Origin of the sequence: Bacillus sp. MHSD_36, from assembly GCF_030757775.1 — a bacterium.
Classification (GTDB): domain Bacteria; phylum Bacillota; class Bacilli; order Bacillales; family Bacillaceae_G; genus Bacillus_A.
This window is the reverse complement of record NZ_JAVBIS010000007.1, coordinates 1-57,671: the sequence shown is the minus strand read 5'-3', so window position 1 is coordinate 57,671 and position 57,671 is coordinate 1. Positions and strand designations below refer to the sequence as shown.

At 37.0% G+C, this 57,671-nt stretch carries 51 protein-coding genes, 1 pseudogene and 3 riboswitches; of the genes and pseudogenes, 14 read left to right on the top strand and 38 right to left on the bottom strand.

Going from position 1 to position 57,671, the window contains the following annotated elements; genetic code table 11:
• Positions 1-184: 184 nt before the first annotated feature.
• Complete coding sequence (nhaC, locus tag Q9B79_RS22720) at positions 185-1,606, top strand: Na+/H+ antiporter NhaC (protein ID WP_306187855.1); 1,422 nt, start codon at positions 185-187, stop codon at positions 1,604-1,606.
• Here nhaC and Q9B79_RS22715 read toward each other — a convergent pair.
• Positions 1,595-2,866, bottom strand: a complete 1,272-nt coding sequence (locus tag Q9B79_RS22715) for a transcriptional regulator (protein WP_306187988.1) — start codon at positions 2,864-2,866, stop codon at positions 1,595-1,597. The two genes, nhaC and Q9B79_RS22715, sit on opposite strands and share 12 nt — an antisense overlap.
• A gap of 92 nt (positions 2,867-2,958) precedes the next feature.
• Here Q9B79_RS22715 and Q9B79_RS22710 point away from each other — a divergent pair, with 92 nt between their 5' ends.
• Both Q9B79_RS22710 and Q9B79_RS22705 read left to right on the top strand, forming a co-directional pair.
• Positions 2,959-4,068 carry a mandelate racemase/muconate lactonizing enzyme family protein gene (locus Q9B79_RS22710; RefSeq protein WP_306187853.1) on the top strand — a complete coding sequence of 370 codons (1,110 nt, stop codon included), beginning with the start codon at positions 2,959-2,961 and terminating at the stop codon, positions 4,066-4,068.
• 14 nt (positions 4,069-4,082) lie between these two features.
• Complete coding sequence (locus Q9B79_RS22705) at positions 4,083-4,778, top strand: GNAT family N-acetyltransferase (RefSeq protein ID WP_306187851.1); 696 nt, start codon at positions 4,083-4,085, stop codon at positions 4,776-4,778.
• Positions 4,779-4,855: 77 nt separating this feature from the next.
• On the opposite strand, the pseudogene Q9B79_RS22700 reads toward Q9B79_RS22705, so the two are convergent.
• From Q9B79_RS22700 to rlmD, 5 genes and pseudogenes are all read right to left on the bottom strand, one after another.
• A pseudogene (locus Q9B79_RS22700) lies at positions 4,856-5,546 on the bottom strand (M48 family metallopeptidase).
• Positions 5,547-5,640: 94 nt separating this feature from the next.
• A complete protein-coding gene (locus tag Q9B79_RS22695; RefSeq protein ID WP_306187849.1) occupies positions 5,641-6,159 on the bottom strand; it encodes a YehS family protein in 519 nt (172 codons plus the stop codon).
• A gap of 395 nt (positions 6,160-6,554) precedes the next feature.
• Complete coding sequence (locus Q9B79_RS22690; RefSeq protein WP_306187847.1) at positions 6,555-8,573, bottom strand: GAF domain-containing sensor histidine kinase; 2,019 nt, start codon at positions 8,571-8,573, stop codon at positions 6,555-6,557.
• 173 nt (positions 8,574-8,746) lie between these two features.
• A complete protein-coding gene (locus Q9B79_RS22685; RefSeq protein ID WP_306187845.1) occupies positions 8,747-9,736 on the bottom strand; it encodes a tRNA dihydrouridine synthase in 990 nt (329 codons plus the stop codon).
• 247 nt (positions 9,737-9,983) lie between these two features.
• Positions 9,984-11,360, bottom strand: a complete 1,377-nt coding sequence (gene rlmD, locus Q9B79_RS22680; protein ID WP_046199382.1) for a 23S rRNA (uracil(1939)-C(5))-methyltransferase RlmD — start codon at positions 11,358-11,360, stop codon at positions 9,984-9,986.
• 121 nt (positions 11,361-11,481) lie between these two features.
• A riboswitch (purine riboswitch) is annotated at positions 11,482-11,583 on the top strand.
• 202 nt (positions 11,584-11,785) lie between these two features.
• Here rlmD and Q9B79_RS22675 point away from each other — a divergent pair.
• From Q9B79_RS22675 to Q9B79_RS22665, 3 genes are all read left to right on the top strand, one after another.
• Positions 11,786-12,982, top strand: coding sequence for a NupC/NupG family nucleoside CNT transporter (locus tag Q9B79_RS22675; RefSeq protein ID WP_306187842.1), 1,197 nt, complete (start codon positions 11,786-11,788; stop codon positions 12,980-12,982).
• 175 nt (positions 12,983-13,157) lie between these two features.
• Positions 13,158-14,240 (top strand): polysaccharide deacetylase family protein, encoded by a 1,083-nt coding sequence (locus tag Q9B79_RS22670; protein ID WP_306187840.1) that lies wholly within the window; start codon positions 13,158-13,160, stop codon positions 14,238-14,240.
• A gap of 116 nt (positions 14,241-14,356) precedes the next feature.
• Complete coding sequence (locus Q9B79_RS22665) at positions 14,357-15,586, top strand: aminopeptidase (RefSeq protein ID WP_306187838.1); 1,230 nt, start codon at positions 14,357-14,359, stop codon at positions 15,584-15,586.
• A 40-nt stretch (positions 15,587-15,626) separates the two neighbouring features.
• On the opposite strand, the gene Q9B79_RS22660 is transcribed toward Q9B79_RS22665, so the two are convergent.
• The 10 genes from Q9B79_RS22660 to Q9B79_RS22615 form a co-directional block, all read right to left on the bottom strand.
• Positions 15,627-15,950 (bottom strand): DMT family transporter, encoded by a 324-nt coding sequence (locus tag Q9B79_RS22660; RefSeq protein ID WP_000263262.1) that lies wholly within the window; start codon positions 15,948-15,950, stop codon positions 15,627-15,629.
• A 47-nt stretch (positions 15,951-15,997) separates the two neighbouring features.
• A complete protein-coding gene (gene gabD / locus Q9B79_RS22655; protein ID WP_306187835.1) occupies positions 15,998-17,449 on the bottom strand; it encodes an NADP-dependent succinate-semialdehyde dehydrogenase in 1,452 nt (483 codons plus the stop codon).
• Positions 17,442-18,809 (bottom strand): sigma-54 interaction domain-containing protein, encoded by a 1,368-nt coding sequence (locus tag Q9B79_RS22650; protein WP_061655290.1) that lies wholly within the window; start codon positions 18,807-18,809, stop codon positions 17,442-17,444. Before Q9B79_RS22650 ends, gabD begins: the two co-directional genes overlap by 8 nt.
• A 117-nt stretch (positions 18,810-18,926) precedes the next feature.
• The gene (gabT, locus tag Q9B79_RS22645) at positions 18,927-20,291 is read right to left on the bottom strand and encodes a 4-aminobutyrate--2-oxoglutarate transaminase (protein WP_306187833.1); all 1,365 of its coding nucleotides are present in this window, start codon (positions 20,289-20,291) and stop codon (positions 18,927-18,929) included.
• Between the two features lie 154 nt (positions 20,292-20,445).
• Positions 20,446-21,192, bottom strand: a complete 747-nt coding sequence (locus tag Q9B79_RS22640; protein WP_306187831.1) for an HAD family hydrolase — start codon at positions 21,190-21,192, stop codon at positions 20,446-20,448.
• 137 nt (positions 21,193-21,329) lie between these two features.
• Positions 21,330-22,235, bottom strand: coding sequence for a diacylglycerol kinase (locus Q9B79_RS22635; RefSeq protein WP_000977677.1), 906 nt, complete (start codon positions 22,233-22,235; stop codon positions 21,330-21,332).
• Positions 22,236-22,705: 470 nt separating this feature from the next.
• The gene (gene gatB / locus Q9B79_RS22630) at positions 22,706-24,133 is read right to left on the bottom strand and encodes an Asp-tRNA(Asn)/Glu-tRNA(Gln) amidotransferase subunit GatB (protein WP_001047685.1); all 1,428 of its coding nucleotides are present in this window, start codon (positions 24,131-24,133) and stop codon (positions 22,706-22,708) included.
• A 14-nt stretch (positions 24,134-24,147) separates the two neighbouring features.
• Entirely contained in the window at positions 24,148-25,605 is a 1,458-nt protein-coding gene (gene gatA / locus Q9B79_RS22625; RefSeq protein WP_000051441.1) for an Asp-tRNA(Asn)/Glu-tRNA(Gln) amidotransferase subunit GatA, read from the bottom strand.
• 15 nt (positions 25,606-25,620) lie between these two features.
• Entirely contained in the window at positions 25,621-25,911 is a 291-nt protein-coding gene (gatC, locus tag Q9B79_RS22620) for an Asp-tRNA(Asn)/Glu-tRNA(Gln) amidotransferase subunit GatC (protein WP_071729694.1), read from the bottom strand.
• A gap of 141 nt (positions 25,912-26,052) precedes the next feature.
• A complete protein-coding gene (locus Q9B79_RS22615; RefSeq protein WP_071729696.1) occupies positions 26,053-26,289 on the bottom strand; it encodes a YiaA/YiaB family inner membrane protein in 237 nt (78 codons plus the stop codon).
• A gap of 231 nt (positions 26,290-26,520) precedes the next feature.
• Here Q9B79_RS22615 and Q9B79_RS22610 point away from each other — a divergent pair, with 231 nt between their 5' ends.
• From Q9B79_RS22610 to Q9B79_RS22595, 4 genes are all read left to right on the top strand, one after another.
• A complete protein-coding gene (locus tag Q9B79_RS22610) occupies positions 26,521-27,003 on the top strand; it encodes a MarR family winged helix-turn-helix transcriptional regulator (protein ID WP_029437208.1) in 483 nt (160 codons plus the stop codon).
• 76 nt (positions 27,004-27,079) lie between these two features.
• On the top strand, positions 27,080-28,261 hold the full coding sequence (locus Q9B79_RS22605) for an ArsA family ATPase (RefSeq protein ID WP_306187986.1): 1,182 nt from the start codon (positions 27,080-27,082) through the stop codon (positions 28,259-28,261).
• Positions 28,254-28,445 (top strand): DUF3926 domain-containing protein, encoded by a 192-nt coding sequence (locus Q9B79_RS22600; protein WP_306187823.1) that lies wholly within the window; start codon positions 28,254-28,256, stop codon positions 28,443-28,445. Before Q9B79_RS22605 ends, Q9B79_RS22600 begins: the two co-directional genes overlap by 8 nt.
• 58 nt (positions 28,446-28,503) lie before the next feature.
• The gene (locus Q9B79_RS22595) at positions 28,504-28,971 is read left to right on the top strand and encodes an HXXEE domain-containing protein (protein ID WP_306187984.1); all 468 of its coding nucleotides are present in this window, start codon (positions 28,504-28,506) and stop codon (positions 28,969-28,971) included.
• A gap of 170 nt (positions 28,972-29,141) precedes the next feature.
• On the opposite strand, the gene Q9B79_RS22590 is transcribed toward Q9B79_RS22595, so the two are convergent.
• From Q9B79_RS22590 to Q9B79_RS22580, 3 genes are read right to left on the bottom strand one after another with little or no spacing between them, the layout of a single operon-like run.
• The gene (locus Q9B79_RS22590; protein WP_306187821.1) at positions 29,142-29,984 is read right to left on the bottom strand and encodes a MetQ/NlpA family ABC transporter substrate-binding protein; all 843 of its coding nucleotides are present in this window, start codon (positions 29,982-29,984) and stop codon (positions 29,142-29,144) included.
• 21 nt (positions 29,985-30,005) lie between these two features.
• Positions 30,006-30,671 (bottom strand): methionine ABC transporter permease, encoded by a 666-nt coding sequence (locus tag Q9B79_RS22585; protein ID WP_001261880.1) that lies wholly within the window; start codon positions 30,669-30,671, stop codon positions 30,006-30,008.
• The gene (locus tag Q9B79_RS22580; protein WP_306187818.1) at positions 30,661-31,680 is read right to left on the bottom strand and encodes a methionine ABC transporter ATP-binding protein; all 1,020 of its coding nucleotides are present in this window, start codon (positions 31,678-31,680) and stop codon (positions 30,661-30,663) included. The genes Q9B79_RS22585 and Q9B79_RS22580 overlap by 11 nt, the downstream gene beginning before the upstream one ends.
• Positions 31,681-31,803: 123 nt before the next feature.
• A riboswitch (SAM riboswitch) is annotated at positions 31,804-31,909 on the bottom strand.
• A 241-nt stretch (positions 31,910-32,150) separates the two neighbouring features.
• Between Q9B79_RS22580 and Q9B79_RS22575 the strand changes: the two genes are divergently transcribed.
• Positions 32,151-32,714: a cysteine hydrolase family protein gene (locus Q9B79_RS22575; protein WP_306187816.1), complete on the top strand. Its 564-nt coding sequence runs from the start codon at positions 32,151-32,153 to the stop codon at positions 32,712-32,714.
• Positions 32,715-32,944: 230 nt separating this feature from the next.
• On the opposite strand, the gene Q9B79_RS22570 is transcribed toward Q9B79_RS22575, so the two are convergent.
• The 7 genes from Q9B79_RS22570 to pcrB form a co-directional block, all read right to left on the bottom strand.
• Positions 32,945-33,094: a hypothetical protein gene (locus Q9B79_RS22570; protein WP_000521648.1), complete on the bottom strand. Its 150-nt coding sequence runs from the start codon at positions 33,092-33,094 to the stop codon at positions 32,945-32,947.
• Between the two features lie 179 nt (positions 33,095-33,273).
• On the bottom strand, positions 33,274-34,821 hold the full coding sequence (gene pruA, locus Q9B79_RS22565) for an L-glutamate gamma-semialdehyde dehydrogenase (protein ID WP_000259554.1): 1,548 nt from the start codon (positions 34,819-34,821) through the stop codon (positions 33,274-33,276).
• Positions 34,822-34,974: 153 nt separating this feature from the next.
• Positions 34,975-35,745 carry a TSUP family transporter gene (locus Q9B79_RS22560; protein ID WP_306187812.1) on the bottom strand — a complete coding sequence of 257 codons (771 nt, stop codon included), beginning with the start codon at positions 35,743-35,745 and terminating at the stop codon, positions 34,975-34,977.
• Between the two features lie 94 nt (positions 35,746-35,839).
• Positions 35,840-37,021, bottom strand: coding sequence for a CamS family sex pheromone protein (locus Q9B79_RS22555; RefSeq protein WP_306187811.1), 1,182 nt, complete (start codon positions 37,019-37,021; stop codon positions 35,840-35,842).
• Between the two features lie 16 nt (positions 37,022-37,037).
• Positions 37,038-39,047 carry an NAD-dependent DNA ligase LigA gene (gene ligA, locus Q9B79_RS22550; protein ID WP_306187810.1) on the bottom strand — a complete coding sequence of 670 codons (2,010 nt, stop codon included), beginning with the start codon at positions 39,045-39,047 and terminating at the stop codon, positions 37,038-37,040.
• Between the two features lie 15 nt (positions 39,048-39,062).
• Positions 39,063-41,312, bottom strand: a complete 2,250-nt coding sequence (gene pcrA / locus Q9B79_RS22545) for a DNA helicase PcrA (protein ID WP_306187808.1) — start codon at positions 41,310-41,312, stop codon at positions 39,063-39,065.
• Positions 41,313-41,324: 12 nt separating this feature from the next.
• Positions 41,325-42,014, bottom strand: a complete 690-nt coding sequence (gene pcrB / locus Q9B79_RS22540) for a heptaprenylglyceryl phosphate synthase (RefSeq protein ID WP_306187807.1) — start codon at positions 42,012-42,014, stop codon at positions 41,325-41,327.
• Positions 42,015-42,352: 338 nt separating this feature from the next.
• On the opposite strand from pcrB, the gene Q9B79_RS22535 reads away from it, so the two are divergent.
• The 3 genes from Q9B79_RS22535 to Q9B79_RS22525 all read left to right on the top strand — a co-directional run bounded on the left by Q9B79_RS22535 (position 42,353) and on the right by Q9B79_RS22525 (position 43,977).
• Positions 42,353-42,730, top strand: a complete 378-nt coding sequence (locus Q9B79_RS22535; protein WP_166703608.1) for a YgaP family membrane protein — start codon at positions 42,353-42,355, stop codon at positions 42,728-42,730.
• A 220-nt stretch (positions 42,731-42,950) separates the two neighbouring features.
• Positions 42,951-43,796, top strand: a complete 846-nt coding sequence (locus tag Q9B79_RS22530) for an SPFH domain-containing protein (RefSeq protein WP_306187803.1) — start codon at positions 42,951-42,953, stop codon at positions 43,794-43,796.
• A gap of 16 nt (positions 43,797-43,812) precedes the next feature.
• Positions 43,813-43,977: a type II toxin-antitoxin system antitoxin gene (locus Q9B79_RS22525; RefSeq protein ID WP_001085171.1), complete on the top strand. Its 165-nt coding sequence runs from the start codon at positions 43,813-43,815 to the stop codon at positions 43,975-43,977.
• 36 nt (positions 43,978-44,013) lie between these two features.
• Here Q9B79_RS22525 and purD read toward each other — a convergent pair whose 3' ends face one another.
• The 12 genes from purD to purE all read right to left on the bottom strand — a co-directional run bounded on the left by purD (position 44,014) and on the right by purE (position 57,069).
• A complete protein-coding gene (gene purD, locus Q9B79_RS22520; protein WP_306187800.1) occupies positions 44,014-45,285 on the bottom strand; it encodes a phosphoribosylamine--glycine ligase in 1,272 nt (423 codons plus the stop codon).
• 222 nt (positions 45,286-45,507) lie between these two features.
• Complete coding sequence (gene purH / locus Q9B79_RS22515; RefSeq protein ID WP_306187798.1) at positions 45,508-47,043, bottom strand: bifunctional phosphoribosylaminoimidazolecarboxamide formyltransferase/IMP cyclohydrolase; 1,536 nt, start codon at positions 47,041-47,043, stop codon at positions 45,508-45,510.
• Positions 47,044-47,067: 24 nt separating this feature from the next.
• Entirely contained in the window at positions 47,068-47,655 is a 588-nt protein-coding gene (gene purN, locus Q9B79_RS22510; RefSeq protein ID WP_306187796.1) for a phosphoribosylglycinamide formyltransferase, read from the bottom strand.
• Positions 47,652-48,692, bottom strand: a complete 1,041-nt coding sequence (gene purM / locus Q9B79_RS22505) for a phosphoribosylformylglycinamidine cyclo-ligase (RefSeq protein WP_306187794.1) — start codon at positions 48,690-48,692, stop codon at positions 47,652-47,654. Before purM ends, purN begins: the two co-directional genes overlap by 4 nt.
• A 101-nt stretch (positions 48,693-48,793) precedes the next feature.
• The gene (purF, locus tag Q9B79_RS22500; protein WP_000879023.1) at positions 48,794-50,209 is read right to left on the bottom strand and encodes an amidophosphoribosyltransferase; all 1,416 of its coding nucleotides are present in this window, start codon (positions 50,207-50,209) and stop codon (positions 48,794-48,796) included.
• Positions 50,194-52,413, bottom strand: coding sequence for a phosphoribosylformylglycinamidine synthase II (gene purL / locus Q9B79_RS22495; RefSeq protein ID WP_306187791.1), 2,220 nt, complete (start codon positions 52,411-52,413; stop codon positions 50,194-50,196). The genes purF and purL overlap by 16 nt, the downstream gene beginning before the upstream one ends.
• Positions 52,397-53,080 (bottom strand): phosphoribosylformylglycinamidine synthase subunit PurQ, encoded by a 684-nt coding sequence (gene purQ, locus Q9B79_RS22490; RefSeq protein ID WP_000666779.1) that lies wholly within the window; start codon positions 53,078-53,080, stop codon positions 52,397-52,399. The genes purL and purQ overlap by 17 nt, the downstream gene beginning before the upstream one ends.
• Positions 53,077-53,331: a phosphoribosylformylglycinamidine synthase subunit PurS gene (purS, locus tag Q9B79_RS22485; protein ID WP_000278826.1), complete on the bottom strand. Its 255-nt coding sequence runs from the start codon at positions 53,329-53,331 to the stop codon at positions 53,077-53,079. Before purS ends, purQ begins: the two co-directional genes overlap by 4 nt.
• Positions 53,324-54,043, bottom strand: a complete 720-nt coding sequence (gene purC / locus Q9B79_RS22480) for a phosphoribosylaminoimidazolesuccinocarboxamide synthase (RefSeq protein ID WP_306187787.1) — start codon at positions 54,041-54,043, stop codon at positions 53,324-53,326. Before purC ends, purS begins: the two co-directional genes overlap by 8 nt.
• Positions 54,044-54,131: 88 nt before the next feature.
• The gene (gene purB, locus Q9B79_RS22475; protein WP_000625683.1) at positions 54,132-55,439 is read right to left on the bottom strand and encodes an adenylosuccinate lyase; all 1,308 of its coding nucleotides are present in this window, start codon (positions 55,437-55,439) and stop codon (positions 54,132-54,134) included.
• Positions 55,436-56,587 (bottom strand): 5-(carboxyamino)imidazole ribonucleotide synthase, encoded by a 1,152-nt coding sequence (gene purK / locus Q9B79_RS22470; RefSeq protein ID WP_306187785.1) that lies wholly within the window; start codon positions 56,585-56,587, stop codon positions 55,436-55,438. Before purK ends, purB begins: the two co-directional genes overlap by 4 nt.
• Positions 56,584-57,069: a 5-(carboxyamino)imidazole ribonucleotide mutase gene (gene purE / locus Q9B79_RS22465; RefSeq protein WP_000839367.1), complete on the bottom strand. Its 486-nt coding sequence runs from the start codon at positions 57,067-57,069 to the stop codon at positions 56,584-56,586. Before purE ends, purK begins: the two co-directional genes overlap by 4 nt.
• A gap of 111 nt (positions 57,070-57,180) precedes the next feature.
• Positions 57,181-57,282, bottom strand: a riboswitch (purine riboswitch).
• Between the last annotated feature and the right edge of the window lie 389 nt (positions 57,283-57,671).

Below are 57,671 nucleotides of genomic sequence, written 5' to 3'. Positions count from 1 at the left end.
AAAGTCAATTGTTTATTTTTAAATACAATCGACAACTTCTTCCTACTCACTTTATAACGATAGAACATTCCTTATTTTCTGTTTCTTTATTGACGCTTACATTAATTTTTAGTTATTATAACTTAATAACGTCTATTTTGCGACAATTCAAAAAATACAAACATACATAATGAGGAGGCAGTTTATGAAAAAAGAAATACCTTTTGGAGTAGCAATAATCCCTATTATCATTACGGTTGCAGTTATGATGGTTACAATTGTTGTATTAAAACAAAACCCTCACGTCCCACTTATTATCGGTACAACCGTTGCTTCTATCGTTGCTTGGCGCTATGGCTACAAGTGGAACGATCTTGAAGAAGCAATGTATAAAGGAATTCGCCTCGCATTACCCGCTATCGTTATCATTATTCTTGTAGGTTTAACGATCGGTGCTTGGATTGGCGGCGGAATCGTCGCAACAATGATTTATTACGGGTTAAAACTTTTAACTCCATCACTATTTTTAGTTTCAATTACCGTGATTTGTTCTATCGTTGCGTTAGCGATCGGTAGCTCTTGGTCTACAATGGGAACAATTGGTGTTGCTGGAATGGGAATTGGCCTAAGTATGGGAATCCCAGCTCCAATGGTTGCTGGTGCTATCATTTCCGGTTCTTATTTCGGCGATAAAATGTCACCGCTTTCAGACACGACAAACTTAGCCGCAGGATTAACAAATACAAATTTATTCGCACATATCCGTCATATGTTATTTACTACAATCCCAGGTTTAATTATTACTCTTGTCATCTATGCATTCTTAGGAAGAAGTTTCGGCGAAAACAATATTGATGCAAAAAGCATCGATCAAACGTTACAAGTGTTGCAACAAAACTTTGTTATCTCACCATTCCTATTAATCATACCTGTAGCCGTTATGGTATTGGTCGCTAAAAAAGTGCCAGCTATACCAGCTATTCTCGTAGGTATTATTTTAGGATTTTTATCACAAGTCTTTATTCAAGGTAGTTCTGTCTCAGCCTCTGTCGGTGCACTCCAAGCTGGATTTGTCATAGACACTGGAAACAAGCTAGTAGACGAACTATTTAACCGCGGTGGCTTAGATTCGATGATGAATACTGTTTCTATGACCATTGTCGCTATGACTTTTGGCGGAGTACTAGAACATACTGGTATTCTTCGCTCAATTGTAAATCAAATTTTAAAATTAGCGACATCAGCAAAAGGACTTATCGCTTCTACTATCGCATCTTGCTTTGCAACAAACCTTACTTGCTCTGAACAATATATTTCGATTGTTGTTCCTTCAAGAATGTACGCAAATGCATACACAGAAAAGGGACTACATTCTAAAAATTTATCCAGAGCATTAGAAGATGGCGGAACATTAACTTCTGTTTTTGTACCTTGGAATACATGTGGTGTATTTATACTCGCAACACTTGGAGTTGGCGCATTCGAATATGCTCCTTATGCTATATTGAATTTCATCGTACCTATTATCTCGATTATTTATGGTATAACTGGTCTCACAATTACAAAACTATCTGACATTGAAAAAGCAGAACTACTAAAAAAACAAAAATCTCAATTAGAAGCTTAAAGATAACGGTAAATTCAGTTCATATATTGCGCGAGGGCGTCCTTGTTGATAGGGCATTTCCTCGCCGCAAATATGAGCATATCCATAATCAACTAGTTTCTTTAATAATCTTTCTGTTGATCGACGAGTCACTTGTAAGTATTCAGAAAGATCTGCTGCTGTAAACTTCAATGACGAATGTGATTGACTAAATTGAATAATTTTTGATAAGTTTGCTGGACTAAGTTTCGTTTCTTTCGCTATTTTCATTAGTTCCGGGTTTTCATTCTTCAAACTTTGTACTCTCTGTTCTTTCGGGAACGGACCAAATAGTTCTTTATCACTTGTTAGTATATAAAAACAGTGGTCTATTGGATTGTTTTCTGCAAAATCTTGAGCGATTTTAGCATTTTGCTCCGCTTCTTTTACAGTTTTTCCGTAACCAAATCCAATAGCTATCGTTCCTTCTATACTCGCAAATAAATGATTTATCATATTCGTTTTTATAATCGATTCAATATCACCACGAGTCGTATACAAAATGAACGTCATTTCATCAACTTTTTTAAATGAACCATGTAGTGCTTTGGAAATGGCATCTAATTGCTCAAGCAAACCTTCTCGTAATTCTAAAGAAGAAATCCTACAAGCGCCAACAGTAGCTGAATGGCTTTTTGCTAACTCAGCTTTTATTTTTGCATCTTTTAACCCATGTATAATGGATTGCTTCGGATCTATCATACGTTCTGAAGGAATACCTATTTTTTGAAGTTCATCATAGACAGCGTGAATACTAGTTAAAGCTAAATGTGCTTCTCCAGATTGATATTTAGCTACATGAAAATCAATAACTCTATTTATTTCATCTTTGCTCCACAGCATATTTTTATAATCAAACACTTGTGGCTTTTCTTTTATGCCAATATCATGGAACACATTTGTAATGAATGAACGGTCTACTAAATCAATTGAAATTTGATGTGGTTGAATACCTTGGTGATACATGACAGAGAGAATGGAAGATGCGACAGTTGCCTCGTCTTGCTGTAAGTACGTACTTGGAATTCGTAATTGTTCTCTTATTTCTTTTGCCATATAATAAGGTAAAGCACCTGAGAAAAAGATGAAATCACAAGGCTTTAAACGCTTTAATAGTTCAGAAGATTCTGCCGGATGAAGGTAAATATATGGATCAATCTCTATTTCTTCTAGTTTATGAGCAACAGGTAACAGTGTCTCCATAAACTCTTTTGAACCAATAACTGCAATTTTTATCATGATTTCTCTAACTCCTTATCATTAATTAACGACTATTTAACGTCAACTATATCAAATGTACAAAACTATTGTAAACAGGAAGGGGTCTCTACCTAATGAAAATTACAGCTATTCATCTTTATGCAATTCGTTTACCGCTTCGCGATCCATTTGTTATTAGTTATGGTTCTTATTCTGATATGCCTTCTATTATCGTTAAAATGGAAACAGATGAAGGTATTACCGGTTACGGTGAAGGTGTTGCTGATGATCACGTTACAGGCGAATCATGGGAAAGTACTTTCCATACTTTAAAACATACACTTGCTCCTGCGCTCCTCGGACAAGATCCAATGAGTATCGAGAAAATACACGATATGATGGATAACACAATTTACGGTGTTCCTACTGCGAAAGCTGCCATTGATATCGCTTGTTTCGATATAATGGGTAAAAAATTAAATCAACCTGTATATCAATTAATTGGCGGACGATATCATGAGGAATTTCCTGTCACTCACGTCTTAAGTATTGCCGAACCTGAAGCCATGGCAAAAGAAGCTGCTTCCATGATTCAAAAAGGTTACCAATCATTCAAAATGAAAGTCGGTACAAATGTAAAAGAAGATGTAAAACGAATTGAAGCCGTACGTGAACGTGTAGGAAATGATATCGCGATTCGTGTTGATGTAAACCAAGGTTGGAAAAATAGCGCAAACACATTAACGGCACTTCGTTCATTAGATCATGTAAACATCGACTGGATTGAACAGCCTGTCATTGCAGACGATATTGACGCAATGGCTCACATTCGTTCTAAAACAGACCTTCCACTTATGATTGATGAGGGATTAAAAGGCTCTCGTGAAATGCGCCAAATTATAAAATTAGACGCGGCTGATAAAGTAAATATAAAACTAATGAAATGCGGCGGCATATATCCCGCTGTAAAACTCGCTCATCAAGCAGAAATGGCCGGCATTGAATGCCAAGTGGGATCCATGGTCGAATCATCTGTTGCCTCTTCCGCAGGATTCCATGTCGCCTTTTCGAAAAAAATTATTACGAGCGTTGAACTTACAGGTCCATTAAAATTCACGAAAGACATCGGAAACTTACATTACGACGTACCATTTATTCGCTTAAATGAAAAGCCGGGACTCGGCATTGAAATAAATGAAGATACATTACAAGAACTAACCGTCTTTCAAGACGTTGTACGCTAAAGGAGGGCTAACACATGACAGTGCTATACAAAGGATCATTAAAACAAAATAACGATCCATTTCAGGTTACATTGCTATCACTAAAACACATCGAACAAATCTTATCTCTACAAAACGTTGTAGTCGAAGCACTAGAAGATAAAAGTCGCTTACAACCACTCTCATTAGAAGAATTTCAATACATTCTAGAGGGAAACGGCATGATGATCGGTGCTTTTATCGAAAACGAACTCATCGCATTTCGTGCCCTACTCGTCCCTCCTATCGACGAAGAACATTTAGGACTTGATATTGGCATACCAGAAAGCGAACTACATCGCGTCATCTATCAAGAAATCTCAAACGTTCACCCGAACTGCCGAGGAAATGGGATGCAAAAAATATTAGCGAAAGTCATCATGGACGAATTACAAAAAGAAGACAGCAAATACGACTATGTTTGCTGCACTGTTGCCCCTTTTAACATTCCGAGTTTGAAGGATAAGTTTGCGCAAGGAATGGAGATTGCTGCATTGAAAGAGAAATATGGCGGAAGTATGCGGTATGTTTTTGTGAAAGAATTGCGTGGGGATAAGGAAAGGGATTGGACAGATGTTAAGAGCATTCCGATGAGTGACGCTGGTGGACAGCAGGCGTTGCTTTCGGACGGTTACCGCGGGTATGACCTGGAGCAAATGGACGAAGATTTTATTGTGAAGTTTGGGCGATAATTGTTACACCAAAAAGGAGATGTCTGCTTGTGATATCTCCTTTTATTTTCTCTTCATTAAACATATAAAGCGCACCACTAAACCGTCATCTTCCAACTAGATAACGCTAACCAATCCTCCATTTCCTTATAATCAGGCATTATCTTCCCAACAAGACGCCAAAAAGATCGATCATGATTCAAATGAACCATATGACACATTTCATGAACAACTACATAATCGATTACTCGCTGTGGTGCCATCGCTAACTTCCAATTGAATGTTAGCTGTAAATTTGAATCACACGTCCCCCATGTGCGACTACTATCTGTAATACGAATAGAACGAGGCTTTGTTTTGAAGTTACTTTGATGCGCTTTAATACTCTTCTCTACTAATGACTTACACTGCTTATAGTAAAATCGTTTTAACGCTTTTTGTATTTTTCACATAAATATGTAGCTTATCTCCTTCAAATACTGCATTATCTTGCGTAATACTTGCATCTTGAGAGATTTGTATCGGATACATATTTCCTAAATACAGAAAGCCCTCTCCTTGATCATAATCCTTTTCTTGTGGTCCAAGCGCTCGCTCTTGCATTTCCTTACGTGTTTTTTGAATCCAATCCCATTTCTCCTCTAACAACTGGACTAAGTATTCAACAGGTGTGCCTTTCGGAGCTTGTAATTCTACATTTCCGTACGAATCTACGAAAAGACGCACCGATTTTTTCTTTTTATAAGTTATATGAAAATTAATTGTCTCACCTAAATATGTATGTACCATTTCATCACCTAACGTATTATTTTACATATAAAAAAGAGTAGGATACGAACGTCCTACTCTACCTATTATATCATTTACCGCTTTAACGGACTCATTATCCTCTATACTTTACAGCTAACCCCTTAATGAAGTTCCTTGCATATCTATCGCCGCACTCTTTGTAATTTTTATGGCCTTTTTTCCTTAATAGAGCGCCTAGTTCTCCCTTAGTCACCGTAACGCCTACGCTATCTAATATATCAAGTACATCCTCACTCGTTAAAGATAGTGCAATTTTCATTTTCTTTAGTAGAAGGTTGTTAGCACTCTCTTTGCTTTGCACAGGTGCCGGTTGTCCAGGTTTCGGATCTTGCTTCCCTCTTTTTAAAGTAATAAATCCATTGAAAAATGCTTCTAACATCATCATATCGCATGTTTTTACGTACTCATCTTCGATCACATCATCATTTTCAGCTTCATGCTGAGGAGCTCTCTTTATTTTTGTAAGCATATCAACTACGTCTTCTTTCGTTACTTCCATCCCGCCAAGTTTAAAGATTTCTACCATATCTATATCTCTTATATCTAAAGCATACCTTACTCTTTTTAATATATCGTTGTTGCTCATTGCCATTGTATTTCCTCCTGAAATGTTAAATATAATAATGCCTTTAGCATGTGTAAATTCATGTCGTTAAGTTACTACTTTAACATTTTAGAGGAATGTTTTGTAGTCTTAGGTGGATTAATGCTTGTGGAGATGATTTTAAAACAGCAACATATGCTGTTTAGCAGCTTTATTTTATATTTAATTCCAATAAAATCATACTGATACTAGAATTAGCATATGAAGATATCAATATTGAATATTTAATTGATTATAAAGATGCTGAACGAAACTTCGATTGAGGATTTACTATTAATTAACACACTTAAAAATGGACAAATCTAATATAAGTTTGTCCATTTTTTATACTACTCAAATATAAATACTTGTGGTACAGTTCAACAAAACTAATCTAAATAAGGTTATTTTTTATTATTTCCATAATCAAATTTAACAAAAAAAGTAGTGCCTTCGGATCCCGTTTGAATTTCTATTTTTGCATTATGACGGGCGGCAATGGCATAACATACACCTAACCCTAATCCAGTTCCATTATGTTTGGTTGTGTAAAATGGAGTACCTAGTTTCTCTAATACTTCAGGCCTGATACCTTTTCCTTGATCCCGCACTGCAAGCACCACACAATGTCGACCTTCTTTATAGGTGCTAATGGTTAGAACTTTCTCTTTGTCCATCGCTTCTAGGCCATTACGGTATAAGTTTATTAATAATTGCCGTATCTCATTACGATTTAAAAGTAATTCCGGAATGTCATTTGTATCGACTTCAATATATTTATTTTGATTATGCGTATCAATCTTTATTAAAGGAATAATATCACGGATAATTGAATTTAAATCTAACATCTGTAAATCCGATTTCCTTGTATTACCCATTGATAGAAATTCAGTAATAATAGAATTAGCACGGTCAAGTTCTTCAATCATTAAATTAAAGTGCTTATTATGTTTCTCATAGGTAGGCTCTTCTTTTAATAACTGCAAAAAACCTCGTACTGTTGTCATTGGATTTCTAATCTCATGGCTGATACCAGCTGCCATTTGCCCTATTAAATCTATGTTGGATAACCTTTTCAATTCCTGCTCATACTGCTTTTTTTCCGTTATGTTTTTAAAAATACAACAAATACCATCATCATACGGGTATGCAATAACTTCGTGCCAATATTCATCAGGGGCAGAAAAAAATTCAAAATACACTGTAGTTCGCTCTGACATTACACGATGAAGTTCCTTATATATGACTTCGTCAACGCTACTCGAGAAAATCTCCCATATATTCTTTCCTAATACATCTTTTGCTGTTTTTCTTTGTGGAAAATATTGATGCTTATTTACGTACGTAAATTCCCACGTATTATTTAAAGTAAAGAATCCATCCGTAATACTTTCAATCACACTTGTAACTTTTTTATTAGCAACAGCCAGTTCTCTCGTTCGCTCTTCCACCATGCTTTCAAGTCGATCCATATATAACAAGTTTGAAAACGTAGGCGCTGTTGCATCAACGATAGATTTTGCCAGTTGTATTTTGGAATTATCATAATTGTGAGCTTTTCCCTCTTTGCCAACGACGATTACCCCTAATACTTCTCCCATTGAAACCAATGGAATCATCAGTAGACCATTACTATCTATATTTTTTGTTTGGATAACCTCTTGGATCTTGGCTTCATAGCTTTTCTCCATCCAATCCGCTTCTGTCCAATCACATTCCTTGCTTAACTTCGTTGTTTTAATCGTTGTTTTGTCTAGGGGGTCTAAAAGGTGAGCTGCCATGTTTTTACTCTCTAAAATCTGTCCTAAGTAAAAAAAACATTTATCAAAACTCTCCTGTATCGAGGAACACATTGATAAATCACGGTTAACATTTAGTAACAGCTGCTTCTCAGCAATAAGGTTTTCCTTTTGCTTTAAATTATTTGCATTTTGAATTGCGACCGCAGCCATATTTACATAAGCTTCAACACTTTGAATTTCTGAATTTGTTAAGTTCATAGGAACTCCATAATCAAATAAAAAAACCAAACCAAATAACTCTTGCTCAAATGAGATGGGCAGAGCTAATAAGGACTTAATTTTGAACGCAGCAACTGGTCTCGAATCTGGTCGATCATCCTTTGATGTATCAGGGATATAAATCGTTTTTTTTGTTTCAATAACTTCTTTTGCCAGTAAGTCTATTTCAGGATCAATTACCTGAGTATCGAGCGTTACGCCATTTATTGTCTCTGGTTTTCCTGCAAACCCTCTAAACGTTCCATCTTCCTGGGGTAAATAAATTCCAACAGAGTTACACTTAACAATCTCCTCTGATATCGCAATTGTTACACGCTGCAATACTTCACGTAGTTCTAATTTTGTATTTATTATTTTTGTTATATTCGCGAGCCTAGAATATCTCGCCTGATCACTTAACATTCACACGGCCTCCAATTATAGGCATAATAAAATAAACATGATACTATCATTGAAAATCAAGACCAACCTACCATTTTTACTTTTCTCTTGTATTCTTTTCTTACCCTTGTTTTACGCCTTTACTTCTGATACAGTCCACCTTAATTAAAATGAAACAGTGTAACTTTCAAAAGTTACACTGTTTCACTACCTTCTACTACATTCACACTCGCCTCAAACTTATCAAGCAATGCACGTACTTCATTCGTTGATTTCGTACTCATCAATTGATTTCTCAATTCAGCAGCTCCTGGGAAGCCTTTTACATAAATTTTGAAGAAGCGATGTAATCCTGTGATAGAGCGTGGTAATACTTCTGCATATTGATCTTGAAGATCCAGCTGCAGTCTTAAAAGATCAAGATGTTCTTTACTACTATGCTCTCTTGGCTCTTTTTCGAAAGCAAATGGATTTTTAAAGATTCCTCGTCCGATCATTACGCCATCAATGCCGTATTTTTCAGCAAGCTCCAGCCCTGTTTTACGGTCAGGGATATCTCCGTTTATTGTTAGAAGCGTATTTGGTGCAATACGATCACGTAATTTTTTAATTTCCGGAATTAGCTCCCAGTGCGCATCCACTTGGCTCATTTCTTCTCTTGTACGTAAGTGAATAGAAAGATTTGCGATATCTTGTTTGAAAATGTGCGTTAACCAATCTTCCCACTCGCTTAACTCTTTAAAGCCAAGTCTTGTTTTTACACTGACAGGTAGCCCTCCCGCTTTTGCTGCTTGAATAAGTTCTGCCGCAACGTCTGGACGTAGAATAAGGCCACTACCTTTTCCTCTTGATGCTACGTTTGGTACAGGGCAACCCATATTAATATCGATGCCTTTAAATCCTAACTCTGCCATACCAATACTCATTTGGCGGAAGTATTCAGGATTATCTCCCCAAATATGCGCCACGATTGGTTGTTCATCTTCTGTAAAAATTAAACGGCCACGTACACTTTTCATACCCTCTGGATGACAATAGCTATCCGAGTTTGTAAACTCTGTGAAGAATACATCTGGACTACCAGCTTCACTTACTACGTGACGAAAAACAACGTCTGTCACATCTTCCATTGGTGCAAGTACGAAAAATGGTCGTGGTAAATCACGCCAAAAATTATCTATCATTTCAAATTCAAATCCTCTCACTATGAATACAATTTCAAACTCTCAATAAAGTGAAACTTTAATCAGTGGGGGTTCTTCATCCCCCACTGATTATCAGCCCTCACCAATCGGACTTTTATGGGCAGTTGATCCCCACCTAACTTCTTTGCTTGCGATGAATTTTGAGGCGGGGGGTCTTACTGCCCAGTAAAGCGGGATAAACCAAAAAGCAGATGGTATAGATTTTCCTATATCAACTGCTTTCCTATTATACCAACTTCAGCCAAGCTACACACTCTACATGAGTCGTATGCGGGAACATATCAACAGGTTGTACTTCCTGCGTTTTATATCCGCCTTCTTCTAGTACTTTTAAGTCACGTGCTAATGTTGCTGGGTTACATGATACGTATACGACGCGTTTTGGTTTCATGTCGATGATTGTGTTAAGTAGTGCCTCATCGCAACCTTTACGCGGTGGATCTACGACCATTGTATCAGCGATTACGCCTTCTTTGTACCATTTTGGAATGACTACTTCTGCTTCTCCTACACCAAATTCAGCGTTTGTCATGTTGTTTAGTGCTGCGTTTCGGTTTGCGTCTTCGATTGCTTCTGGGACGATTTCAACGCCGTACACTTTTTTCGCTTTTTGTGCTAGGAATAAGGAGATTGATCCAATTCCGCAATAGGCATCAATTACTGTTTCGTTACCATCTAATTTTGCGTATTCTAACGTTTTATCGTACAGCACTTTCGTTTGTTCTGGGTTTACTTGATAGAATGAACGTGCTGAAATCGCAAATTTAATGTCACCGATAAAGTCATAAATATATTCTGATCCGTACAGTACTGTCGTTTTGTCTCCGAAGATTACGTTTGTACGTTTCGTGTTTACGTTTTGAACAATCGATTTTACTTCAGGGAATTTCGCAGCAATTTCTTCAATGATTGCTTTCTTGTTTGGTAATTCTGCTGTACGAGTGATGAAGACAAGCATAATTTCCCCTGTTACTTGCCCGTAACGAGCCATTACGTGGCGAAGTGTTCCTTTGTTACGCTCTTCGTTGTATGCTGAAATCCCGTGTTTTTCACAAATACGTTTTACTTCTTGAATTAATGTATCGTTTTCTTCTGCTTGAATTAAACACGATTCCATATTAATGATGTCATGTGTTCCTTGACGATAGAATCCAGCTACAAGTCCACCTTCACGTTCTCCAATTGGTACTTGTGCTTTGTTACGGTATACCCACGGATTCTTCATGCCAAGTACAGGATGAACAGGAACATCACTTAATCCGCCGATGCGCTGCATAACGTCACGTACTTGTTTTTCTTTCGCTTGTAATTGTCCTTCATATGTTAAATGCTGAAGCTGACAACCGCCGCACTGATTGTACACTGGGCATTCTGCATCTTTACGATATGGGCTCTCTGTATGAAGCTTCATTAAACGACCGAATGCGAAGTTTTTCTTTACTTTAATAATTTTAATTTGTGCTTCTTCACCTGGTAATCCGTTTTTAACGAAAATAGGATAGCCTTTTACTTTCGCAACACCGGCACCATCATGTGTTAAATCTTCAAATACTACATCTATAAACTCGTTTTTTTCAACTGGTGGCGTCATTTTTGTACTCATTTTCCGACCTCTCTTTTTCATAACACTGCGTTACATTTTATCATACTTATATGGTCTATTTCTATTGGAAGAAAAAAAGCTATTGACGATAGTTCTCTGTTAATGTTACGCTACTACTAATTTAATACGGACGATGTTACCTCATATATACTCGATAATATGGATCGAGAGTTTCTACCCGGCAACCTTAAATTGCTGGACTATGGGGAAAACTAATGAATATTAGCCCATGTGCAAAAAAGGACTCATATTGATTAGCTTTCTCTCATAGATGAAAGTGAATCCATATGGGTCTTTTTTTATTTTTATTTTTCTAAAAGGTCAGACATCTTACGTATGACATAAAACCTCCTTGTTTTACTTTTAGTAATATAACAAGCGTTTTATGTACAAACTTTATACGAACTTCTGAAAGGGGCAACCACATGCAATATGTAATGAGCATTATCGGTATTCTTGTCGTTTTAGGTTTATGTTTTGCTTTGTCAAACAACAAAAGTAAAATCAACTTCCGTGCAATTGCTATTATGATTGGTTTTCAAATTTTAATCGGTTGGTTTATGTTTGGCACAAAAATTGGTCAACAAATCATTATTTTCATTGGTAAAGTTTTCAACAAACTAATTAAACTTGGTACGACAGGTGTCGATTTTCTCTTTAATGGGATTCAAAGAGATTTTGTCTTTTTCTTAAACGTACTATTAATTATCGTATTTTTCTCAGCACTACTTTCTATCTTTAGTTATTTAGGTGTTTTACCATTCATCGTTCGCGTTGTCGGCGGTGCCATTTCAAAAATTACTGGTTTACCACGCGTTGAATCATTCCATGCGGTAAACTCTGTATTCTTCGGTTCAAGTGAAGCGTTAATCGTTATTAAAAATGATTTACAACATTTCAATAAAAACCGTATGTTTATCATTTGTTGTTCTGCAATGAGTTCAGTTTCTGCCTCTGTTACAGCATCATACGTAATGATGTTAGATGCGAAATATGTACTAGCAGCTCTTCCGTTAAACTTATTCTCAAGCTTAATCGTTTGTTCGCTATTAACACCAGTTGATACGAAAAAAGAAGATGAAGTGATTCAAAAATTCGATAGAACTTTATTCGGTGACAGCTTTATCGGTGCAATGATTAACGGTGCACTTGACGGTTTAAAAGTAGCTGGTATCGTTGCCGCATTAATGATCGCCTTCATCGGTGTGATGGAAGTTGTAAACTACGTAATTAGTGCCGCTTCAGGTGCAATGGGATATGCTGTTACGTTACAACAAATCTTCGGTTATATACTTGCTCCATTCGCGTTCTTAATGGGTATTCCAACTCAAGATATTATCCCAGCTGGTGGTATTATGGGTACGAAGATTGTATTAAACGAGTTTGTAGCAATACTTGATTTAAAAGGTGTTGCATCAACATTATCTCCACGTACAGTTGGAATCGTTACAGTATTCTTAATTAGCTTCGCAAGTATTAGCCAAATTGGTGCAATCGTTGGTACAATCCGTGCCCTTTCTGAAAAACAAGGAAGCATCGTTTCTAAATTTGGTTGGAAAATGCTATTTGCATCAACACTTGCTTCTATTTTATCTGCGACAATCGCTGGATTGTTTATTTAATAAAAAATCACCTTACTCGTTGAAGTAAGGTGATTTTTTTATCTATTGTTACTTTTCTCATTCCATACATTTTCTCCAAATGCTATGATGAACAAGGGTATGTCCCCACCTCTCTTACAGCGGTGGGGATTTTAAATATAAATATGTAACATAATACACAATAGAAGGTGATTTTATGAGAAAATACGCAGCAATTGCTTTATGTACGTCTGCTATTCTAGCAGGTTGTAATATTAGCAATGTAAACCAGAAACCTAAAAAAGATAACAAGGTTCAAGAGACTAAGAAACAAGAAGTGACCGTACAAGAACAAGGGAAAATTTCTTATACTCCAATTACACATGAATCTACAAACACTACTATTCACATGACAGATATAAAAGATACTTTGACAGAGGTACAATATAAAATTTGGCGAACTGCTGACGGAAAGGAAACTGCTAAATCTTTATCTTCTAAAGAAAAGGAAAAACAATTTTCACTTCCTTTTGACATAAAAGAATTTGAAGGAAAACGCGGTGAGTTTCAAATTGAAACAACAGGAATAAAAGAAGATGGGAAAACCATCCCTCTCACAAAATCTGCTATTACTTTCGAGCAAAAGGTTCCCGTTCTTATGTACCATGCAATCGATAATTATCACGGACAAGGCATTAAAGATTTATTCGTATCACCTGCTAACTTTGAAGCCCAAATGAAATATTTAAAGGACAACGGCTATACACTACTAACTTTTGAACGTTGGAGTGATATTAATAAAGTAAATAAACCTATCTTTGTTACATTTGATGATGGTATGAAAAATAATATGAATGCATTCCATGTTTTACAAAAGCTAAAAGACGATACGTTTAAACCAACAGCAACAGAATATATGATTGTTAATAACGTTGATGTAGAAGGATCACTGTCTACTTCTGAAATAAAAGAAATGGTCGATTCCGGTATTTTCTCAGTACAATCTCATACAGCGACGCATGCAGACTTACCGAAAATTACAAACTATGAAGAGGAACTAAGAGGATCGAAAGAAAAGTTAGAAAAAATAACAGGTAAGCCCGTTATCGCAGTTGCTTATCCATTCGGTCATGTAGATGATAAAGTCGTTGCAGAAACGAAGAAATATTATCAATTTGCGGCGACAACAAAACCCGGAAAATTCATTACAAAAGGTGAACTCGATGAATTGTTAAAAATGAAACGTGTTCGCATACACAATTCGACGACCGTAGAACAGTTTGCTTCTTCGATTAAATAACGATGAGATCTCAATATATTTTGAGCTCTCTTTTTACGCTATATTTATATATATATTTTGAATTTTCTTGTATTATATATAATAAGAAATCTTTCAAATTAAAGGAGATTATACATATGTCATTTGAACAAACGTTAGAAAAATATGCTGCCCTTGCAGTCAATGTTGGTGTTAATATTCAACCAGGACAAACATTATCAATTAGTGCGCCTCTTGAAGCTGTACAATTTGTACGCCTCGTTACAGAAAAAGCATATAAATCTGGTGCAAAACACGTATATGTGGATTGGAATGACGAGACGTTAACACGCTTAAAGTTCGATCTAGCTCCTGAAGAAGCATTCGCTGAGTTCCCATCTTGGAAAGCAAACGCTCGTGAAGAATTAGCAAAAGAAGGCGCTGCATTTATGTCTATTTATGCAGAAAACCCTGATCTATTAAAAGGTGTAGAACCAACGCGTATCGCAACAGCTCATAAAGTAGCTGGTGAAGCAATGAAAGTATACCGCGATTACGTACAAGCTGATAAAGTAAGCTGGTGTGTCATTTCTGTCCCTACGAAAGAATGGGCTGCGAAAGTATTCCCTGACGTTGCACCAGAAGAACAAGAAGCAAAACTATGGGATGCTATTTTCAAAGCTACTCGCGCTGATTTAGAAAATCCTGTGGAAGCATGGAAAGAACACGATGAAACGTTACATACAAAAGTCGATTACTTAAACGAAAAGCATTATAAAGCTCTTCACTATACAGGTCCTGGAACAGATTTAACAATCGAACTTCCAGAAAAGCATGTATGGGCTGGTGCTGGTAGCTTAAATGAAAAGAACGTACCATTTATGGCGAACATTCCAACTGAGGAAGTATTTACAATGCCGCTTAAAACAGGTGTCAACGGCCAAGTATCTAGCACAAAACCGTTAGCATTTGCAGGTAACATTATCGATAACTTCACGTTAACATTTGAAAACGGACGTATCGTAGACTACAAAGCTGAAGCTGGTGAAGAAGCTTTAAAACATTTAGTGGAAACAGATGAAGGTTCCCACTTCTTAGGAGAGGTTGCTTTAGTACCTCATGATTCACCAATTTCAAACACAAATATTTTATTCTACAATACACTATTTGATGAAAACGCATCTTGCCACCTTGCAATCGGAAATGCTTATGCATTCAACTTAGTTGGCGGAAAAACAATGTCTAAAGAAGAACTGGCGGAAAACGGAGCAAACGCTAGTATTACACACGAAGACTTCATGATTGGCTCAGCTGAACTTGATATCGACGGTATTACAGCTGATGGCAGACATGAGCCTATCTTCCGTAAAGGTAACTGGGCATTTTAATACAAATAAAAGGCTATCTTCCACACTGGAAGATAGCCTTTTATGATGCCGATGAAACCTTAAGTCCAATTACGCCTAAAACGATAAAGAGAATACAAAAGGCTTGGAATAAGCTTATGTGCTCTTTAAAGAAATACACGCTAATGATTGTAATAAGTAATGTTCCTACCCCAGACCAAATAGCATAAGCGATACTTAAATGAATTTTTTTTACAACGATAGCAAATACGCTGAAACAAATTCCATAAAATACGAAAATAAGTACACTTGGAACAAGCTTTGTTAAACCATTCGATAACTTCATCGCAATTGTTCCTGCTACTTCAAAAATAATTGTTACGAGTAATAATAGCCAATATACCATACTAGAATCTCCTTATCTGTTACCTTATAGAGATTCTAGTATACTACTTATAGCCCTAATGAAATATATTTAATTTCTAAATATTCCTCGATACCGAAATGGCCTCCTTCACGGCCAATACCACTTTCTTTAAAGCCACCGAATGGTGCTTGTGCAACTGATGGGAGACCATCATTTAATCCGATAATACCGTACTCTAACGCTTCGCTAATTTGGAATGCTTGACTAATATCTTTTGTAAAAATATAAGCAGCCAATCCATATGGTGTATGATTTGCACGTTCGATTACTTCTTCAACCGTTTTAAATTTCGCAACTGGTGCCACTGGTCCGAATGTTTCTTCATTCATGCAAAGCATCGTATCGTTCGCCAGCCCAATTACAGTTGGTTGCATAAAGTGTCCATTTAGCTCTGCAACCTTTTGGCCACCATATAAAACTGTTCCACCCTTTTGAATAGCATCTTCAATATGTTCCTGTACCTTCGAAACTGCATTCTCGTCAATAAGTGGTCCTACAGTCGTTCCATCACCGAAACCGTCTCCTACTTTCAACTGCCCTACTGCCTTTTGGAACTTCTCTGCAAATACTTCGTAAACTTCTTCCTGAACAAATACTCGGTTTGTGCATATACACGTTTGTCCTGCGTTACGGAATTTCGAACCGATTACTGCCTCTACCGCTTTATCTAAGTCCGCATCGTTCATAACAATAAACGGCGCGTGACCACCTAACTCAAGTGAAACCTTTTTCATCGTTTGTGCAGCACTAGCCATTAATTCCTTCCCAATCTCAGTTGATCCTGTGAAGGAAACTTTTCGAACACGTCCATCTTCCATCCACGTATCAGCAATTGCTTTCGCACTACCTGTCACAATATTTATTACGCCTTTTGGAATATCTGCTTCATGAGCTAATTCAGCTAATTTTAACGCAGTTAACGGCGTTTGACTTGCAGGTTTTACAACCGCTGTACATCCTGCTGCAAGCGCCGGGGCTACTTTTCTCGTAATCATAGCAGCCGGGAAGTTCCAAGGCGTAATAGCTGCCATAACTCCAACTGGTTGCTTCATAACTAAAATACGTTTATTCGGATGAGAAGCAGGAATCATTTCACCATATACGCGTTTTCCTTCTTCTGCATACCATTCAACAAAGCTATTGGCATAATTCACTTCACCAAGCGCTTCTGCAAATGGCTTTCCTTGTTCTCTCGTCATGATTGCTGCAATCTCTTCTTTATTTTCATCAATAAGTGTGAACCATTTTTTTAACTTCACTGCACGGTCTGCTGCCGTTAACTTAGACCATGATTTAAAAGCCTCATGGGCAGCATCAACAGCTTGCTTTGCCTCTGTTACCCCGCCCTTCGGTACCGTCGCAAATATTTCTTTCGTTGCCGGATTATTTACTTCGATTTGTTCTTGCAATGTAATCCACTCACCATTTATATACATCGCCTTTTTCTCTACATTCACAAACATCGCTTTTTTATCCAATGTTTTCTTCCTCCTCTATAAGTTTCTTTATTTTCCTAGTGGCAGCAGATTGACTTATTTTTAAAAACTCCGCGACTTTATAACTTGATCCATATGTTTTATATGCTTTCAAAATAATATTCCGTTCTACTTCTTCTAACATTTTATAGAGACTTTGGCCGGACTGTTCAACCGTTGACTCTTGCATCGCTATTGGTAAATCTTCTATCGTAACGATATCATCAGCAGTTATAACAATTCGCTCAATCACATTTTCAATTTCTCTATTATTTCCTTCCCACGGGTAACCAACAAACATTTGTAATGTGCTAGGTGCTAACTTTACATTCCGGCCATATTTCTCGTTAAAGTGTTGTAAATAATGATAAATGAGTGGCAAAATGTCTTCTGTTCTTTCCCGAAGTGGCGGAATGACAATTGGGATGACATTCAGACGATAATATAGATCTTTCCGAAATGTTCCTTGTTTCACCATCATACTTAAATCTCTATTTGTTGCCGCTACAATTCTAACATCCACCTTTTTTAATTCTCTTCCGCCTATAGGGCGAAACGTTTTTTCTTGCAACACTTGCAAAAGCTTCGCTTGAATTTCAAGCGGCATTTCGCCAATTTCATCTAAGAATAGAGTTCCTTTATGCGCTGATTCTAATAGTCCCTTTTTCCCTTCACGATTCGCACCTGTAAAAGATCCACCTGAGTATCCAAAAAGCTCTGATTCAATTAAATTTGTCGGCAATGCCGCACAGTTAATTTCATAGAAACTTTCATTCTTCCGATTACTCACTTCATGTAAATGACGTACCAATCGACTCTTCCCTACTCCTGTCTCACCTAAAACGAGAACCGTACTATCTACCACAGATACTTTCTTAATTGTCTCCACTATTTTTTGCATAGCGATACTTTTAAAAATAAGTCCTTCATGTTCATATGTTTCTCTTAATTCTTTTTTATATGTTTTTAACTGATTATCCATTTCCTCTACCTTTTGACGTAATTGGTAGAGCTCTGTAAGGTCACGAGAATAACTAATCACTCTTCTTAAATTTCCCTCATCATCAAAAACAGGTCTTGTACGAACGTGTAAATACTCTCCTGATTTTGTCGTCTGAACGAGTTCGATTGGCCTCTTTTTTTCAATTACTTCTAACGTTGCTGATGGATAAAAGATACCATCCTTCTGCAACTCTTTTACATGCTTACCTACCAATTCTTTAGCAGCTAATTGATAGTGTCTTTCACATGTACTATTTACACGCACAACGATTCCCTTTTCGTCAGTTACAAAAATTTCGTCAAACGCATATTCAAATACATCTTGTAAATCCATTAACACTCGTTCCTTTTCTGCAACCATCCTAGCCACCCCTAACTTCCAAAATCCATCGATTCACTTCACTACCTTTATTATAAAGTGAATTTTCTGCATTTTATATAGAGTCAGCTAGAATGTTTGCTATTTATTATTTAGCTTTTAAACACGAGCAGTATTTGCTTTCTCATAGCAGACTTGCAATGATTCTTCAATGATTGTTAATCCTTCTTCAAGTTGCTCATCTGTAATCACTAATGGCATTAGTACACGAATAACATTACCGTAAGTTCCTGCTGATAGTAGAAGTAATCCGCGTTTGTTTGCTTCTGCGCACAAATTAGCTGTTAATGTTTTATCAGGTGCTTTCGTCTTACGGTCTTGAACGAGCTCGAACGCGCACATTGCTCCTAAACCACGCACATCACCGATGCAATTATATTTATTTTTCATCTCTTCGAATCGGTTCATTACGACTTTTCCTAATTCTATCGCTCTATCATTTAAATTCTCTTTTTCTATTACATCCAGTACCGCTAATGCTGCCGCACATCCTAGTGGGCTTCCCGCATACGTTCCCCCAAGCTCTCCCGGTGCAGACTCATTCATAATTTCCTTGCGCCCAATAACACCACTAATCGGTACACCAGCACCTAATGATTTAGATACCGTAATTAAATCGGGAACAACATCATAGTGATCAATGGCAAAGTACTTTCCTGTACGGCTAAATCCTGTTTGAATCTCATCCGCTACAAATAAGATACCGTGTTCTGAACAAATATTGCGTACTTCTTGAACAAACTTCTTACTCGGAATGATAAATCCACCTTCACCTTGAACAGGTTCCATGACAACGGCTGCAATTGTTTCTGGTGCTACTTCTGATATGAAGAAATTCTTAAACTCTTCAATCATAAAGTCATCGTACTGCTCTTCAGTTAGTCCTTCTGGGCGACGATATTCATACGGGAATGGCGCTTTATATACTTCTGGAGCAAATGGGCCAAATCCAAATTTATATGGTTTTACTTTACTTGTCATCGTCATTGTCATTAATGTACGTCCGTGGAAACCTTTAGAAAATGCGATAATACCAGGTCTTTTTGTATATTTACGAGCGATTTTCACCGCATTTTCAACCGCTTCGGCACCACTATTTAAAAATAGTACTTGCTTATCAAAACTTCCTGGCGCTAATGCTGCAAGTTTTTCTGCTAATTCAATATATGGCTCATACATCATGACATTAAATCCAGTATGAATGTATTGATTCACTTGTTTATGAAGCGCTTCTTTAACAGCTGGATGACAATGACCTACGTTAATTGTTCCGATTGCTCCTGCGAAATCAATGTACTGATTACCATCAACATCTGTTACAAGAGCACCATTTGCAGATTGTACAAACGTTGGGATGCCGTTACTTACTCCTTTTGGTACTATATTTTGGCGGCGTTCTAATAAAGACGCTGCTTTCGGTCCAGGAATTTGTTCATTTACTTTAGCAAATTTTTTTGTGTTCATTACGTACCCCATCCTTTTCTTTACATTGTTTTCTCTTTTCATTGCAAAATGTATGCCAACATTCTTTTCCACTATTCATCCTACATACCTTCTATGTTGACATAAAAAATAAGTCTACAAAGACTCATTAAGAGTCCCTGTAGACTTATTTTTCTTACACACTAGACTTTCCTTGTTCCCAAATAAACTCACCCGAATGAGAAATGAAATCTCCAACAGATTGTACTACTAAATCCGCAAGTGGTTCTAACGTTTGACGATCACCTGTACCAGATAGTACTCCAATTGCATAGCAATCGCCGCCATTTCTCGCTAAATATAAATCGGTTGGAGTATCTCCAACGACCGCCACTTCACATGCTTCTAAATGAAACCTCTCACAAAAAGATTCTACAATTCTTTTATCTGGCTTTTGTGCCGGAAACGTATCTGAAGCTACAACATAATCAAAAAAAGAATCTAATTGATACTGTTTTAAAAATAATTCTGTCGGTGCGTAATCATCAGCTGTCACAACACCCAAAATAAATCCTCTATCCTTTAAACCCTGTAAAATCCTCGGTAAATCCGCCGTCATTTTCATATAGGAACGATGCTCATACATAAGAGAAAATAATTTTTCACTTACCCACTCATGCATCTCCTCTTCCTTACATGACGTAATATGCTTACAAAGCCCCTTTGCAACATCAAGGCTTGTTCCTGCCGCTATCGCGCTAAGAGGGTTCACAAATACCCCATCCACGCCGATTTCTTTTAATAACGTAGGCTGCATTGACTTTGGTAGTTCATATAAATTTATACATTCTGCCACAAGTTCTTCAGCTACTTTTATCCAAATTGAATGAAAATCCATTAACGTCCCGTCTTTATCAAATAGTATTGCTTTTACCTTCTCCATAGCATCCTACCTCTCGTTTCTTATCTCCTCCAGTGTATCAATAAAGTATGGATATAAAATAAACGAATTGTAAAGATACCATAAAAATCAAACTAACTTCCAATTTACAATTCCTCTATATAATAAAAAGGATGCCTTTACAGGGCATCCTCTTGGTGTTCAGGAACAAAGAGTTCAAGACAATGATACATATTTTCGAATTCCATCGGTGCATCTCCACCGTATTCACCATCTAAATTAATCATTAGTTTATCTGGTGAATGTACTTTAATTCGATTTGCTTGTGTGTATAGCACTTTTGGATTATTAATATGTTCACCACGCTGCGCTTGTGTTGCTGCTTTAATTAAGTCAGCGATAGAACCTTTTTTCAGCACTAATAAATCGAATAAGCCATCGTTAATTGATGCATATGGTGCTACCTTTTCAAAGCCGCCCACTGAACGAGTATTCGTAATTAAAAACATCGTAATTTCTTCTTGTAGTAATTTTCCATCATACTCAATTTCAACATATGTTGGATGTAATGACGGTAACATTTCGATACCTTTTAAATAATAAGCAAGTTGTCCTAATACTGTCTTTAGCTTACTCGGTACTTCATATGTTAATTCTGTAATACGACCGCCACCAGCGATATTAATAAAGTATGTATCGTTTGCTCTACCAAGGTCTAATGGTACAGTTTTCCCTTCACAAATTATATCTGCTGCCTCTTCAATAGAACGAGGTACACCGATTGCACGTGCAAAGTCATTAGTCGTTCCAACTGGAATAATTCCAAATTTCGGACGGAATTCATGCCCAACTAAACCGTTTACGACTTCATTTAACGTGCCGTCACCACCAGCTGCAATAACAACATCAAATTTACGCTCTACAGCTTGCCTCGCCGCCACAGTTGCGTCTCCAGGACCCGTTGTCGCATGACAAGACGCTTCATATCCAGCTTGTTCTAATTTTTGTAGTACTTCTGGTAAACTCTTCTTAAATAGCTCACGCCCAGAAGTAGGATTATAAATAATTCTTGCTCGCTTCATCATTTATTAGCACAGGAAATTTCTTTATGTATTAAAAAAGAACATACCGAACTTCTATTCAGTATTCCCATGCCTACCTCCTCTCATCTTCCTATCCTTTTTTTATCTCGCTCAAACAGGCAGTAAGAACCCGATTCGTGTAGCCCATCAAAAATAAATATTCATTTTGATGGTTTTGTTTTATTTGACAAAAAATCTATGTCCATCTATTTCCTCTTAACAATTTACATATAACGAATAATAATTATCTATTATTTCATGAGATGAAAAAAACCTCTATGTCTAGATTTATCATTATTCCCACCTTTTTGCAACTATCATACCATAGTTGCTATACAAACATTTTTCCACTTTTGACAGTTAATCAAACGTTTGTTTAAACGATTTCCTTTCATTTAAACAAACGTTTGATTAACCTAGAAAAACACCCATGTACGGGTGTTTTTCTACTTAACCTTTAAAAGTTACTACTATTATCGCTTATTAATCTCTTCAAGTAAGATTTTGTTAACAAGCGGTGGATTTGCTTGTCCTTTTGTAGCTTTCATAATTTGACCAACTAAGAAGCCAATTGCACGGTCTTTACCGTTTTTAAAGTCTTCGATAGATTGCTCATTATTATCAAGAATTTCTGTTACAACTTTACGAAGTGTACCCTCGTCAGAAATTTGAACAAGACCTTTCGCTTTAACGATTTCTTCTGGGTCTCCACCTTTTTCAATTAATTCGTTAAATACTTTCTTCGCGATTTTAGAAGAAATTGTACCTTTTTCAATTAATTGAACCATTTTAGATAAACCAGCAGGCGTTAATGCAACGTCTTTTAATTCTTTTTGTTGTTTGTTTAAGTATGCAAGCACTTCACCCATTAACCAGTTTGATGTTAATTTCGCATCAGCACCGTCTGCAACAGTTGCTTCGAAGAAATCAGACATTTCTTTCGTTAATGTTAATACGTGTGCATCATAAGCTGGTAAGCCTAATTCTGCAACGTAGCGAGCTTTACGTGCATCGGGAAGTTCTGGAATAGAGGCACGAACTGCTTCTTTCCACTCATCATCGATGTAAAGTTCAACTAAGTCTGGCTCTGGGAAGTAACGGTAATCGTCAGATCCTTCTTTCACACGCATTAAGATTGTTTTCTTCGTTGCTTCATCATAACGACGTGTTTCTTGTTGGATGATACCGCCAGATAATAATTCTTTTTCTTGGCGCACTTGCTCGTGCTCAAGACCTTTTTGTACGTAAGTGAATGAGTTTAAGTTTTTCAGTTCCGCTTTTGTACCGAACTTCTCTTGTCCAACTGGACGAAGGGAAATGTTCGCATCACAACGTAGGGAACCTTCTTCCATCTTACAATCAGATACGCCAGTGTATTGAATGATTGATTTTAACTTCTCTAAGTATGCATATGCTTCTTCTGGCGTACGCATATCTGGCTCAGATACGATCTCGATTAAAGGCATACCTTGACGATTGTAGTCTACTAATGAACCATCAGCTGTATGCGTTGATTTACCAGCATCTTCTTCTAAATGAAGACGTGTAATACCGATACGTTTCTTTTTACCGTCTACTTCGATTTCAATCCAACCATTTTCACCGATTGGCTTATCAAATTGAGAAATTTGGTAAGCTTTCGGATTATCTGGATAGAAATAGTTTTTACGGTCGAACTTCGTTTCCGTTGCGATTTCACAGTTTAATGCCATTGCAGCTTTCATTGCAAAGTTAACTGCTTCTTTATTTAAAGTAGGAAGTACCCCTGGGTATCCTAAGTCAATTACACTTGTTTGTGTATTTGGCTCCGCTCCGAATTCTGTTGGACTCGCAGAGAAAATTTTCGAATTTGTTTTTAACTCAACGTGAACCTCTAAACCAATAATTGTTTCTAAATTCATCTATGCTCGCCTCCTTACAGACTTGCTTTTTTTGTATGATAGTCTGTTGCTTGCTCAAACGCATGTGCAACGCGGTAAATTGTCGCTTCATCGAAGTGTTTACCAATGATTTGTAGACCAAGTGGCATGTTGTTAGCACCGAATCCACATGGAACAGAAATCGCTGGAACACCCGCTAAGTTTACTGGAATTGTTAAAATATCATTTGCATACATTGTCATTGGATCATCAACTTTTTCGCCCACTTTAAATGCCGGAGTTGGCGTCGTTGGTCCAATAATAACATCGTAGTTAGCAAATACATTTTCAAAGTCGTTTTTAATTAATGTACGTACTTGTTGTGCTTTTTTGTAATATGCATCATAGTAACCAGAGCTAAGTGCAAATGTACCAAGCATAATACGACGTTTTACTTCATCACCGAAACCTTCGCTACGTGTGTTTTTGTATAGATCTAATAAATTATTTACATTATCAGAACGAACACCATAACGTACGCCGTCAAAGCGTGAAAGGTTAGCAGATGCTTCAGAAGAAGATAATAAGTAATACGTTGCTAGAGCGTATTTAGAGTGTGGAAGAGATACTTCCTCCCAAGTTGCGCCCATACCTTCTAATACTTTTAAAGCAGCTAGTACTGACTCACGAGCTTCTTCGCCAACACCTTCTCCTAAGTATTCTTTCGGTACAGCAATACGTAAACCTTTAACGTCGCCTGTTAAACCAGCTAAGTAGTTTCCTACTTCAACGTTAGCAGAAGTTGCATCCATACGATCAATGCCTGAAATAGCTTGTAATAAGTATGCATTGTCTTCTACTGTACGTGTAATCGGTCCGATTTGGTCAAGTGAAGATGCGAATGCTACTAATCCGTAACGAGATACGCGTCCGTAAGTTGGTTTTAAACCTACAACGCCACAATATGCAGCTGGCTGACGGATAGAACCACCCGTATCAGAACCTAGAGAGAATAATACTTCTCCTGCTGCTACAGCTGCTGCAGAACCACCACTAGATCCGCCTGGAACGTAATCTAAGTTCCATGGATTTTTCGTAGCGTAGAAACCTGAGTTTTCATTTGAAGAACCCATTGCAAACTCGTCCATATTTAATTTACCAATTGTAATTGTGTCCGCAGCTTTTAGCTTTTGCACAACTGTCGCATCATAAATTGGATCGAAGTTTGCTAACATTTTGCTCGCACAAGTAGTACGAAGACCGTTAGTTACAATGTTATCTTTTACACCAATTGGCATACCGAATAATAAACCATTATCTTCAGCACCAATTTTTGCGTCTAATTCTTTCGCTTTCGCGCGTGCGTTTTCTTCATCTAATGTAAGAAAAGCTTTTACGTTATCTTCAACATCCGCAATACGTTTGTAAGATTCTTCTACTAAATCCGTAACGGAAATTTCTTTGTTGTTTAATTTCTTATGTAACTCTGATACTGAATGATCAAATAATGACATCGAAATTCCCCTCCTCTATTCTAATACTGCTGGAACACGGATTTGATTATCTTTGTGATCCGGTGCATTTTTTAATACTTCTTCAACTGGTAAACCTTTTTCTGGTATATCTTCACGCATAACATTTTTCATAGTTAATACATGAGTTGTTGGTTTTACATCTGTTGTATCTAATTCATTTAACTGTTCAGCAAATGTAACAATTGCATCTAGTTGTTTTTGAAATTTTTCTGCTTCTTGATCAGTAATTGCAAGACGTGCTAAATGTGCTACGTGCTTTACATTCTCAACGGAAATTCTTGACACGGCTAGGCCACCTCCATAATATATCGTTCAATCTACAATACTATTGATGATACCAAATTTTCAGTACTTCAAGCAAGTCAACACACGGCACTTACGGCATTTTTACATAAAAAAAGAAAGGCAAATGCCTTTCTTTACGATTTACTCTTTATCCAACGGTTTATTTTTCGGAAATCTCTCGTTATCTTCTTCATTATCACGAATTGTTTTTTGTAATACAAAACACGACATCGTCAAAAATAATGTGCCTAATAAATAGTATCCCTTTACACTAAGCGTTGCATCTAATGTATATATCCCTATTAACATTCCAGAAAGCGCACAAACAAATGAAATCCATGCTAAAAACGTGAACGCTTGCGTATTACGTCTTCTCATCGTTCTCCCCCTCGTTAGCTGTACACCCCTTATAGATAAGTATATTTACCATGATGGATCTTTATGTAAATTCTAGTTTTATATTTATAAATCTACTATCAAACAATACGATTTTTATTTTTGTTTTCTTTCTAGTCTGAAAAAACAATTAAAATCATTGACATTTATTTCAATTCTACATAAAATAAAAACAAATATTACGAACCTCGAAATATACGGGAGTGGAATTAATTGTTGCAATACGAACATTTTTTAGACTTACTGCTAGATAACGCCAAGAAACTTTTCTATCCTGAGGAATGGGTAAGCCTAGATTTAACACTTTCTAAAACAGAAGTATTTTGTTTACTTTGGATGGAGCGAAATACAGATATTACAATGACAAAAATCGCTGACCTTCTTGATATACCGATGAGTACAACGACAGGTGTTGTAAATCGCCTTGTAAAAAAGGGATATATCGAAAGGTACCGTGATGAAAACGATCGACGCATTGTATTGATTCGCTTAACAGAAAACGGTGTAACGCTCGTTCAAGAAGTAAAACAAAATGCAGCCCATTACTTTAACCTAGTGACAGAAGCATTATCAGAAGAAGAAAAAGCATTCTTACTACAAATATTCCAAAAGATTATGAATCACATTGCTACGTCACAGCAAAAAAATGAAGAAAAAGTTTCTACACCTAAAATGAAAAACATTCCGATTGAATAAAAACCCTAATAGGGTTTTTATTCAAAAAATTATTTCGTAACTCGTAATATTCGATATTCGAAACAAAGGGGATATGATAATGAGAATTATTTTGTATACAGGTAAAGGCGGCGTAGGAAAAACTAGCATTTCAGCAGCAACTGCACTTCAAAGCGCAAAACAAGGATTAAAAACTTTAGTAATGAGTACAGATCCAGCTCATAGTTTAGGAGATTCATTTAGTATAAAGTTATCTTCTGAGCCACTAGAAATTCGTGAAAATTTGTGGGCACAAGAAATTAATACAATTTATGAAATGGAAAAGGGGTGGGGAAAGTTACAGAAATATATTACACTACTCTTCACTTCAAAAGCAGCTGATGATATTACAACAGAAGAGTTAACGATGTTTCCTGGTATGGAGGATTTAATTAGTTTACTTCGCGTACTCGATTATTATAATCAAAACACATATGATGTTATTATCATTGATTGTGCTCCAACAGGAGAAACACTAGCAATGCTCAGCTTTCCAGACATGCTCGGCTGGTGGATGGAAAAACTCTTTCCTATTAAAAGAAAAGTTTTAAAAGTTGTTCGCCCTGTAGCTCAACCACTTCTTGGTGTTCCCCTTCCAACCGATGATATTATGGACGAATTAACAAATACACTTGAACAGCTCGGAGAAATGAGAGATATTTTATCAAACCGAGACGTAACAAGTATCCGCATCGTTGTAAACCCTGAAAAAATGGTCATTAAAGAAGCACAGCGCAGTTTTACGTATTTAAATCTATACGATTATAACGTAGATGCCATTATGATCAACCGAGTCATTCCTAACACTGTCACCGATCCTTATTTTCAAGCATGGAAAGATACCCAAAAGAAATATAAAACATTAATTCAAGATAGTTTTGATCCACTTCCTATTTACGAAGCTCCAATGTTTGAACAAGAAGTCGTCGGTTTACCTATGTTAGAACGCGTAGGAGATGCTTTATTTAAATCAGATTCTTCTCCTACAGAAGTGAAATTTAACGGTCGCACTCAATATGTAAAAAAAGATGACGATGAATATATTTTTGTACTATCCATTCCCTTCTCAAATAAAAGTGAACTTGCATTAAATCAAAAAGGTGATGAGCTTATCATTCGTGCTGGTTCTGTTAAGCGTAACATAACATTACCAAAAACGTTGACACACCTTTCTATTCAAGGAGCAAAATTCGAAGATGATGTACTAAATATTCGATTTGGAGGTGTAGTGCATGCGTGAGGAACTACTAAGGAAGGTAATTCATGCAAAAATAAAAGTCGGTATGCATATATTAGAAGAGTTACCTGCCCCAATCCAGCAATCAGCTAAACAAATGCTAAACATTTTACAAGAAGAGCTAGCTGCTTATCCGAAAGAACAAGAGCATCATGATGATAATTTAAAAAGTATCATAATTGAATAACTATCTCTGTATAGAGGGCCTTTTTTAGGCTTTCTATATTTTATTGGAGTGATGTAAGCTGATGAAAAAATATTCCACTATTATGCTTTGGATTATTCCCTTGTTATTTTTCATTCATAACCTTGAAGAATCTTTCCAAATGCCCCAATATCTTGCTAATCAATTTTCAATTCATTTTATAACAAGCCAGCAATTTTCCGTTGCTATTTCCGCATTAACAATCTTTGTCTTACTTATCGTCTTTCTATATCAACTAAACTTCTTGTCTTCTATATACTGGGTTATTTTTATACAAGGGGCTATATTCTTCAACTCTGTTCAACATATTATTTTGTTTTTCATTTACCGTTCCTATAACCCTGGCGTAATATCGGCAGCTTTTATTTTCATCTTTTCAATTTTCTTTTTTTTATCCCAAAAACACTTAATTTATCAAAAGAAATTCATAATTACACTCATTTCTAGCTTATTTTCTTATCCTATTATAATTTGGATTACCTTACTATTCGCTAGCTGCTTTCAGTAATAAAAAAAGACCAGGAAAACTCCTGGTCCATTACTCTACTTAACACACATTGGATTCTACGTTATACAGAATTGGAAGGTACAGAATTAGGGTTTGTTTGTTAAGTAGATTATATGTTGAACGAACTAACAGCGGAGGGGTTCCTTCTGCTAGTCCGTTAAACCCAATCATTATTTTACGATTTTTTCAAGCTCCTCAAGTGAAAGATCTACTGAAATGGAACCATCATTTGTTTCTTTCTTAATTGCATCTGTTACTTCTTTTGAATGATATAGTTCAATTACTTTTTTCAGTGTTGGATCATCTTTATCTTTCGTACGAGCTGCAAAAATATTAATATATGGCTTCGCATTTTCATTCTTTGGATCTTCTAAGAAAATTGGATCCTTCGCTGGATTTAATCCAGCTTGACCAGCAACACCGTTATTAATAACTGAAGCTGCAACATCTTTTAATACACGAGGTGTTTGCTGTGCGATAACCGGTGTAATTTTTAACTTCTTCGGATTTTCAGCAATGCCGCTTGGATCTCCAAATAAACCAAAGTCTTTCTTAAGCTTTACTAATCCAGCTGCATCAAGAAGTTTTAATGCACGAGCTTGGTTCGTTGGATCATTTGGAATTGCAATTTCTGAACCATCTGGGATTTCACTTGCTTTCTTATGTTTTTCAGAGTATAAGCCCATTGGCGCAATTTGCGTTGTACCAACAGCTGTAATATCTAACTTATGCTCTTTTTTAAATTGCTCTAAGAAAGCAATATGCTGGAATGAGTTTAGTTCAATATCTCCATCAGCTAACGCTTTATTTGGCGTTGTATAATCAGAGAACTCAATCAATTTAACTTTAATCCCTTCTTTTTCAGCTTTTTCCTTTACAATTTCCCAAGCGTTTCCATCCGTTCCAGTTACACCAATGCGAACTGTTTTCTCTTTTGCTCCTGCATCTGAGCAGCCGCTTAACGCTGAAATCCCTACAATTGCCGATAATGCAAATGCTAAAATTTTCTTCATTTCCTTTTCCCCTCTTCCTTTTTATGATCTGCGTAAAAAGACTTTCGCAAAGTAGTTTCCTAAGTTTTGAGCTACCTGTACGAGAATAATAAGTAAAACGACCGTTACGAACATAACTGATGTATCAAAACGTTGATAACCATATGTCATTGCTAAGTCACCAAGACCGCCACCACCGACAAGCCCAGCAACTGCAGAAAATTCAATTAAACCAACTGTCATAAATGTAACTCCTAAGATCAATGGCGCTAACGCTTCCGGTACAAGAATTTCAAAGACGATTCTAAATGGTGAAGCACCCATTGCTTGAGCGGCTTCAATAACTCCCTTTGGAACTGAAACAAGATTTGTTTCAACCATTCTAGCAATACCGATTGATGCAACTAACGTCATTGGAAAAATTGCTGCTGCTGTTCCAATCGTCGTTCCGATAACACTTCTTGTTAGTGGGCTTAAAGCTACTAAGAAGATAATGAATGGAACCGGACGAATTGTATTAATAATGATATTAAGAATAGAAAAGACCCATTTATTTTCTAAAAAGTTTCCTTTTCTTGTTACATATAAAAGTAAACCTAGTGGTATACCAAGAATTGTAGCAAATATAAGGGTTACAATTACCATTAAGAGGGTATCCCCCGTCGCGTCTACTATGCGGGGCCAAAATATACTCCAATCAACTCGCATGAGCTTCTACCTCCTTAAGCTGCACTTGTAATCTTAGATGTTGTAATGCTTTTTGAATTTCTTTCTGCTCACCTTGCAGTTCTACAAGTAGATTTCCAAATAACACATTTTGAAGTTCAATAATATTTCCATACAGTACGTTTACATCGACGTTATAGTTTTTCGCGATATATGATAGTACTGGCTGCCCTGTCTCTTCACCAGTAAATGTTAAGCGATAAATCTGTCCACCATTTTGAATTTTCCCTAGAACACTTTCCGGTAAATGATCATTAATAATAGAGCGTACAAAGTTTTGAGTTGTCTTTGTTTTTGGTTGTGTGAAAACGTCAAACAGTTTTCCTTCTTCAATAACCTTTCCCTTCTCCATTACAGCTACACGGTGACAAATTTCTTTCACAACATGCATTTCATGTGTAATAAGAAGAATTGTTACATTGTATTCTCGATTTACTTTCTTTAATAAGTTCAAAATTTCTGTCGTTGTTTCTGGATCTAAAGCTGATGTTGCCTCATCACAGATAAGGATATCCGGTGATGTTGCAAGTGCTCTTGCAATACCAACACGCTGCTTTTGTCCGCCTGATAGTTGCTCTGGATAATAGCCTGCTTTATCTTCTAACCCGACAAATTTCAGCAGTTCATTTACTCTTTCTTTTATCTCATTCTTTGATACTTTCGCTAATTTTAATGGATACGCAATATTGCCAAACACTGTTCTTGAATTAAATAAATTAAAACTTTGAAAAATCATCCCGATTCTTTGTCTTAGCTTCCGTAATTCTTTCGTCGATAGTGATGTAATATCTTTATCATCTATTGAAATCGTTCCTGCCGTTGGCCTCTCTAACATATTTACTAAGCGTAATAACGTACTCTTTCCAGCGCCACTAAAACCAATAATGCCGAAAATTTCGCCCTTCTCAACTGATAACGTTACATCCTCCACCGCATGAACAGATTGCCCACCTGATTCATATACTTTACTTACGTTGTTAAAAGAAATCATTTTTTTCCCTCCTATATGCTGTAAAAACTTGAAGTAGAGCTTTCGAGGTAAAATAAAAAGTGCTCTCCCTCTTATCAAACATAAAGATAAGAAGGAGAGCACTTATATGTACTCGGTCACATCTTCTCATCTTCCAAGCCTTTATAGGGCTTGCTGGAGTTAGCACGGTATTAAAAAACCCGTTGCTGAGGTATCGTAGGGCCAGTCCCTCCACCTCTCTGGATAAGAATGTATCGATTTAATTGTCGTTTAATTAATTCTCATTATAGAACTCAGAATAATAAGAGTCAATACATTTTTTAGAAAAATATCAATTATTTCTTTATTAAAATTTTCAGATGAAAACTCATGAGAAAATAGTAATTTTTAAAGTTATGTAAAATTCTTCTCTCGCATATTTTTTAAAAGGATAATCTTCTCTACTAATTGAATACCATTATTTGAATATGAAATCGGAGGAAGATAAGTATATGAAAACAGCCCTTTTACTCGTTGATATTCAAAATGATTATTTTCCGCATGGAAAGATGGAATTACGTAATCCCGTAGAAGCAAGTGACTATGCTAGTCAGCTACTACAACTCTTTAGAGCGAAAAACGAACCTATTTTTCATATCCAACATGTAGCAATAAAAGATGACGCTACTTTTTTCCTACCAAATACAGAAGGTGCACATATTCATGAAAGCGTACGCCCACTTAGAGATGAAACCGTTATAATCAAACATTATCCAAATAGTTTTCGGGACACTGATCTTCTAGAACAATTACAGCATTTAAACATTGAGCACGTCGTCATATGCGGGATGATGACTCATATGTGTATCGATGCTACCGTAAGAGCTGCTTTTGATTTCGGCTTTCAATGTACGGTTATACATGATGCTTGTGCTACAAAAGATCTTTCTTTTAAGAATGCTACTATACCAGCCGTTTATATTCATAACACAATTTTGGCTAGTTTAAATGGCATATATGCAAATGTAATGAGCACAGAGGAGTTTGTAGCTACAAAAAAACACTCCCTTCAGTGAGCAAAACCGAAAGGAGTGTTTCTTGTCAAACCATAGATTTTCTTTCAAATTGTATTATACAGGAAATCCTTAAAATGAATACTAAAAAATGTGACTAATAAGTCAATTTTTTCTCGTTGCTTTGTTTCTATTTACATATTTATCCCGATATTAATAGGGTTTAGCTAGTTCTATTCACCTATTGGTAGTATGTGGTGAATTTTTTCATTCAAATTAACTAGTCTCCCCTATCATTTATCTGTTTGTTTTTGCTTCTTTTTCAAATATTCCGCACGCAATTTTTCAATTTGCTGCTTTTTATCAAATTTGACAGGCGTCTGTTTTTCATGAAACTTTGCCACAGCTACCTGGCCTTTATAATCCAATTGATATTTCCCCACTTTGTTCACCTACTTTTCTTGTCTTTAAAGAGAATCTATTCAACCAATATAATATACCTTATTTTACTGAAGTAAACCTTATTAGTTTTTCTACTGATATCTATCTTGATCCACATATAGAAAATTTTTCTCAAAAAAAAGAGATCCTCGCAGACTGCGAAGATCTCTTCTACTATTTCTTATAAAGTTTCAGAAGTAGTTTTTGCTTGCATGTGAAGTGCTAAGTAATCAGGACCACCAGCTTTAGAGTCTGTACCAGACATGTTAAAGCCACCGAATGGTTGGTATCCTACGATTGCACCAGTACATCCACGGTTGAAGTATAAGTTACCTACGTGGAAGTCTTCACGTGCTTTTTCAATATGGTCACGGTTGTTAGAGATAACTGCTCCTGTTAAACCGTATTCTGTATTATTTGCAATTGCAAGTGCATGGTCAAAGTCTTTTGCTTTACAGAATGCTACTACTGGTCCGAAGATTTCTTCTTTCATTAAGCGAGCATCTTCTGCAACGTCAGCAACGATTGTTGGTTGGATGAACCAGCCTTTAGAATCGTCTCCTTCGCCACCTGCTAAGATTCTACCTTCTTCTTTACCAATTGCAACATAGCTCATTACTTTATCGAATGCAGCTTGGTCATTAACAGGACCCATGTTTGTACCTAATACAGCAGGGTTAGCAACTGTTAATTCTTTCGTTAATTCAACAGCACGATTTAATACGTGATCGTATACATCTTCATGGATTACTGCACGAGAACATGCAGAACATTTTTGTCCTGAGAATCCGAATGCTGATGCAACGATCGATTTAGCTGCTAATTCAAGATCAGCTTCTTTATCAACAACGATTGTATCTTTACCACCCATTTCAGCGATAACGCGTTTTAACCAAATTTGTCCTGGGTTTACTTTCGCCGCACGCTCATAAATACGGATACCTACATCACGAGATCCAGTGAAGCTCACGAAACGTGTACGAGGGTGATCTACTAAATAGTCACCAACTTCAGAACCATTACCTGGAACGAAGTTTACTACGCCAGCTGGTAAGCCAGCTTCTTCTAATACTTCCATAAATTTCGCTGCTACTACAGGAGTTGTACTAGCTGGTTTTAGTAATACTGTGTTACCAGAAACTAAAGCAGCTGTTGTCATACCTGCCATAATTGCGAATGGGAAGTTCCAAGGAGAAATGATAACACCTACTCCTAATGGAATGTAAGAGAAACGATTATATTCAATTGGACGGCTTTCTACTGGAATTCCGTCTTTTAATTTCAACATTTGACGACCATAATATTCCATAAAGTCGATTGCTTCTGCTGTATCAGCATCTGCCTCATTCCATGGTTTACCTGCTTCTTTTACAAGAATAGCAGAGAATTCATGTTTTCTGCGACGAACGATTGCTGCAGCACGGAATAAAATGTCTGCACGCATTTCTGGCTTTGATTTTCTCCAAGTTTGGAATGTTTCATCCGCTACTTGCATTGCTTTTTCAGCTAACTCACGGCTTGCTTTTGAAACGCGACCAACAAGTTCCTCTTTATTTGCAGGGTTTACAGAAACAATTTTGTCTTCTGTAGTGATTTTTTCTCCCCCAATAATTAATGGATAGTCTTGTCCAAGATAAGATTCTACTTTCTTTAAACCTTCTTCAAACGCTAATTTGTTAGCCTCCACTGAAAAATCTGTAAATGGCTCATGTTTGTATGCTACTACCATTCTTTTTAGCCTCCCCTTAGAAAAACGTTTACATTTTACAACATTATTCTACACGATAATTTAGATTTATTCAAATATTCCTAGACTTATATTTTAAAAATTAATTAATTTTTAAAATATAATAAAAAAACAGAGTTATACAAATGTATAACTCTACAAGATATGAGTATATTCCAAAACGTTTTTTCCGATCAATAAAATAGTTACTAATAAAAATAAAGTTCTTACATATCCAACACCTTTTTGAACCGCAAACTTCGAGCCAAAATAAGCGCCCAAAATCATCGATAACCCCATAATAATACCGTATTCAAAATGGATTATATCTAAAAATAAAAAAGTAATTAACGATACGATATTACTAACAAAGTTCAAAAGTTTTCCAGATGCTGCCGCTTGAATAAAATCCAAACCAATTAATAAAAATGCAAAAATTAAAAAGGATCCTGTCCCTGGCCCAAAAAATCCATCGTAAAACCCTATCATTAAAATAACAAAGAAAAATATTAATGTTTTTCTTTTCGTCATCTTCTTATAGGTAGATACACTTCCCCAATCTTTTTTCGCAATAATATAAATGGCAATGAATACCAACATCACAAGCACTAACGGTCGTAAAATATCCGGCGGAATAAACTTTACTACTAAAGCACCTGCGACTGCCCCTATAATAGTTAACGGGATTAACTTTCCTACAATTTTAAAATCGACCTTTCCCGATCGAATGAAATAAATCGCACTCGTAAACGTCCCCATCGTTGCAGCTAATTTATTCGTTGCAATTGCCGAAGCTGGTGGTAAACCAACAAACATAAGTGCCGGAAGTGAAATTAATCCTCCGCCGCCAACAACTGAATCAATAAAAGCTGCTAAAAAGCCGAATGCAATTAATAAAATAATGACTTGAAAACTTAATTCGTCCATGCGCTTACCCCTTACCCTATTATTTATAACATTTTAAATTATAACAAAATTCACCAAGAAAAAAAGCCGTTCCACAAAGGAACAGCCCTTCTATTTAATCTAAAATTTTCACAAATGGTTCATCTTGCTTCGCTTCACGTATAATAATCGCTTCTGGGCGTTCTACAGATTTAATCGTTACTTGTACTTTCATATAATTCGGGAAGTATTCCATAACAAGCCCAGCTACATATTGTGTAAAGCCAATTATTTCTGCTTTCCCATTAAACTGGACAGGAATATCAAGCTTTACTTCTCTTAATTCATCGTCTCTATACATACCAGTACCGATAACAGCTGTATAGTCTCCTTGGAAATAATCCCCTAGTTTTGCTTTAAAGTTTGATACTCTCGCCAGATCTTCACGTTTATTATCTGTTTTCGCTTGTTCAGATGGGAACAAATAATATTTCTCATTAATTTGTTTCCAATCCTCAACCGTTTCACTGTCTTTTTCAACATTTGCATAAGAAACAAAGTTACCTGGCACGAGTGAAGCCTTTGGAGCCTGACGATAAATTGCAAATGTTATCGGAAGATTTTTTGTTTCAGGTTTTTTTTGATGCATAACTTTCAAGATTTCTTGCGCCATTTTTTTCCCTTCAGCTAACATTTTTTCTTGCTCAATTTTAGCCTCACGCGGATAACCATGCTCTTCCTCGTAATTATGAACCGAATTCATTGCTAAACCAACTACTATGCCTTTGCGTTCATCGGTTTCGCCTTTTTTCACATAATAATCATGCTCTAAAATATTTGAAATATAGATTGGATTTTTTTTATTTTTTTCCTCTAATGATTCAGACCCTCCACCTAACGCCGGATTCAAGCCAATGTTTGGAAATTTAACTGCGTCCTTTTTTAATTTGTCCTCTAGTTCCTTTTGCTCAGCATCTGTACGCTTTCTTTTAACAAGCATTTGTATAGTTTGAGCATCTAGAACATCTCCACCTTTAAAGAAATGATCTTTCGTACTAAAGGATTCTTTCGCAATACGCATTAATCCTGTTTCAAATTCATCTATATCAAGGCGGTTACTTACTCCTTGTACAACTAATCCACGTGCCGCTCCTGCTTCAAATGGAATAGTCGCTTTATAATATTCATCCGAAATAGCGTACTTCGGAACGATTGCTTGTTCTTTTGCTTTCCCCGATTTCTCATCTTTATCGGTACCTGCACTACACCCACTTACAAGTAGGCCAAGACTTAATACCGCTAATGCTATTTTTCTCATGGTAAGTTTGCACCTCTTACTTATTTAGCTCTTGTAAGAACCTCTCTTCATTCCAAACCTCAACATTATGCTTCTCCGCTTGTGCTAATTTCGAACCTGCCGCTTCACCTGCAACAACTAAATCCGTACTTTTACTAACACTTCCTGTTACTTTTCCACCTAATGCCTCAATCTTCTTCTTCGCTTCACTACGTCCCATAACTTCTAATTTACCTGTTAAAACGACAGTTTTTCCTGCGAAGTACGACTCAACATTTTGTAAATCAGTAACTTTTATACCTTTGTATGCCATATTCACGCCATACTCTTTAAATTGTTGCAATAACTCTAATACGTCTTCATTATCAAAATACGTCACGACGGATTGAGCCATTTTCTCACCAATCTCATTAATTGCTTTTAGTTCTTCTTCCGTTGCTTTCACAAGTGCATCCATCGTTTCAAAATGCTCTGCAAATGTACGTGCTGCTTTTGCTCCAACATGGCGAATACCAAGACCAAATAATAATCGCTCTAATGAGTTTTCTTTAGAATTCTCAATCGCTTGTACTAAATTCGTTGCTGATTTTTCACCGAATCGTTCTAGCTGCAATAATTGCTCTTTCGTCAACGAATATAAATCAGCGAATGTACGAATATAATCAGCATCAAAGAGTTGTGTAATGACACGTTCTCCAAGTCCATCAATATTCATTGCATTTCTTGAAACGAAGTGGATTAACCCTTCTCGAATTTGAGCTGGACAAGTTGGATTTATACAACGAAGAGCTACCTCTTCTTCTAAACGAACTAGTTCACTCTCACATGCTGGGCAATGCGTTGGCATATGATATTCTTCTTCCTCACCAGTACGCTTATCGAAAATAACGTTCACAACTTCAGGGATAATATCTCCGGCCTTCTTTACAACTACGTAGTCACCAATTCGAATGTCTTTTTCACGAATTAAATCTTCGTTATGTAAAGAAGCTCGACGAACGATCGTACCAGCCACTCTCACTGGCTCTAGCTCTGCAGTCGGTGTTACAACCCCCGTGCGACCAACACTTAATTCAATACCTGTTAATTTTGTTACAACTTCTTCAGCCGGGAATTTATAAGCAATTGCCCATCTTGGACTCTTTGCTGTAGTTCCTAGACTTTCTTGAAGAGCAACATCATCTACTTTTATAACGATTCCATCAATCTCATAATCAAGATGCGGGCGTTTTTCTTGCCATTCTTCTACATAAGCTATAACCTCTTCAATTGTTTCACATGTGCGTCGATTTGGATTTGTTTTGAATCCAAGTTTACCTAAGAAATCAAGCGATTCACTATGTGATGGAATTGTTTTTCCCTCTACATTCGCAAGACCGTATACAAACATAGATAAGTTACGCTTCGCTGCAATTTTTGGGTCTAGTTGACGTATTGATCCCGCTGCCGCGTTACGCGGATTCGCAAATACATCTTCACCATTTTGCTCTTTTTCTTCATTTAACTTAACGAATGAACGCTTCGGCATATAGGCTTCGCCTCGTGCTTCTAACGTTACTTCTTCATTTAAACAAAGCGGAATCGCTTTAATCGTTTTTAAATTTTGGGTAATATCTTCACCTGTTACACCATCACCACGTGTTGCTCCTTGAATAAAGCGTCCTTTTTCATAATGAAGTGAAACAGCAAGTCCGTCAATTTTTAATTCACATATATATCTTACATTCGCACCATCAATTCCTTGGCGTACTCGTCGGTCGAAATCACGTAAATCTCCTTCGTTAAATGCATTTCCTAAACTTAACATCGGTGACTTATGTGTTACTTTTTCAAATATATCAAGAACCGTTCCCCCAACACGAATGGAGGGAGAGTCTTCACTCATAAACTCTGGGTTCTCTGCTTCTAATTTTATAAGCTCTTGCATATTACGGTCGTACTCCGCATCAGAAACAGAAGGATTGTCTAATACGTGATATTGATAGTTAAATGTATTTAATAAATCACGTAATTCTTCTATACGTTGTTTTGCTATCTCTTTTGACATATCCTCATTCCTTTCCTATTGTTTCGTCACAGGTGCAAATTTTGCTAACAAACGTTTAACACCAATTGGGCTTGGGAACGCAATATCTAATTCTTTTGCATCACCTTCACCTTTTACACTTACAACTGTACCGACTCCCCATTTTTGGTGGGAAGCTTTATCGCCTACTGCCCAGCCAATTTGTTCGCCGCCTGTCGTCTTAGCTGCAGGACGCGCGAAAGCTGAACGAGAGCGTGTTGTAGTTGTGACTGTCGTTTTACTGCTACTAGCCGTTCTTCCTTTTGCACCAAACGAAGTTTCACGCTTTGGTGCTGTTTCATTTAATGATTCCACTAGTTCTGCCGGGATTTCTGTAATAAATCGAGATGCGGCGTTCATACTTGTTCTACCAAATAAAGTACGCATTTGTGCATTGGATAAATATAACTCTTCTTCTGCGCGAGTAATACCTACATAAGCAAGACGGCGCTCTTCTTGCATTTCATCTTCTTCCATCAGAGAGCGAGTATGTGGGAATATTCCTTCCTCCAAACCAACAATAAAGACAACCGGGAATTCTAATCCTTTCGCTGAGTGCATTGTCATTAAAATAACTTCTTCACCAGCAATTGGATCTTCATCTACACGATCAATATCAGCAACAAGTGCTAAGTCTGTTAAGAATGCAACAAGGCTCTTATCTTCGCTTTGAGATTCAAATGTTTGCGTAACAGATAAAAACTCATCTAAGTTCTCTAGACGACCTTCCGCTTCTAAAGTACGCTCGTTTTTCAACATATCGCGATAGCCTGTTTTTTCAATAACTTCTTCCACTAATTCTGTAACAGATAAATACTCTTGCATATTTACCCAGTTGTGTAATAAACCTGCGAATTCTTTTACTGCCTTTGTAACCTTCGCACTTACTCCAACATGCTCAATCTCATCAAATACAGCCGTTAATGAAATTCCATTTTGCACACCGTAATTAATAATTTTATCGATAGAAGTCGCACCAATTCCGCGCTTTGGCACGTTTATAATACGTGCGAAACTAATCTCATCATCTGGATTTCCAATTAAACGTAAATACGCCAAAATGTCTTTAATCTCTTTACGATCGTAGAACTTCGTACCGCCGACAATTTTGTAAGGAATATTAGATTTCAGGAAAATCTCCTCGACCATACGCGACTGCGCATTCGTACGATATAACACGGCAAAATCAGTATATTTTCGTTTTCCCATTTGAATATCGTCACGAATTTTTTTCGCAACAAAGTACGCTTCGTCTTTTTCCGTTGCAGCACGATAGTACGAGATTTTGCTTCCAACTTCATTATCAGTCCATAACTTCTTCGGTTTACGATTCGTATTTTTTTCAATAACAGCGTTCGCTGCATTTAAAATATTTTGTGATGAACGATAGTTTTGTTCTAACAAAATAACTTGCGCATTCTCATAGTCTTTTTCGAATGACAAAATATTAGAAATGTCTGCACCACGCCAGCGATAAATAGACTGATCAGAATCACCGACAACGCACAAATTTTTAAACCGTGCGGCTAAATGCTTAACAAGAAGGTACTGTGCTTTGTTCGTATCTTGATACTCATCCACGTGAATATACTGGAATTTACGCTGATAAAACTCTAGTACTTCTGGAACACGTTCAAATAACTGAATCGTTGTCATAATTAAATCATCAAAGTCTAATGAGTTATTTTTCAGGAGACGCTTTTGATATTCTGTATATACATCGCTCGTTAATTTTTCATATGGATCAGCGATTGTAATTTTTTTTGCGTATTTATCCGCAGATAACAATTCATTTTTCGCATTACTAATGCCAGCTAAAATAGAGCGAGGCTCAAATTTCTTCGGATCAATATTACGCTCTTTCATAATTTTTTTGACTACAGTTAACTGATCGCCTGAATCTAAAATTGTAAAGTTACGATTAATACCAATACGATCGATATCACGTCGTAAAATACGAACACACATAGAGTGGAACGTAGAAATCCAAATGTCTTCCGCTTCTGGTCCGACAAGTGTATCAATACGCTCGCGCATTTCACGAGCGGCTTTATTTGTGAAGGTAATAGCTAGTACATTCCATGGTGCTACACCTTTTTCACCAAGTAAATACGCAATACGATGTGTTAACACACGTGTTTTACCACTACCTGCGCCTGCCATTAATAGAAGTGGTCCGTTCGTTGCTTGTACTGCTTTTTGTTGCTGCGGATTTAAACCATTTAATAACTTATCTGTCATACTCATATACGCCTGCACCTACTCTCCTTTTACTGCTTTAACCGTTTTTAACGCTGCTTTTATATCATCATAAATAATATTTCCAACAACTACCGTATCAGCGTACTGTGCCATTTCCTTCGCTTGTTCTGCATTGGAAATACCGCCGCCATAATATAACTTAGCTTGTTTCAATTGTGCTTTTACACTCTTAACAAGTTCAACGTCTCCATACGTACCGCTATATTCTAAGTAAAATATCGGTAAACGTAATAGCTTGTCTGCTAAACGCGCGTATGCAATCACATCATCTTCTGTTACATCACATTTCGCATCTGTAAGCTGAGCTACTTTCGCTTCAGGATTTAAAACACAATACCCTTCCATGAAAATTTCGTCCCAATCCATAATATCCCCAAATTCTTTCAAAGCCTCATGATGAACGCCTGTTATCCATTCTACCTTTCGGCTATTTAAAACGCTTGGGATATAATAAAAATCAAATCCTGGTGTAATTGCTTCTACATCAGAAACCTCCAACACACAAGGAACTGCATATCTACGAATACTAACTAGCATGTGTAATACATTATCGATTGTCACTCCATCACTTCCGCCTACAATAACTGCATCTGTTCCAGACTCACAAATCATTTCCAAATGTTCGTCACTTAACTCCTTATTTGGATCTAGCTTAAATACATGTTTCCACCCGGAAATATCGTACATGAAAACACCCTTTCTTTTCTCTATTTATGTATATTTCTGTTCAAAATAACAGCTTATTTTCATTAGGATTTTTTTAACTTCATCTTAAATATTTGTTTACAACGGAGAATTAAGTTTGGAATTCCCTCTTCCACATTTTTTCAAACGAGAGGGTTTAATTTTGAACTTCCTTTTATGCATTCTTTCATTATAACAAAAAAAGCTACTTACACACACGCACATTCCAACATCTTTTTCACCGTCAAATGTTGGATTACATATCCCAAAAATCACGCGGGATACTAATAAGAGAAATAGTATTATCTATTTCAACTTTCATAAAAAGGAGTGTTTTTCTAATGAAGCAAAACATCGGTACAATAAATGCCCTAATTCGAATTACACTCGGACTTATTCTCTTCGGCTGTAGTAGCGCTAAACTTGTACGTAAGCCGTGGTGCACTTGGTCTAACGTCTTGCTATGGATTGGTGCAATGAAAATTGCAGAGGGAATTGTTCGTTTCTGCCCTGTTGTTGAAATGTGGAAATTCGGAAAATACATGAATATGGGGGCATTTAAAATGCCTAGCATGAATTTCGCTGAAAAGGGACATACTAAAGAAGAAGTGAACCAAACTTCCAATCATGACAAACCACGGTCAAATGGAAGTTATGACGCTTCTGACAAAGAGATTGAGTCAGCGATTGAAGATATAATCCTGGCAAAACCGCTTTGAATCATTTGTCACGATGTAAGATGCTCTCAAAGGGACTTAGCTGCTGCAGTGGGCGGTTAAGTCTTCTTTATTTTACCACAAAACAGAACGTATATTCTTATTTTGAACCTTGAAATATACATAAAATATACCTAATCAATAAAATTCAGAAAATTAGGTGCAACCCCCTTGATTAAAATGATATAAAAATGATATCATTTTAATATCAGGAGGCGATCATATGAAAGAAAAACAAGTATTTTATGTTAATGGTTTTCTTGGAATTATTGGAATTTTGATTTTAGCCGCTATCGGTGTATTTTTCCTCGTGCAAGAAATTTTCATAGGAGCAGCATTAACTATTATTTTAGCTGCAGTTCTTGCTACAGGTATTGGTATTGTTCAACCAAACCAAGCAAAAGTCATTACGTTTTTCGGTAATTATTTAGGAACAATTCGTCAAAACGGTTTATTTTTAACGATTCCGTTCGCATTCCGTCAAACTGTATCGTTACGTGTTGAAAACTTTAATAGTAAGAAATTAAAAGTAAATGATGTTGACGGAAATCCAATTGAAATTGCAGCTGTTATCGTCTATAAAGTTGTTGATTCTGCAAAAGCGATGTTCGGCGTTGAACATTATGATCGATTTGTAGAAATTCAAAGTGAAACGGCAATCCGCCACGTTGCAACGAAATATCCTTATGACAATTTCCAAGATGAAACCTGCATTACATTACGTGGAAATACTGAAGAAGTCTCTGAAGAATTAAAACGTGAGTTAGAAGCACGCCTTGAAATTGCTGGCGTAGAAGTATTAGAAACTCGTTTAACACATTTAGCTTATGCAACAGAAATTGCCCATGCAATGCTACAACGTCAACAAGCAAAAGCAGTATTAGCTGCTAGAAAAGAGATTGTTGAAGGTGCTGTAAAGATGGCAAAAGATTCAATCCATATGCTAGATGAAGAAGGCGTACTGGAATTAGATGACGAGCGTAAAGCAAATATGGTAAACAACTTATTAGTTGCCATCGTTTCAGATAAAGGTGCGCAACCGGTTATTAATACAGGAAGCCTATACTAAAAGGTTGTAAATCATTATGGCTAAAAAGAAAAGCTTTCCATTACGTATTGATCCTGAATTACACGCAGTCATCGAAAAATGGGCGAATGATGAGTTTCGTAGCGTCAATGCACACATCGAATATTTGCTTCGAGAGATGGCAAAGCAAAAAGGGAAATTGAAAAAAGATAAAGATGCATAAAAAATCCCGCTGAGAAATCAGCGGGATTTTTACATATTAGCTTCTCGTCATCTCATGCCCAATTGCACGATATCCTATATCACTTCGGTAAAACAGACCATCACTCTCAATTTTACCGATTTCTTTATACACCTTATCTTTCGCTTCTTGTAAACTATTTGCTTTACAAGCAACAAATAGTACACGACCACCATTTGTTACAAAGTCACCATGCTTCATCGCTGTACCTGCATGGAAAACAATCACATCTTGTAATGCATCTAGCCCGCTAATAATATCACCCTTTTTATAAGCTTCTGGATATCCTTTAGAAGCAAGCACAACACCGATTACCGCTTCTTCTGACCATTTTAATGCTAACTCACTTTCATCTAATACAGCGGTACATACATCCACTAAATCATTTTCTAAGCGTGGTAATACTACTTCCGTTTCAGGGTCGCCAAAGCGTGCATTAAATTCAATTACCTTTGGGCCATCATTTGTTAAAATAAGTCCCGCATATAAAATCCCTGTAAACGATCGATTTTCTGCAATCATCGCTTTAGCAGTTGGATGTAATACTGTTTTTATCGCTTCTTGAACTGCTGATTCCGGAATTTGTGGTACTGGAGAATATGCACCCATCCCGCCTGTATTTGGGCCTTTATCACCATCAAAAGCTCGTTTATGATCTTGAGCAATTACCATCGGATGCACAGTTGCTCCATTCACAAATGCCATTAATGAAAATTCTTGTCCATCTAAAAATTCTTCAATAACAACCTTCTTACTCGCTTCACCGAACTTTACATCTTGTAACATTTCTTTTACAGCTTGTAACGCCTCTTCAAGCGTCATCGCTACTGTTACACCTTTACCAGCAGCTAGACCGTCAGCTTTAATAACGATTGGTGCACCAACTTTTTCAATATACTGTACTGCCTCTTCATAGTCTGTAAAAGTTTCATATGCCGCAGTTGGAATATCATATTTTTTCATCAATTCTTTCGTAAAAGCTTTACTACCTTCAATAACAGCAGCCGCTTTATTTGGGCCAAATACACGAATCCCCTCTTCATTAAAGCGATCAACAATTCCATTCATAAGCGGAATTTCTGGTCCAACAAAAGTTAATTCAACCTTATTCTCTTTAGCAAATAAAACTAATGCATCAAAATCATTTTCATCAATATCAACTGGTGTTGCAACATCGCGCATACCTTCATTACCCGGTGCTACATATACCTTTTCTACCTTTTCAGATTGTGCAAACTTCCAAGCTAAAGCATGCTCACGTCCACCGCGACCGATTACTAAAACATTCATATTTCATCCCCCGATACTTAAATAAGTACAAACTAGAAGCTATGCTCCTAGTTTGGTTTCATATAAATAAAAGTTTAAAAAGGAGGATCAAGAGAACCGAGCAGGTCGAGGCGCATTTGACAGGAGGACACGGAGTGTAGTTTTCCTACATGAGTACCGCACTGGCAATGCAACGACGACATGCGACTGTTATCTTGACCGGACTTTTTTAAACATCCTCTATTAATGTTTGAAATGACGTACGCCAGTGAACACCATAGCAATCCCATACTTATCCGCCACTTTAATAGAATCTTCGTCACGGATTGATCCGCCTGGCTGAATGATTGCTGTAATTCCTGCTTTTGCTGCTTCTTCTACTGTATCTGGCATTGGGAAGAAAGCATCTGATGCAAGTGCGCTACCTTGTGCTTTTTCGCCAGCTTGTGTGATGGCAATTTTTGCAGAGCCTACACGGTTCATCTGTCCTGCCCCTACACCAACTGTCATGTTATCATTCGCTAAAACAATTGCGTTTGATTTCACATGTTTTACAACTTTCCAAGCTAGTTTTAAATCTTTCCACTCTTGTTCTGATGGTTCGCGTTTCGTTGGAATTGAAATTGTACTTTCATCTAATGATAACGTATCTTCCTCTTGAACAAGAAGACCACCTTGTACAGAAGTTAGTTTTTTACTTGCACTTGTCGCTTTTTCAATATTTACAGTTAGTAAGCGTAAGTTTTTCTTATTTTGCAACACTTCTAAAGCTTCTTGTGAGAAAGAAGGCGCAATAATAATTTCTAAGAAAATTTCGTGTAACTTTTCAGCTGTAGCCTTGTCGATTTCACGATTCGCTGCAATAATGCCTCCAAAAATTGATACTGGGTCTGCTTCATAAGCGCGCGTGTACGCTTCATGAATATCAGTTCCTACTCCAACACCACATGGATTCATATGTTTTACTGCTACTACTGCTGGCTCTGTAAATTCTTTCACGATACTAAGCGCTGCATCTGCATCGTTAATATTGTTATAAGATAATTCTTTACCGTGTAATTGTTCTGCGTACGCAACAGAAGAAGTTACAGCGAATGGTGCTTTATAGAATGTTGCTTTTTGATGCGGATTTTCTCCATAGCGTAAATCTTGTTTTTTCTCAAATGTCACTGTTAATGTTTCTGGGCTTTCTTCGCCCATTTGCTTTGTTAAGTAGTTAGAGATTAACGCATCATATGCCGCTGTATGACGGAATACTTTCGCTGCTAATTTACGTTTCGTTTCTTCTTTTACTTCACCGTTCTCTCTCAATTCTGCTAATACAACATCATAATCTACTGGATCTACAATTACCGATACAAATTTATGATTTTTCGCAGCAGAGCGAATCATTGTTGGGCCACCGATATCAATGTTTTCAATTGCATCAGCAAATGTTACATCAGGCTTAGCGATTGTTTCTTTGAATGGGTATAAGTTAACAACAACAAAATCAATTGGCTTTATACCTAACTCATTCATTTGCGCTACATGCGTTTCATTATCGCGAACTGCTAATAGACCACCATGAATATTTGGATGTAATGTTTTCACACGACCATCCATAATTTCTGGGAACCCAGTTACTTCAGAAATACCAATTACTTGTAAGCCGTTTTCTTCTAGTAATTTTTTCGTACCACCTGTTGATATAACTTCGATCCCTTGTTCTAGTAAACCTTTAACAAATTCTACTACTCCTGTTTTATCTGAAACACTTACTAATGCACGCTTTTTCATTTATCCTTCACCCCTGATTGTATGTTAGTTAACAGTTGGTTCTTTCACAGATTGAACAATTTGATTCACTGTATTTACGTATAATTTATGTTCAACTTGTTGAATTTTCTTTTGTAAGCTTTCTCTCGTATCCCCATCAGAAACAACTACTGCTTCTTGTGCAATAATTGGCCCTGTATCCATACCTGCATCTACATAATGAATCGTTACTCCAGTTACTTTCACACCTGCTTCTAACGCTTGGCCAACAGCATCTTTCCCTGGAAAACTCGGTAATAGTGATGGATGAATATTAATAATCCTGCCGCCGTAAGCTTCTAGTAAAGTCGGTCCAATTAAGCGCATATATCCAGCTAAAATAACATAATCAATTTCATACTCTTCTAGCTTCTTTAATATTTCTTTTTCAAATGCTTCTTTTGACTCATATGCTTTCGCTGAAAAAGCGAAACATGGAATATGATGATAATGTGCCCGTCCAACGGCACGTGCTTCTGGTTTATCACATACTAATAAACTAATCTCTGCGCCTAATCTTTTTTCTTCTACCGCATTGATGAGAGATTGAAAGTTAGAGCCACTTCCAGAAGCAAAAACTGCTAATCTACTCATAGTGCTGTTCCTCCATTGAAGGTAACGCCAGCCCCTTGTACAGTACGTCCAATAATACAAGCTGTTTCTCCTTGTTCTTCAAGAAGACGAATGATATCTTTTGCTTCTTCTTCCTTCACCGCTACTACCATACCAATACCCATGTTAAAAATATTGAACATTTCTTTCTCTTCTAGTTTTCCAACCTCCTGAAGTAAACTGAAAATCGGTTGAATTTTCCAAGATCCTAATTCAATTTCTGCACCGATTCCTTCTGGTAACATACGTGGAATATTTTCAATGAATCCGCCACCTGTAATATGCGCCATACCGTATACTTCATATTTCTTCAATAGTTCTAAAATAGGTTTGACATAAATTTTCGTTGGTTTTAATAACTCTTCACCAAGAGGTAGTTCTAAGCGTCCGTAAATGCGATCTAAAGATAATTCTCCATCTTCTAGTAATACTTTTCGTACTAGAGAATAACCGTTACTATGAATACCACTAGATGCCAAGCCAATTAATACGTGACCAGCTTCAATTTTTTCACCTGTTACAATTTTCTTTTTATCAACAATCCCAACTGTAAAACCAGCTAAATCATACTCTTCTGTAGAATACATTCCTGGCATTTCAGCTGTTTCTCCACCAATTAATGCACAACCAGCTTGGCGACAGCCCTCTGATATACCTTTGACGATGTTTTCAATTTTACTAGGTTCAGCTTTACCACAAGCAATATAATCAAGGAAGAAAAGCGGCTCTGCTCCTTGGACAACAATATCATTTACACACATCGCTACTGCATCAATACCAATTGTGTCATGTTTATCTGCCATAAAAGCGAGCATCAATTTCGTTCCCACGCCATCTGTTCCAGATACTAATACAGGTTCTTTTAATGCAAATTTTGATAGATCAAACATACCTCCAAAACCGCCTAAACCGCCTAGTACTTCTTTTCTCATTGTTGTTTGTACGTGTTTTTTCATGCGAGATACCGCTTCATATCCAGCTTCAATATCTACTCCTGCTTGCTTATATGCATTCGCCATCGTTATCTACACCTCGTCTTTTAATTTCTCCCTATCCTGTGCGGGCCGTTTTAAGAAAGAAGCTAGCTTCTACATCAAAAGAAGTAGAAGCTTTTTTCTTCTTATTTCATACTTTCTAAAAGCTCTTGCTCATAATCATAAAGAGCTGTTGGATAATCTCCATTGAAGTACGCCATACATAGGCCGCCGTATTTCCCTTCATATGGACGTCCAATTGCATCTACTAATCCATCTTCACTTAAAAATGTTAATGAGTCTGCACCAATTATTTCACGAATTTCTTCTACTGTATGATTTGCTGCAATTAATTCTTTTCTCGTTTGAATATCAATACCGTAGAAACATGGATATTTCAGAGGTGGCGAAGCTATTCTTACGTGAACTTCTGTCGCTCCAGCCTCACGAAGCATACGAACAATTCGTTTACTCGTTGTTCCTCGTACGATAGAATCGTCAATCATAACAACTCGTTTTCCTTCAACTACACCTCTTACTGCTGAAAGCTTCATCTTAACCCCTTGCTCTCGCAGTTCTTGCGAAGGTTGAATAAACGTACGTCCGACATAACGATTTTTAATTAATCCTAACTCATATGGAATGCCTGTCGCTTCCGCATAACCAATTGCTGCTGAAATACTAGAGTCTGGTACACCAGTAACAACATCAGCTTCAATAGGAGCCTCTGCCGCCAAACGTTTTCCCATGTTTTTACGTGCTGCATGGACGTTAACACCAGCAATATTTGAATCTGGGCGTGCGAAGTAAATGTATTCCATGCTGCAAATTGCATGTTCTACATCATTTGTGAAACGATCTACGTGAATTCCTTCATCATTAATGATAAGTAACTCACCCGGTTCTACATCACGAATGTATGTTGCACCTACTACATCAAAAGCACATGTTTCTGATGCTACAACGTAAGCATCACCCATCTTTCCAATTGAAAGAGGACGGAACCCATTTGGATCTAACGCAACGATCATTTCATTTCCAGTTAGTAAAAGATACGCAAATGCACCCTTCACTTTATTTAAAGCCTCTTTTACACTTTCAATTAATGAATCTTTCGTACTACGTTTAATAAGATGTAAAAGTACTTCTGTATCTGAACTTGTTTGAAAAATACTTCCCTCTGCCTCTAATTCGCGGCGAAGCATTTTTGCATTAATTAAATTCCCGTTATGAGCTAATGCCATACTATGATCAGAAAAACGGAATAATAATGGTTGAACGTTAGCTACTTCACTTCCACCAGCCGTCGCGTATCGTACGTGTCCAATTGCTGATTTTCCGTTCAATCCTTCTAGTTCACCTCTTGAAAACACTTCCGATATTAAACCTAACCCCTTGTGACCGACGATTTTTTCCCCATTATTTACGACGATGCCTGCGCCTTCTTGCCCACGGTGCTGTAAACTATGCAATCCGTAGTATGAAACTTGTGCTGCATTTTCATGCCCCCAAATTCCGAAAACGCCACATTCTTCATTTAACCCCTTTATTTCAGCAAGCATGGGATTGCCCCTTTCCAAGCCTTTCTCATTTCATCTACATTTGCTGTAAGTAATACTTCATTTTCTTCATTATGAATTGTTACTTCATTTGTATTTGTCACTTCTCCAACTTGAATTGCTTCTACCGCTTTCTCGAACGCTTCTTTATTTTCACGTTTTACTGTTATCACGAAGCGAGATTGTGATTCAGCGAATAATGCTGCTGTTTCTTCTCCGCCTAATTTCACAGTAGCACCTAAGCCGTTAGCACCAATTGCACTTTCTGAAATTGCAACTGCTAAACCACCTTCAGCAACATCATGAGCAGATTGAACAAGGCCAGCTTGAATTGCTGCTAATACTTGTTTTTGACGTTTTAATTCTACGTCTAGATCGATACTTGGTGATTGGCCGAAAATTTTCCCGTGAATCATTTTCTGTAATTCACTTCCACCAAACTCAGCTTTCGTCTCTCCAATAACATAAACTAAATCGCCAGCTTGCTTAAACTCTTGTGTTGTTACATGTTTTAAGTCATGTACTAGTCCAACCATCCCAACTGTCGGTGTTGGATATACCGCTTCACCACTACGTTCGTTATACATTGATACGTTTCCGCCGATAACTGGTGTTTGTAATGTACGACAAGCTTCACTCATACCATCTACTGATTTCTCAATTTGCCAGAAGATTTCTGGTTTTTCTGGATTACCGAAGTTTAAGCAATCTGTAATTGCAAGTGGCTCTCCTCCAGAACATACGATATTACGTGCTGCCTCTGCTACTGCAATTTTACCGCCCACTTCTGGATCTAAATAAATGTAGCGAGAGTTACAGTCTGTCGTCATTGCTAATCCTTTTTCTGTACCGCGTACACGTACAACCGCTGCATCTGAACCCGGTGTAACAACTGTGCTTGTACGAACTTGATAATCATATTGATCATAAACCCACTCTTTACTTGCAATTGTCGGTTGTTGTAATAAAGCGAATAACGTTTCTTTATAATTTTCTACTTTTGGTGTTTCCATTTTCATCTGCTGGAATTCAGCAAAGTATGCTGCTTCTTTTGATGGTTTATGATAAATTGGCGCTTCTTCTGCAAGGGCATCTGCTGGCACTTCAGCTACCATTTCACCTTTATGGAATAAACGAAGCATTTTGTCTTCCGTTACTTTCCCCATCGTAACGGCTGCAAGACCATACTTCTCAAATAAATCTACTATTTCTTGCTCTCTACCTTTTTTCACAACAATTAACATACGCTCTTGTGATTCAGATAGCATCATTTCATATGGTGTCATTCCTGTTTCACGCTGTGGTACATCATCTAAGTACATTTCAATACCCATTCCTGCTTTACTTGCCATTTCTGCAGAAGATGATGTTAAACCAGCTGCACCCATATCTTGAATTCCAACAAGTGCATCTGATTGAATAAGTTCTAAGCAAGCTTCAATAAGAAGTTTCTCCATAAATGGGTCTCCTACTTGAACTGCTGGACGCTTCGCTTCTGAGCTTTCAGATAACTCTTCAGATGCGAATGTTGCACCGTGAATACCGTCACGACCAGTTGATGCTCCTACGTACATTACTGTATTTCCAGCACCGTGCGCTTGCCCTTTTTTAATATCTTCGTGGTTAATTAAACCTACACACATTGCATTTACAAGTGGATTTCCTTCATAACATGGATCAAACTGTACTTCGCCGCCAACAGTCGGAATACCGATACAGTTACCGTATCCTGCAATCCCTGCTACTACTTCTTCGAATAAATATTTCACACGTGGTGATTGTAATTCCCCAAATCGAAGTGAGTTTAATAGAGCTACTGGGCGTGCCCCCATAGAGAATACGTCACGGATAATACCACCAACGCCTGTTGCTGCTCCTTGATATGGTTCAATAGCAGAAGGATGGTTATGACTTTCCATTTTAAATACAACCGCTTGATTATCACCAATATCTACAATTCCAGCACCCTCCCCAGGTCCTTGCAAGACGCGCTCACCTGTTGTTGGGAATTTTCTAAGCACTGGTTTTGAATTTTTATAACTACAATGTTCAGACCACATTACAGAGAATAAACCTGTTTCTGTATAATTTGGCAGACGGCCTAAAATCTTTTCAACCATGGCAAACTCTTCGTCTGTTAGCCCCATTTCCGCATATATGCGATCTTCTTTAATTTGTGTTGGATTTGGTTCAAGCATTAACGACATATGTTTCCCTCCACTGTTTTAAGATAGATTGAAAGACTTTTAACCCTTCAGCACCGCCAAGTAATTCATCTACAGCACGCTCTGGGTGTGGCATCATACCAAGTACATTTCCTTTTTCGTTCACAATACCTGCAATATCTGAAACACTACCATTCGGGTTTTCCACGTAACGGAATGCGATTTGATTATTCTCTTCTAATTGTTTAAGAGTCTCTTCATCACAATAGTAATTCCCCTCACCATGTGCAATTGGAATATTGATTACTTCATCTTTTTCATATTGTGATGTAAACATCGTTTCATTATTTTCAACACGTAACTGAACAGTGCGACACATAAATTTTAAGTTTTCGTTTCTCATTAACGCTCCTGGTAGTAATCCTGATTCAACAAGAATCTGGAATCCATTACATACACCTAAAATTGGCTTTCCTTGCTCAGCAGCTTTTTGCACTGCTTTCATTGCATTTGCAAAGCGAGAGATAGCACCGCAGCGTAAGTAGTCACCGTAAGAGAATCCACCTGGTAGTAGAATTGCATCATACTCATCTAAATTCTCTGTATCGTGCCAAACGTAATCTACTTCTTCGCCAAGCTCATCTTTAATTGCATGGAACATGTCAACATCACAGTTCGAACCTGGAAATACTATTACGGCAAATTTCACTGTGCGACAACCTCCTCAACTTCATAACGGAAGTCTTCCATTACAACGTTTGCTAATAGTTTTTCACACATTTCCTTTACCTTGCTATCTAAGTCAGTTACCGATTTATCAATTGTTAGTTCCATATACTTTCCAATTCGAACATCTTGTACTTCTGTGAATGAAAGGCTATGAAGTGCTCCTTTTACTGCTGTTCCTTGTGGATCTAATACGCTTTCTCTTAATGTTACATATACCTTAACTTTATACATGTGAAATTCCCCCTAAACGTTTTAAAATTTCTTCATAAGCATCTGTTAAATTTCCAAGGTCGCGACGGAATACGTCTTTATCGAACTTTTCGTTGCTCGTTTCATCCCATAAACGGCAAGTATCTGGTGAAATTTCATCCGCTAAAATAATTTCTCCTGCTTCCGTTACACCAAACTCTAATTTGAAATCTACTAATCTTACACGACAGCTTGCGAAATGATCAATCAACACTTGATTGATTTGTAGAGCCATCTCTCGTAATACGCTTACTTGCTCTGGCGACGCAACGTTTAATACACGAATATGATCTTCCGTTACAAGCGGATCTCCTAAATCATCATCTTTGAAGTAAAATTCTACGATTGGTTCTGCAAGTACAGTTCCCTCTTCCATTCCTAATCGTTTTGAAAGACTTCCTGCAATTACATTTCTTGTGACAACTTCTAAAGGAATAATACTCACTTTTTTAACAAGTTGCTCTGTCTCAGATAACTTCTCAACAAAATGTGTTTCAATTCCCACTTCTTGTAACTTTCTGAACAATAAAGTTGTAATCTCATTGTTCAAACGACCTTTTCCTGTAATCGTCTCTTTTTTCTCCCCATTGAAAGCAGTCGCACTATCTTTGTACTCTACCCAAACCATATCTGCTGATTCTGTACGATAAATTCTTTTTGCCTTACCTTCATACAGCAATTCTAGCTTTTGCATTTCGCAAGCCCCCTGTAGTTTGAAAAATGTGAATAATGTTTTTATAAAGAATGGCACAGAATGACTCTATTCTGTGCCATATGAAATTTTACGCTTCGTTTAATCCTAGGCGTTCAAAGATTGTATCAACGTGTTGCATATGATGCTCATAGTTGAAGCATTCATTAATTTCTTCTTGTGTTAACTTGCTCGTAATACGCTCATCAGCTTCTACAAGCTCTTTAAATTGTACTTGTGTTTCCCAAGCTTCCATCGCTTTAGGCTGTACGATATCGTAAGCTTCTTCACGTACCATACCTTTATCGATTAATGTAAGCATTACGCGCTGAGAATAAATTAAGCCGTATGTTCTTGTCATATTACGTTTCATATTCTCTGGGTATACAGTTAAGTTTTTAACAATATTACCAAAGCGGTTTAGCATGTAATTTAACGCGATTGTAGCATCTGGTAAAATTACGCGTTCTGCTGAAGAGTGAGAAATATCACGCTCATGCCATAATGGAACATTCTCATAAGCTGTCATCATATAACCGCGGATAACACGAGCTAAACCAGTCATATTTTCAGATCCAATTGGATTACGCTTATGCGGCATTGCAGAAGAACCTTTTTGACCTTTTGCGAAAGCCTCTTCAACTTCACGTGTTTCACTCTTTTGTAAACCACGAATCTCAACTGCCATCTTTTCGATAGATGTTGCGATTAATGCAAGTGTTGACATGTAATGAGCATGACGATCACGTTGCAATGTTTGTGTTGAAATTGGTGCTGCTTCTAATCCTAAGTTCTCACAAACATACTTTTCTACGAATGGATCGATATTTGCATATGTACCAACCGCACCAGATAATTTACCAACGCGAACTGTATTAGCAGCTTGCTTGAAACGCTCTACATTACGCTTCATCTCTTCATACCAAAGACCCAGTTTTAAACCAAATGTTGTTGGTTCTGCATGAACACCATGTGTTCTTCCCATCATGATTGTGTATTTATGCTCTTTCGCTTTGTTAGCTAAAATGCTTACAAAGTTTTCTAAGTCTTTTAATATGATTTCATTCGCTTGTTTTAAAATGTAAGATAACGCTGTATCTACTACGTCTGTAGATGTTAAACCGTAATGAACCCATTTACGTTCCTCGCCTAATGCTGGTGTTTCTGATACAGCACGAGTGAATGCAACTACGTCATGACGTGTCTCTTTTTCAATTTCATAAATACGATCAATATCAAATGATGCATGCTCACGAATTTTCTTAACATCTTCTTTTGGAATATCGCCAAGCTCAGCCCATGCTTCACAAGCTAAAATCTCAACTTCTAACCACGCTTTAAATTTGTTCTCTTCCGTCCAAATTGCACCCATTTCTGGGCGTGTATAACGACTAATCATCTTTTTCCCTCCAACAGTTGTTCTTGATGGTCCCAAATATGCAAACTCTTCGCTTTTTCTAGAGCGACTTCAATATTATCATTTAAAATATTAACATGCCCCATTTTTCGCTGCGCTTTTGCTTCTTCTTTTCCATACAAGTGTAAATAGCACCCGGTTAATCTATTCACTTGTCTTAGGACCCCTTCTATATGTTCGCCTAAAATGTTTACCATGACAACTGGTTTTAACAAATTTGTTTCTCCAAGAGGTAAATTACAGATTGCTCGAATATGTTGACCGAATTGACTCGTTTCACATGCATCCTGTGTATAGTGTCCTGAATTGTGAGGTCTTGGTGCTAGTTCATTAATGTAAATCTCACCATCAGCTGTAGCAAACATCTCTACCGCTAGTGTTCCCACAAGTTCTAGTTCATCCGCGAGCACTTTTGCATAAGCAATTGCTTTTTGAGAAAGTTCTTCTGTAATGCGAGCTGGAACGATAGATTCATGCAAAATGTTATTTACATGAATATTTTCCGCTACCGGGAATACTTTCGTTTCACCACTTACACTACGAATGACAATAACTGATACTTCTTTTTCAAAAGGCACCCATTTCTCTAAAATACACTCTGCTGCATTCGCAAGCTCTCGCGCTTTATCAAAGTCAGCCTCACTTCTTAAAACAACTTGACCTTTCCCATCATATCCGCCTGTCGTCGTTTTTAATACGGAAGGATATGATAACTCAGTGATTGCTTCAGTAAGCTGATCTTGATTTTGAACGAATCTATACGTTGCTACTGGTAACCCCGCTTTCTCAATCGCATTCTTTTCTGTAAAACGATTTTGCGTTTTACTTAACAACTGACTGCCTTGCGGTAAGTAAGCATGTTTTTCAAGCCATTGTAAACATCTATAATCAATATTCTCAAATTCATATGTGACAACATCACTAATCTCATCTAAATACTGAATTGCTTTTAAATCGTCATATGATGCAACAATTTCAATATCAGCAACTTGTGCACATGGTGAATTTTTTGTAGGATCTAAAACAGCAATTTTATATCCCATCTCCTTAGCTGCCAATGCCATCATTCTTCCTAGCTGGCCGCCTCCAATAATGCCGATTGTTTTTCCAGGTAAGATGATTCTCGTCATACTAGCTCACTACCTTCACGCACATCTTTTTCAATTGCTTCTCTTCTCAATTCTAATGCATCATGTATATCATCATGGAATGATCCAAGTATTTGTGCAGCAAGTAAACCAGCATTTGTTGAACCAGCCTTACCAATTGCAACAGTTGCAACTGGAACCCCTCCTGGCATTTGGACGATGGATAATAATGAATCTAAGCCGTTTAACGCTTTTGATTGAACTGGAACTCCGATTACAGGAAGATTCGTCTTCGCTGCAACCATTCCTGGTAAATGCGCTGCTCCACCAGCTCCAGCAATAATAACTTTCAATCCACGTTCACGAGCCGTCTCTGCATATTCAAACATATAATCCGGAGTCCGATGAGCGGATACAACTTTTTTCTCATACGGTATATTTAATTCATCTAAAATGTCACAAGCATATTTCATTGTTTCCCAGTCTGACGTGCTTCCCATTATGACTCCAACTAGTGATTTCATATTAGAATCCCCCCGATTCAAATAAAAAAAGCCTGAAATAGAACAGTTTCTCTTTTTACTATGAGAGAAAGTGCTCTACTCAGGCATACGTATCCCTTGTGAATAGAAAAATACCGAGTGACTTTCCCTCATAGTCTAACGAATAACGGTCGTTAGGTAGAGACTTGCAGGCCATATCCCCGCGATTATATGAGGTCTTATATATTATTCTTTCTATGGCTATATTAACAATATTTCATAAACAATGTCAACAAATAATCGAATGTTTTTTTATTACTCATCAATAACGTTCGTGTTTTAGTTATATTCAAAAGAATAATTGTAACTATATGCAAGAAGGATAGGAAATTAGAATATATATTTCTAGAGATCTATCATACACATGGCAGTTTATATACTAATTCGGTACGCTTTAATATAAGTATATCATTTTCATTCCTTTTATTTATACTAAGGATAATAATGAAAGAATATCAACACTCTTTTCATATTTATTCCTTTAAATAGCCTCATTTTCATTCTTTTTCTTCTTTCAGGTTATTAAATATATGAATTATGATATTTGGCACATAAAAATAAACACAAAAAAACCTAAGTCGAAA

Coding starts and splice junctions, on each gene's coding strand:
- purD (WP_306187800.1), bottom strand. CDS start 45,285: ATGAATGTTTTAGTAATCGGTCGCGGTGGACGTGAGCATGCTTTAGCT.
- Q9B79_RS22695 (WP_306187849.1), bottom strand. CDS start 6,159: ATGGCAATGAGCAACAACGATATATTAAAAAGAGTAAGGTATGCTTTA.
- Q9B79_RS22525 (WP_001085171.1), top strand. CDS start 43,813: ATGGCTAAAAAGAAAAGCTTTCCATTACGTATTGATCCTGAATTACAC.
- ligA (WP_306187810.1), bottom strand. CDS start 39,047: ATGTCAAAAGAGATAGCAAAACAACGTATAGAAGAATTACGTGATTTA.
- purE (WP_000839367.1), bottom strand. CDS start 57,069: ATGAAATCACTAGTTGGAGTCATAATGGGAAGCACGTCAGACTGGGAA.
- Q9B79_RS22675 (WP_306187842.1), top strand. CDS start 11,786: ATGCAATATGTAATGAGCATTATCGGTATTCTTGTCGTTTTAGGTTTA.
- nhaC (WP_306187855.1), top strand. CDS start 185: ATGAAAAAAGAAATACCTTTTGGAGTAGCAATAATCCCTATTATCATT.
- Q9B79_RS22600 (WP_306187823.1), top strand. CDS start 28,254: ATGCGTGAGGAACTACTAAGGAAGGTAATTCATGCAAAAATAAAAGTC.
- purB (WP_000625683.1), bottom strand. CDS start 55,439: ATGATTAGTCGTTATACACGCCCAGAAATGGGTGCAATTTGGACGGAA.
- Q9B79_RS22665 (WP_306187838.1), top strand. CDS start 14,357: ATGTCATTTGAACAAACGTTAGAAAAATATGCTGCCCTTGCAGTCAAT.
- gabT (WP_306187833.1), bottom strand. CDS start 20,291: ATGAACACAAAAAAATTTGCTAAAGTAAATGAACAAATTCCTGGACCG.
- pcrB (WP_306187807.1), bottom strand. CDS start 42,014: ATGTACGATATTTCCGGGTGGAAACATGTATTTAAGCTAGATCCAAAT.
- Q9B79_RS22640 (WP_306187831.1), bottom strand. CDS start 21,192: ATGGAGAAGGTAAAAGCAATACTATTTGATAAAGACGGGACGTTAATG.
- purC (WP_306187787.1), bottom strand. CDS start 54,043: ATGCAAAAGCTAGAATTGCTGTATGAAGGTAAGGCAAAAAGAATTTAT.
- purS (WP_000278826.1), bottom strand. CDS start 53,331: ATGTATAAAGTTAAGGTATATGTAACATTAAGAGAAAGCGTATTAGAT.
- Q9B79_RS22590 (WP_306187821.1), bottom strand. CDS start 29,984: ATGAAGAAAATTTTAGCATTTGCATTATCGGCAATTGTAGGGATTTCA.
- purM (WP_306187794.1), bottom strand. CDS start 48,692: ATGGCGAATGCATATAAGCAAGCAGGAGTAGATATTGAAGCTGGATAT.
- Q9B79_RS22705 (WP_306187851.1), top strand. CDS start 4,083: ATGACAGTGCTATACAAAGGATCATTAAAACAAAATAACGATCCATTT.
- Q9B79_RS22650 (WP_061655290.1), bottom strand. CDS start 18,809: ATGGTTGCAGAAAAGGAACGAGTGTTAATGGATTTACAAGATGTATTT.
- purN (WP_306187796.1), bottom strand. CDS start 47,655: ATGAGTAGATTAGCAGTTTTTGCTTCTGGAAGTGGCTCTAACTTTCAA.
- Q9B79_RS22635 (WP_000977677.1), bottom strand. CDS start 22,235: ATGATGAAGCGAGCAAGAATTATTTATAATCCTACTTCTGGGCGTGAG.
- Q9B79_RS22670 (WP_306187840.1), top strand. CDS start 13,158: ATGAGAAAATACGCAGCAATTGCTTTATGTACGTCTGCTATTCTAGCA.
- Q9B79_RS22535 (WP_166703608.1), top strand. CDS start 42,353: ATGAAGCAAAACATCGGTACAATAAATGCCCTAATTCGAATTACACTC.
- gatA (WP_000051441.1), bottom strand. CDS start 25,605: ATGTCATTATTTGATCATTCAGTATCAGAGTTACATAAGAAATTAAAC.
- rlmD (WP_046199382.1), bottom strand. CDS start 11,360: ATGAGTACAAAAATGACGCCACCAGTTGAAAAAAACGAGTTTATAGAT.
- Q9B79_RS22585 (WP_001261880.1), bottom strand. CDS start 30,671: ATGCGAGTTGATTGGAGTATATTTTGGCCCCGCATAGTAGACGCGACG.
- Q9B79_RS22560 (WP_306187812.1), bottom strand. CDS start 35,745: ATGGACGAATTAAGTTTTCAAGTCATTATTTTATTAATTGCATTCGGC.
- gatB (WP_001047685.1), bottom strand. CDS start 24,133: ATGAATTTAGAAACAATTATTGGTTTAGAGGTTCACGTTGAGTTAAAA.
- purK (WP_306187785.1), bottom strand. CDS start 56,587: ATGACGAGAATCATCTTACCTGGAAAAACAATCGGCATTATTGGAGGC.
- Q9B79_RS22530 (WP_306187803.1), top strand. CDS start 42,951: ATGAAAGAAAAACAAGTATTTTATGTTAATGGTTTTCTTGGAATTATT.
- Q9B79_RS22660 (WP_000263262.1), bottom strand. CDS start 15,950: ATGGTATATTGGCTATTATTACTCGTAACAATTATTTTTGAAGTAGCA.
- purF (WP_000879023.1), bottom strand. CDS start 50,209: ATGCTTGCTGAAATAAAGGGGTTAAATGAAGAATGTGGCGTTTTCGGA.
- pruA (WP_000259554.1), bottom strand. CDS start 34,821: ATGGTAGTAGCATACAAACATGAGCCATTTACAGATTTTTCAGTGGAG.
- purH (WP_306187798.1), bottom strand. CDS start 47,043: ATGAAAAAGCGTGCATTAGTAAGTGTTTCAGATAAAACAGGAGTAGTA.
- pcrA (WP_306187808.1), bottom strand. CDS start 41,312: ATGAGTATGACAGATAAGTTATTAAATGGTTTAAATCCGCAGCAACAA.
- Q9B79_RS22685 (WP_306187845.1), bottom strand. CDS start 9,736: ATGATAGATAATTTTTGGCGTGATTTACCACGACCATTTTTCGTACTT.
- Q9B79_RS22580 (WP_306187818.1), bottom strand. CDS start 31,680: ATGATTTCTTTTAACAACGTAAGTAAAGTATATGAATCAGGTGGGCAA.
- Q9B79_RS22710 (WP_306187853.1), top strand. CDS start 2,959: ATGAAAATTACAGCTATTCATCTTTATGCAATTCGTTTACCGCTTCGC.
- Q9B79_RS22555 (WP_306187811.1), bottom strand. CDS start 37,021: ATGAGAAAAATAGCATTAGCGGTATTAAGTCTTGGCCTACTTGTAAGT.
- Q9B79_RS22690 (WP_306187847.1), bottom strand. CDS start 8,573: ATGTTAAGTGATCAGGCGAGATATTCTAGGCTCGCGAATATAACAAAA.
- Q9B79_RS22575 (WP_306187816.1), top strand. CDS start 32,151: ATGAAAACAGCCCTTTTACTCGTTGATATTCAAAATGATTATTTTCCG.
- purL (WP_306187791.1), bottom strand. CDS start 52,413: ATGTCGTTAATGCTTGAACCAAATCCAACACAAATTAAAGAAGATCGC.
- Q9B79_RS22615 (WP_071729696.1), bottom strand. CDS start 26,289: ATGAGAAGACGTAATACGCAAGCGTTCACGTTTTTAGCATGGATTTCA.